This is a genomic window from Streptomyces sp. NPDC001851, assembly GCF_040297165.1.
Lineage (GTDB): Bacteria > Actinomycetota > Actinomycetes > Streptomycetales > Streptomycetaceae > Streptomyces.
In genome coordinates this window covers 1-57226 of sequence record NZ_JBEOYR010000003.1, presented here as the reverse complement: position 1 = coordinate 57226, position 57226 = coordinate 1, and the positions used below count along the sequence as shown (strand labels likewise).

Sequence of the window (57226 nt, the reverse complement as noted above, 5' to 3'; positions counted from 1 at the left end):
CGGGCGATAATCCCAGGTCAGTAGCTGCCGTGCACCGGCGGATAGCCGTATCCGGCGGCGGGCGCCTGCTGCCCGGGGGAGGCCTGGAGCTGGGGCTGCGGCGCGGCGTGGGCCTCGCGGTCGTAGAACGGGCGGGCGTTGGCCCGCATCCACATCACGACCGGGTCGTACTCGTCCGTCATCGCGACCGTCGACACCGGCAGGCCCTCCGGCACCGCGCCGACGGACTGCTGCATCATCGCGCGCACCGAGTCGACCGCGGCCGGCGAGGTGTCGTACACGTCCAGGCCGATGGCGAGGTACGGGGCGCCGAGCGCCGGCTGCACCCAGGCGCGGCGCAGCGAGCGCAGGGCCGGGGTGCGGTGGGCGTTCTGCGCGAGCAGGGCGTAGAACTGCGGGATCTCGATGCCGGGTTCGGACAGCCGGAGAGGGCCGGCGGGCTGGCGGTCCAGGCCCGTGGCGATGCGGCGAAGGTCCAGCCAGGGGATGCCGACGCCGCCGCCCGGGGTGTGCGGGTTGAGCCAGAGGCCGTAGTGGTCCGGGTAGAGGGTGCGGGCCACGTCGAGCCCGTCGACGACCTCGTACGACCGGTTCCAGCCGCTGGCCGAGAGCTCCTGGGCGGAGGTGACGCAGGGGGCGTACTGGAACCCGTCGATCTCCATGTTTCCGTACTGGGCGTCCGGGGAGCCGGCCTGGCCGTGCCACAGGAGCATCCAGATCTGGCCGGAGGAGGGGGTGGCGAGGGCGCGGAGCAGGGCCTCGTAGGCGTCGTAGCGTCCGGGCGTGACCTGGCGCAGCATGTGCTCGACGCTGCCGCTGTGGCTCGCGCTCACCTGTCGTGCCCTTCTCTTTTTCGTGCCCCGCGTTTGGAGACAGCTTAAGCGCCCACGGGGGTGCCGCCTCGGGTGCGTACGCGGGTGCGGGTGCGTGGGGGGCTTGTCGCGCAGTTCCCCGCGCCCCTGAGGTCCGCTGCTCCCCTGCCTGCTGATCAGTGACCGTATTGGTAGAAGGGGCGGACGTTCGACTTGAGCCATGCGGCCACCGGGTCGTCCGTCACGTCCAGGAGGACCAGGCTCATCGGCCACTTGACCGGGACTTTGCCCAGGGCGCGGCCCAGGGCCTGCATGGGGAGCGCGCGGAGGTCGCCTTCCCACTGGGAGAGTTCCACGCCGACGAACATCACCGGGTCGTCCGTCTCTATGGCGGCCAGGCAGCGGCGGGCGGTGAGGACCACGCCGGTCTCGGCGAACTCGGCGGACGCGGCGGAGAGGAAGTCGACCGGGTCGTCCTGCCAGTCGGGTTCGAAGAGGCGGACCCGGCCGCCGGTGTTGGGCCCGTCCAGCGGGGTGCGGCCCACCCGGCACAGCTCGGCCACCGCCGCGGGCGGGAGCGGGATGCCGACCAGGGCGTCGGGGTTCACAGCGATGCCGACCTGCGGGGGCAGACCGCGGGCGAACTCCACGGCGGGGGCGATGGTGTACGACATGTGGGAGCCGGCCGCCTGGCGCAGCTGCTCCTCGGAGCTGAACACCGGGACGTACGTCTGGCCGCCGAGGTCCAGCGTGGGCAGGTCCAGCGGGCCGCTGTCGGGGCCGCCGCCGCTCGGCAGCGGGATCCACAGCAGGCTGCGGCCCAGGACCTCGATGATCCGGCCGGCCGCGGCGGGTATGCCGAGGGAGGCCGAGAGCACCTCCTCCAGCTCGTTGCCGGGCCAGCCGCCGTGGGGCTGGGGGTGCGCCTGTGCCGGGAAGTCCGCGGGAATGTCCGCCGGGAAGTCCATCTGCCTACCGCCTGCTGGAAATCTCTGCTGTGACCAAGAAGGCTAGCGGGTGGCGGTGACAGCCCCTCGCCGCGTGCACACCGTCCCCCTCATCCGGTGAACGCGATCCGCCGGAGCGCGTCGGCCGCCGTGCGGTCCAGCAGCACCGCGGCGCCGCAGCCCGCGGGCAGCCCGCCCCGCTCGACCGTGTCGAGCAGCCGGGCGGTCGTACGGCGGTGGCGGCGGAAGGCGTAGCGGGAGACGCCCCGGCCGCGGGTGCGCTGACCCTCGCGGGCGGTGTCGGGCGGGACGTCGAGCAGGAGCAGATGGAGGGTGCCGCCGCGGCGGCGTGCCGCGCGGGTGAGCCAGGCCCGCACCCAGGGCTGGGTGCCGCAGTCGTGCACGACGAGGCCCTCGCCGGTGCGCAGGGCGCGGCGCAGGCCGGTGTAGTGGGCGAGGCGGACCAGCGGGCGGTAGAGGGTGTACGGGAGCGCTCGGGGCAGGCGGGCCGCGAAGCGGTCGCGCGTGTCCTGGGAGTCGACGCGGCGGCCGGCGACCGCGCGCCGCATCAGGGTGGACTTGCCGCTGCCGGGCAGGCCGGTGATCACCACCAGGTCCTGGGGGCCGAAGAGCAGGACGTGCGGGCCGCTGCCGGCGCGGTCGCGCAGGTCGCGGACGACGGGGGCCGGCGCGGGGCGCTGACCCGGCACCGCGATGCCGGTGCCGGCGGTGGCGTACACCAGGGTCCTGTTCATCGTGATCTTCCTCCCCTGTCGGCCCGGTCATCCTCATGCCCGCGATGCGTAAAGAGAAGGTAATGAACGGGGGTGGTGGAGGGGTCCGCGTCCTGCCACAGGTCGGTTACAAAAGCAGGCTCGCCGTGCAATGATGTGGCCGCCAACTGCATACCGGCCGCTTGAATCCGCGCGGGAGAGTCCCTGGCAGCACTGATGCCGGGGCGCCGAAGGAGCAAGTCCCTCCCTTGAATCTCTCAGGCCCCGTTACCGCGCGGGCGAGGCACATCTGAAAAGCGGGCCGCTGCGACAGTGGCTCCACCCAAGGTGCAAGCCGTGATCGTCCCTGTGGCGGTCCTGGCGAACCTCTCAGGTTCCGATGACAGATGGGGAGGAACGTTCCTCGCCTGTCCTGCTTTCCTGGGAGACGACCGTCCGATGAGCAGTACCGAACCCCTTGAGCTGCGCCATACCGCGCTGGACGCGCTGCATCGCTCGCTCGGTGCGACGATGACCGACTTCGCCGGCTGGGACATGCCCCTGCGCTACGGCTCCGAGCGTGACGAGCACCTCGCCGTGCGTACGAAGGCCGGTCTCTTCGACCTCTCCCACATGGGCGAGATCACCGTCACCGGCGCCGGCGCGGCCGCCCTCCTCAACTACGCCCTGGTAGGCAACATCGCCTCCGTCGGCGTCGGCCGCGCCCGCTACACCATGATCTGCCAGGCCGACGGCGGCATCCTGGACGACCTGATCGTCTACCGGCTCGCCGAGACCGAGTACATGGTGGTCGCCAACGCCTCCAACGCCCAGGTGGTGCTGGACGCCCTCGTCGAGCGTTCCGCCGGCTTCGACGCCGAGGTGCGCGACGACCGGGACGCGTACGCGCTGATCGCCGTCCAGGGCCCCGAGTCCCCCGGCATCCTGAAGTCCCTCACCGACGCCGACCTGGACGGCCTGAAGTACTACGCCGGCCTGCCCGGCACGGTCGCCGGCGTCCCGGCCCTGATCGCCCGCACCGGCTACACCGGCGAGGACGGCTTCGAGCTGTTCGTGAAGCCGGAGCACGCCGTGGAGCTGTGGCAGGCGCTGACCAAGGCCGGCGAGGGCGTCGGCCTGGTCCCCTGCGGCCTGTCCTGCCGGGACACCCTGCGCCTGGAGGCGGGCATGCCGCTGTACGGGCACGAGCTGACCACGGCGCTCACCCCCTTCGACGCCGGGCTCGGCCGCGTGGTCAAGTTCGAGAAGGAGGGCGACTTCGTGGGGCGCGAGGCGCTCGCCGAGGCCGCCGCCAGGGCCCAGGAGAACCCGCCGCGGGTCCTCGTCGGGCTGGTCGCCGAGGGCCGGCGGGTGCCGCGCGCCGGGTACGCCGTCGTCGCGGGCGGCCAGGTGATCGGCGAGGTCACCTCCGGCGCCCCCTCCCCCACCCTGGGCAAGCCGATCGCCATGGCGTACGTCGACGCGGCGCACGCGGCCCCGGGCACCGCGGGCGTCGGCGTCGACATCCGGGGCAGCCACGAACCGTACGAGGTCGTGGCGCTGCCGTTCTACAAGCGCCAGAAGTAGACACTGGGCGCGGCCACTGTGTGACCCCGCGCACGTTTCCGCTGCTCATCAGCGGCTTCAGCAGTCCCCCCTTCATCAGCACTCCCGCGCGTACAGGAGAATTCAGGCCATGAGCAACCCCCAGCAGCTGCGCTACAGCAAGGAGCACGAGTGGCTGTCGGCCGCCGAGGACGGCGTCTCGACGGTCGGCATCACCGAGTTCGCGGCCAACGCGCTCGGCGATGTGGTCTACGCCCAGCTCCCCGAGGTCGGCTCCACGGTGACCGCGGGCGAGACCTGCGGCGAGCTGGAGTCCACCAAGTCGGTCTCCGACCTGTACTCGCCGGTCACCGGTGAGGTCACCGAGATCAACGAGGACGTCGTCAACGACCCGTCGCTGGTGAACTCGGCCCCCTTCGAGGGCGGCTGGCTGTTCAAGGTGCGCGTCTCGGAGGAGCCGGCCGACCTGCTCTCCGCCGACGAGTACACCGCCCAGAACGCCGGCTGAGGAGTCGTAGCCGTATGACCTCCCTGAACACGCCCCTGCACGAGCTGGACCCGGAGATCGCCGCCGCGGTCGACGCCGAGCTCGGCCGCCAGCAGTCCACGCTGGAGATGATCGCCTCCGAGAACTTCGCGCCGCTCGCGGTGATGGAGGCGCAGGGCTCCGTCCTCACCAACAAGTACGCCGAGGGCTACCCGGGCCGCCGCTACTACGGCGGCTGCGAGCACGTCGACGTCGCCGAGCAGATCGCCATCGACCGGGTCAAGGAGCTGTTCGGCGCCGAGTACGCCAACGTCCAGCCCCACTCCGGCGCCTCCGCCAACCAGGCGGCCCTGTTCGCGCTGGCCCAGCCCGGGGACACCATCCTCGGCCTGGACCTCGCCCACGGCGGCCACCTGACCCACGGCATGCGCCTGAACTTCTCCGGCAAGCAGTTCAACGTGGTCGCCTACCACGTGGACGCCGCCACCGGCCTGGTCGACATGGCCGAGGTCGAGCGGCTGGCCAAGGAGCACCGCCCGAAGGTGATCATCGCCGGCTGGTCGGCGTACCCGCGGGAGCTGGACTTCGCCGCGTTCCGCCGGATCGCCGACGAGGTCGAGGCCCACCTGTGGGTCGACATGGCGCACTTCGCGGGCCTGGTCGCGGCTGGTCTGCACGCCAACCCGGTGCCGTACGCCGACGTGGTGACCTCCACGACGCACAAGACCCTGGGCGGCCCGCGCGGCGGCATCATCCTCGCCCGCAGCAAGGACTTCGCGAAGAAGCTGAACTCCTCCGTCTTCCCGGGCTTCCAGGGCGGTCCCCTGGAGCACGTGATCGCGGCGAAGGCGGTGTCCTTCAAGGTCGCGGCTTCCGAGGAATTCAAGGAGCGCCAGCGCCGTACAGTGGAGGGCGCGAGGATCCTCGCCGAGCGGCTGACGGCGCCGGACGCGCGCGAGGCCGGCGTGAACGTGCTGTCGGGCGGCACGGACGTGCACCTGATCCTCGTCGACCTGCGCGAGTCCGAGCTGGACGGGCAGCAGGCCGAGGACCGCCTCCACGAGGTCGGCATCACGGTCAACCGCAACGCGGTCCCGAACGACCCGCGCCCGCCGATGGTCACGTCCGGTCTGCGGATCGGCACGCCCGCCCTCGCCACCCGCGGCTTCACGGCCGAGGACTTCGCCGAGGTCGCGGACGTGATCGCGGAGGCGCTGAAGCCGGCGTACGACGCCGAGGCGCTCAAGGCCCGGGTCAAGGCCCTGGCCGACAAGCACCCGCTGTACCCGGCTCTGAACAAGTAAGTCACCTTTCGCGAGGCACCGCGCACACTGGACACCGGAAGGTGCGCGCGGTGCCCGCACCCCGTACCGCCCCTGCTTCACCCGTCTTGAGGAGTTCCCGTGGCCATCTCGGTCTTCGACCTGTTCTCGATCGGCATCGGCCCGTCCAGCTCCCACACGGTCGGCCCGATGCGCGCGGCGCGCATGTTCGCCCGCCGCCTGCGCAACGAAGGCCTGCTGGACCCGGTGGCCTCCCTGAGGTGCGAGCTGTACGGCTCCCTCGGCGCCACCGGCCACGGTCACGGCACCCCGAAGGCGGTCCTGCTCGGCCTGGAGGGCGCCTCGCCCCGCACGGTGGACGTGGAAACGGCCGACGAGCGGGTGGAGGCGATCAAGTCGGCGGGCCGCATCTCGCTGCTCGGCGAACACGAGATCCCCTTCTCCTTCGACGACGACCTGGTCCTGCACCGCCGCAAGGCCCTGCCCTACCACGCCAACGGCATGACGATATGGGCGTACGACGCCTCGGGCGCGGAGCTGTTCTCCAAGACGTACTACTCGGTCGGCGGCGGCTTCGTCGTGGACGAGGACGCGGTCGGCGCGGACCGGATCAAGCTGGACGACACGGTCCTGAAGTATCCCTTCCGTACCGGCGACGAGCTCCTGCGCCTGACGAAGGAGACGGGCCTGTCGATCTCCTCCCTGATGCTGGAGAACGAGCGCGCCTGGCGCACCGAGGAGGAGATCCGGGCGGGCCTGCTGGAGATCTGGCGGGTGATGCGCGAGTGCGTCCAGCGCGGCATGTCCCGTGAGGGCATCCTGCCCGGCGGCCTGAAGGTCCGCCGCCGCGCGGCCGTCTCGGCCCGCCAGCTGCGCGCCGAGGGCGAGCCCTTGGCGCACGCGATGGAGTGGATCACGCTCTACGCGATGGCGGTGAACGAGGAGAACGCGGCGGGCGGCCGCGTGGTGACGGCCCCCACGAACGGCGCGGCCGGCATCATCCCGGCGGTCCTGCACTACTACATCAACTTCGTCCCCGGTGCCGACGAGGACGGCGTCGTCCGCTTCCTCCTGGCCGCCGGCGCGATCGGCATGCTCTTCAAGGAGAACGCCTCCATCTCCGGCGCCGAGGTCGGCTGCCAGGGCGAGGTCGGCTCCGCCTGCTCCATGGCCGCCGGCGCCCTCGCCGAGGTCCTCGGCGGCTCCCCCGAGCAGGTGGAGAACGCCGCCGAGATCGGCATGGAACACAACCTCGGCCTGACCTGCGACCCGGTCGGCGGCCTGGTCCAGATCCCGTGCATCGAGCGCAACGGCATGGCCGCGGTGAAGGCGGTCACCGCCGCCAAGATGGCCATGCGCGGCGACGGCTCCCACAAGGTGTCCCTGGACAAGGTCATCAAGACCATGAAGGACACCGGCGCGGACATGTCGGTGAAGTACAAGGAGACGGCGCGGGGCGGGCTCGCGGTGAACATCATCGAGTGCTGAGAGGACAGGCCCTGACCTGCGCGTTCGCTCCTTTCAGCGCTGTCGGGGCCTTCCCTGCTGCAGGGTCTCGCTCCACGAAGGCACCATCGCAGCCCTCGGAGCACGCACTGGCAAACGAGGCATGTCCGCCTGCGCGGCCACAAATACGCCCTGGACGCGATCGTGGCCGCCACCGCGCTGGCCTCCCCCGCCCCGGTCACCATTCTGACCTCGGATCCGGAGGAGCTTCAGGCCCTGTGCGGCTTCGCGCCGGCCCTGCGGATGAAGGCGAAGCAGGAGGGCTTCTGCTCCGACAAGGATCTGCCGGAGAAGGAGAACGAGGAGAAGGCCAAGGAGCGCAAGCGGTGCGTTCCTTTCGTCGATCACTGCACCGTCACGGTGACAAGGCCGGGATCTGGCAGTTCCGTCGGTGCGGTGTCCCCGTACCACGAGAACTCAAGGGCTGAGAGCCTTCCACCGCTCACCCACACGAGCAGTTCACCGAAGAGTTGGCCCGAGTCGTCTGTGACCGTTCCGGTGGCCGGGATGATGCCGTCCTCGATCGGTGCTGCAGGGATGTCGGCGGGCACTTCCAGGTCGACACTCGGAGACTCGGCCCCCCATGGGCCGGTGACACGGGTTTCTGGCAGTTGGTTCCTCAACTCCTGGACGCCCGGAAATTCGGGCGCGAGGAGCTGCGCGAGGGTGCGCCGTTCGAGGTGGGACAGAGGTCTGGTGGCGGGGTGGTCCGTCATGGTGTCTTTCCTGGGAACTTTTCCTGGATGAACGCGGTTCCGATTCGGGGTATCCCGTTGACCATCGCTCCGCGGATGGTGACCGTTTCCCCGTCGATTGTACGGTCGACGACGAAACCACCGGATTCCGGAAGGTCGTCGCCTTCTCCAAGACTGTTGAGGATGCGGCGAAACGCTTCGGAGCGCCCTCCCGAATTCTTCACTATCTCCTCGAAGCCATGCTTCGGGGGATCGATGACGTGTTCGAGCTTCCGCGGCGTATTGTCCATCTCGAAGGCCTTGTCAAGCGCCTCCTGAGTACACTTCACCAATCCGGTCGGGTCGATCCACCGGAACGGGTTGACGATGTAGGCATGGTGATTTGGCGCGGGATCGAGACCGAGCGGGTCGGGGGAGAGGTAGCCTGCGGTTTCCGGATCGTAGAAACGGAAGTAGTTGTAGTGCAGCCCGGTTTCGGCATCGTGGTACTGGCCGGGGAAGCGCAGCGGGCACTCGACCGGGTCGGCCTCTGTCCCGGAGGACAAGGGGGTACCCCACAGTGAGGTGCGTCGCTGCCAGGCCACGGCACCGCCTGCTGTGACAAGTTCGGTCGGTGTGCCCGCCGCGTCGGTGATGACCGCGTGGAAGCGAGGCACGCGATCGGTGGTTGTCTCTTCCGCCAGGCGGGCCAGGTAGGAGGTCTCCGAACTGCGGAGAGAGGGCCAGTGGTCGGTCTGGGCCAGCGGTCGGTGTGTGCCGGGGGCGTACTCCCAGGTGGTCGTCTTGCCGTCGGGGGTGCTCTGCTCGGCCAGACAGGTGTCGTCCCAGGTGAACTCCACGTGCTCGACCGGAGAACCGTCGTCCGACATGCGGGACTTGGCGATGCGTCGGCCCAAAGGGTCGTAGGAGTATCGCCAGCGACTGCCGTCCGGGGTGGAAACCGCTGTCAGGCGGTCCTCCGCGTTCCAGGTGTACCTCCATCTGTGTCGCTTTCCGTTCAGCAGCCTGCGGGTTTTGGTAACGAGCCGGCCCTGGCCGTCGTGCTCGTACGTGGTATTGCCCGCGCGACGGACGATCGTGCCCTCGAACTCCCGGTCCCCGGGAACCTCGTGCCCGGGAGCGGCGGCGTGCGTCAGATTTCCCACTGTGTCGTAGGCGTAGGTCTCGGTCCAGCCATGAGCACGTACGCCGGTGACGCGGCCTGTCTCATCGAGGTCGAAGTTCCGGGCGCCGGCGGTGAGCTCCCGGATGCCGGAGAGGTAGCCGTCAGCGCGGTAGGCGTATTCCCGGTACTGCAGAAGACGGTGGCCGGCCCCTCTCGCCACCGCCGACGTCAGCGACTGCACAGTGAGGCGGCCGGCCACGTCCCACCGCTGGGTGAGGGTCACGTCTTCGCCGAGACGGCGTTCCGTCTCCCGGCCGCCGGCATCGTAGGTGAAGGACAGGCTCCCGGCTTCGGAGCCCAACTCGGTGCAACGCCCCGTCGGGTCGTACGTCCAATGCGACGTCAGCCCGGATGGGGTTGTACGACGGGTCCGCCGCCCTCGGTCGTCATAGGCGTGTGCTGTCGTCCGGCCGTTCACGGTCTCCGAAAGGACCCTGCCGAGCTTGTCGCGCTCATAGACGATCTCGGCATCCGCGCCGACGGCGTGCACGAGTTGTCCGGTCGGGGAGTATGCGTACGTCGTGACGTCACCCGTACTGCTCCGCTGTTCCACGACCCGGCCGAGCGCGTCCCGGGTGAAGGTCAACGTCTCGCCCGCACCGTTGGTCCGCGACAGCAGGCCGCCCACGGGGTCATGCGCGTAGGTGAGGGTACGTCCGTTGAAGTCCGTCTCGGCCAAGAGGCGACCAGCCTCGTCATAGGTGTAAGACCAGGTTCGCCCCATCGAATTGAGGACGGACGTCAGGCGGCGTTCCGTGTCATAGGTGAACTCGAAATGCGCCCCGCCCGGATCGGTCCTGGTGGCGGGTACGTCGAAGTGGCCGGACGTGTGATGCGTGGTGTTGCCGCCGGTGTCCGTGTGGGAACGTAGATTGCCCTCTGCGTCCCATGTCCAGGACTCACGGGTGCTGTCCGGGTGTTCGCGCCAGGCGGGCTTGCCCTCCGTGGTCCAGCCCAGCCGGGTTCGATTCCCCAGTGGGTCTGTCACCTGGATCACCCGGCCGAAGGAGTCCCGGCGGATGATCGTCGTGTGGCCCAGTTCGTCAGTGAGAGCAAGAGGTAGGCCGGCATCGTCGTAGGCGACCGTACGAGTACGGCCAAGCGCGTCGGTGATGGCTGTCGGCCGCCCCGCCGCGTCGTACGCGTACCGTGTCTCTGCGCCGATCGGATCGAGCACCGTCTGCAGGTTGCCCCGCTCGTCGTACGTGTGCCGCCAGACCGCGCCCCCCCGGCTCGACCACTTCCGTCGGCAGGCCGAGGGTGTTGTAGGCAGCCCGGGCCACCGAGCCGTCTGGCAAGGTGAGTTCGGTGAGGTTGCCGATGGCGTCGTAAACGTATCGGGTGACATGCCCCAGGGCGTCGGTGACGGTCAGTGGCTTGTCGCCGTACTCGTCCCACTCTGTTCGGGTGACATGCCCGAGGGGATCCGTCTCCTCCACCACCCGGCCTTCGGCGTTGTACCGGTGGACCGAGACATGGCCCTGCGAGTCCGTGTACGTCGTTGTGTGGGTGGTGTCGTCGTAGGTCAGGGAGCCGGAGAGGATGCCGTCGACGCCCTCGGTGCGGACCACCCGGCCTCGATCGTCGTAGACGTAGCAGAACCAGGTGCCATTGCGGTCGGTCCAGCGGGTGACGCGGCCCTCGGTGTCGTACGTGAAGCGCAGGGGCTCGCCGCTGGAATTGATGACCTCGGTCAGGTTGCCGGCAGCGTCGTATCCGTAACGCATCACGAGCGTGCCCTTGCCGGGTGCCGTGCCCGGGCGGTAGCGGGACGGCGGTTCGTCCAGCAGGCGCAGGGCCGTGATGCGGGGGCCCTGGGTGTCGACGGCGACGTAGTAGCCGCCGGAGTGGCGGATGCCGAACGGGATGCCCTCGTCGTCGCGTTCGACGTCGATGCGGTTGCCGTTGCGGTCGCTCCAGGAATCAAGGGCCAGGTGGAACACACCGAAAGAGGGTGACGGGACCGGGGCCGCGAAGGTGCGGACCACGCCTGTCGACGGGTCCGTGATCGTCATCGCGCCGTCCGGTTTACCGTCCCACTCCAGCGGCCAGCGGGCGCCCTTGGCCGGCAGGGTGGGGACGCCGGGCTCCGGCACCGGGTAGACCAGGCGCATGCCGTCGGCCGCGGCGAAGACGACGCCCTCGCCGTCGATCTGGAGGCACTCGTCCAGGGTGGAGATCCAGGTCGGGCCGAAGCAGACGCCGCCCCGATAGGAGGAGAGGTGGGTGCGCGTGAACTGAAGCGGCAGGCTCCCGGGCAGGGCCAGGTCCGTCTGCGTCATCAGCATCGTGCCGGTCGCCACGTCGATCGGCTCCCCCACGCACGGGATGTCCTCGGCGTTGCGCGCCGCCGGACCCAGGTCGACCAGGTTGGGGCGCAGGGAGGGCGGGCGCAGCAGTAGCGGGGTGGTGTCGGCGAGGCCGCCTTCCATGCTCGCCTTCAGCAGACCGTCACCCGCTCCCCCTGCGGCGCCGAAGATCATGCCGTCCTTGGCGGACTGGTTGACCTCGTCCAGGCTGAAGCCGTGCTGCAGACCGGTCACCATCTTCAGCGGCTGGGCGAGGGCGGCGTCGACGGTGACCGACTCGACCCCGCCGAACGCGGCGCCGACAAAGGCACCTGCGAGGGCATTGGCCACCACGGTGGAGACCCCGACGCCTACCGTGGCGCCGAACTCGATGACCGCGTCCGCCGCCGCTGCCGCCGCACCGCTGGCGATGCCCGCGGTGAGCACGGCCAACGTGATGCCGCCCGCGATCACGACCGCATCGATGCCTATGCGCACCCAGAGCTTGGTGATCGCGTCATCGATGGTGTCGGCGAACATGTCGAGCAGGTCTGCCATCTTCCGCGAGGACTCGGCGAGGTCGCTCAGCCAGCCGCCGTCCTTGCCCTTGGCGTAGCGGTCCCAGAACTTGTGGAACGCCTCGATCGACTCACCGGTGTTGTTGTGGATGATCCCGGACGCGCTGCGGTGGACCGGGGAGCGGACGTCGTCCACCGAATCGGCGAAGGCACGCCAGGCTTTGGCCGCGTCCCGCAGCTTGTCGGGGTCGGCCTCGGGCCACCACAGGCCCATCTTCAGAAGGATGTGGCGGGCTTTGTCCTCAACGCTCACCGGCACCGTCGCTCTGCTTGTTTATCTTCACTTCGGTGAACATGCCGGCCACGAGCTTGTCGTTGTCCACGTGCCCGTCCGACATGTCGACCATGGCCGCATGAATGCTCGTCAGCCCGAGCACGAGGATGCCCGCCGCGCTCTCGATCGACTTCTGGTGCGGCTTGTAGATGCCGCCGAACTGGTTGCCCTGCTCGTCGTGCCCCCAAGGTTCCCCGAGGCCGTCCAGGGTCTTGATGAGAGTCGTCAGCGCCTTGCTCAGATCCATGGCCCCCTGGTGGAAGGTGGGTGCTGCCGCCTTGATGTCAGCGGTCTTGATGTCCAGCACCTTGCCGGGGACCTTGCCGTCACCCATCTATGAACCCCGTTTCAGTCGCGGCTTCCGACCCTAGGATGACCAGGTCAAGCACACCCCATGCCCAGGTAACGCAACTGCCATGTTCGGTGGACACGACTGGGGTCGCGCGCACGCAGAACGGATACCGGCTTGGCGCATTCCGGCCCGCCTGCGGGCCTGCCGAGCGCGAGGCCGTCCCGGCAAGGCAACCGCCCGTGACGCCAGGGGGGTACTGCAGCGCCTGGAGCCGTCTGCCGAGCAGAGGTTGCAATGCGGTGGAGACGCCCACAGCCGGGCAGCGAGGCGCCGTTCGATGTACGTCTGCAGGCACTCGACCGGGTTGAGTACAAGGACATACCCGTACAGCAGGAACACGGTCAGCCGTTCCCGCTCGGCCATGAGTGCCTTGATCGCCTTCCAGATATGAGTTGTTGGTCAGTGCACGAGCAGGTCGATCACGCCTGTCAGGTCCTCCTCGCCGCTGCCCTCGGCCAGGCGGCGGCGCATCAGCTCGAAGTAGGGGCTGAGCAGTTCCGGGCTGACACCCTGCTGCTCGGCGGTGCTCAGGAAGGTCGGCGTGCCGGCCACCTGCATGGCGAGGTTGGAGACGACGCCCTTGGTGTAGTCGCCGCTGCGCAGCTGGTCGGCGGTCTGGTGAACGGCCGGGGCCATCGCGACGAGCCAGTCGGCGAGCAGCGGGGCGAGTGCCGCGGGGTCGATGTCCTCCTTGCGGATCAGGGCGAAGGCGTGCGCGGCACCGGCGAACATCCCGTACATGGCGCTGAGCAGGGCCATGTCGTGCAGGGCTGCGAAGCCCGCGTCCTCGCCGACGTAGGTGGTGCCGGCCGGGACGCCCAGGGTCCCCTGGTGCCGCTCGAACAGCTCTGGCGAGCCGCTGTAGAAGACGTAGCCGCCGGCTTCCGGGACACCGATCATCGGAGGGACGGCCATGATCCCGCCGTCCAGGTAGCGGGCGCCCCGCTCGCGGGCCCACTCGGCGCGTGCGCGGGCCTGGGCGGGGGTGCTGGTGGTCAGGTTGACCAGGTCCCGGCCGGCCAGGTCGGTGCCGGCCAGCACCTCGTCGACCGAGGTGTCGTCCAACAGGCAAATGACGATCAGGGTGTTCGCCGTGACCGCCTCAGCGGCGCTGTCCGCGACCCGTGCCCCCTCGGCGGCGAGCGCCGCGGCGCGGGCCGGGGTGCGGTTCCAGACGGTGAGCGGGTGGCCGGCGGAAAGCCAGGTGCGGGCCAGCGCGGTGCCCATCGCGCCCAGGCCCAGCAGCGTGACGGGAGTCTTCTCAACAGTGTTCTGTGCCATGCCGATTAGGCTGGTCGCAGGCCCGAGGATGATCAAGTACGCACTTGGTGGTGGGTGGTTACCCCGGGGTGAGCGAGCACGTCGGAAGGGTGGGGCATGACGACGCTGAACCGGCCGGGCGGACCAGACAGACACGTCTGCGGGATCGACACCGCGATGGAGGTGATCGGCGGCAAGTGGAAGGTGCTGATCCTCTGGGCGCTCCACGAGCACCCCTGCCGTCGCTTCGGCGAGCTGCGTCGACTGCTTCCGGGGATCACCGAGAAGGTGCTGGCCTCTCACCTGCGTGAGCTGGAGGCGGACGGCGTTGTGCACCGCGTCTCCTACGACGAGGTGCCGCCCCGCGTCGAGTACTCGCTGACCGAGGACGGCATGCGCCTCAACGACGCGCTCCAGCCGCTGGCCGCCTGGGGACGCGAGCGGCCGACCACTCAAGGGCTGGAGGAGAAGTCGGGCTAGGATCTTTGGTGAACGTGCTGGTCACAGCCACTCTAGGGCCGTTTGTGCCGTCATGCGTCGTCGAGGTAGGCGCGCAGTGCGTCTGCGACCAGGGCCGACAAGGACATGCCCGACTCGATGGCGCGGTACTTGACCTGCTTGATCAGCCTCAGACTCCGACTCGCGGCCCGCGGGGCGCGTGACTGGTGTTCCTCCAGGGGCTACCGTGCAGTAACCGTCTGCTCTTACGCTTCACCCAACTCGATGGACACACAGGGGAGTTGGGTACATGGGCGCAGTGGGACGGGTCGCGGCACTGGCGGGGGCGGCCGCGCTGCTGATGGCGGGACCGGGCAACGCCCACGCGGCGGCGCCGAAGTTCTCCGAGACGACGGCCATCGGCACGCACAACGCCTACGACAAGGCCAAGTACACCTACTTCGCCCAGGCACTGGACTCCGGCGCCTCGCTGCTGGAGCTGGACGTGTACGTGGACAGCCTCAGTCACCGCTGGCGGGTCAGCCACAGCAACCCGCTGGGCGACGACAACAACTGCGAGGCCGCGAAGACCCCCGGCGAGCTCTACGGCAAGAGCCGCAACCAGGACCTCGGCAGCTGCCTGGACAACATGGCCGCCTGGAACCAGCTCCACCCCGACCACCCGCCGATCGTCATCAAGGTCGAGATGAAGGTCGGCTTCAACAACAACGCCGGTATGGGACCGGACGCGTTCGACGCACTCGTCTCGCGCAAGCTCGGCAGCAGCGTCTACAAGCCGGCCGATCTGCTCGGCGGCACGTACCCCTCCCTGGACGCCGCCGCCAAGGCGAACGCCTGGCCCTCCCGCGACTCGCTCAGGGGCAAGTTCCTCTTCGAGCTGATCCCGGGCACGGTGGAGCAGTCCAACCCCTTCGACCACTACTGGACGGACCGGGAGTACGGCGACCATCTGCACGACCTGTACGCGGCCGGGCGGATCGGCCAGGCCCAGGCGTTCCCCGCCGTACTGGGCGCCGAGAACGGAGACCCGCGCGTCAGCCGCTACGACGCCTCGATCCGGCCCTGGTTCGTGTTCTTCGACGGTGACGCGGCGACGTACGTCAACGGCGGCTACGACACCTCGTTCTACGCCACGAACCACTACTTCTCGATCATGACCGACGCCCACAGCGTCTCGCCGGCCATCTCCTCCACCAACCCGACGGACGCCGAAGTCGCCGCCCGGCTGGCCCTGCTGGCCAAGGACCACGCGAGCCTCATCACCTCCGACTGGTCGGCGAAACCGGCGTCGGTGCTGAGTTCGGTGACCACCCGAGGCTGAGGTTCCGGACTCGGCGCCACGGGGCACAACTCCTGCATGCTGCATGGCATCGACGTAAGCGCCTACCAGTCCTCCACGTACGACACGGACGGTCTCTCCTTCGTCTTCATCAAGGCGACGGAGGGCCGTTCGTACGTCAATCCCCGGCTCGCCGCCCAGGCCAAGAGGGGGCGCGACGCCGGACTGGTCGTCGGCTTCTACCACTTTCTGTGGCCCGGCAATCTCACCGCCCAGGCCGAGTACTTCGTCCAGCACGCCCCCGACCGCGCCGGTGACATCCTCGCGGTCGACTGGGAGGCCACGGGCGACGGGACGCATGCGAGCAACGCGGAGAAGGACCACTTCATCCGCACCCTGAAAGGATTACGGCCGCACAACCGGGTCGTGCTGTACACGAACAGGGACTACTGGCTGACGGTCGACACGACCTCCTACGCGGGCGACGGCCTCTGGATCGCCGACTACGTCACCGCCGGCCATCCCCGCATCAAGGCCAACTGGCGGTTCCACCAGTACACCAGCGAGCCGCACGACAAGGACGTGGCCAACTTCCCCAGCAAGGCCGCACTGAAGGCGTGGGCCACGCCCTAGGCGCGGAAGGACTCAGCCGCGGAAGTCCGCCGGCCGTTCCGGGGAGGCTTCCGCCAGGGCCTTCCTCACTCCCTCCGCGCCCGCCCGGAGGCCGTAGACCGGGGTGCCCGGCTGCTGGCGCCAGGAGTCGTCGATGCCGCCCGCGTCCACCGTGTCGAAGCCGAGGGCGTCGATCAGGGCGCGGACCTTCGCCTTGGCCGCCTCGTCGTCACCGGCGACCGGGAGGGCGATGCGCTCGGGGTCGCCCGCGGGGCGGGGGCGGTCCAGGATGTCCTGGGCGTAGGTGCCGTTGAAGGCCTTGATCACCGGGTGGCCGAGGTGGCGTTCGGTCCAGCGGCTCTCGGTCAGGCCCTCGTCCTCGATGGCCGCGATACGGCCGTCGCGCTGCTGCGGGTAGTAGTTGCCGGTGTCGATCACTGCCACACCCTCGGCGGCGCCGTCCAGCAGGCCCGCGGGCAGGTCCGGGACCGCCTTGAGGGGGACGGTGACGACGACGACCTCGGCGCCCTCGGCGGCCTCCTCGGCCCGCACCGGGGTGGCTCCCGTCTCCTCGGCCAGTTCCTTGAGCGTCTCGGGGCCGCGGGAGTTGGCCACGGAGACCTCGTGACCGAGGGCCGTGAGCCGCCGGGTCAGGTTGCCGCCGATGTTCCCCGCGCCGATGATGCCGATCTTCATGACAGGCCCTCCAGAGATGATTCATGCATGCGCATGCGTCTGTCATCGGGCGACAACCGTGCCGGCGCGGGCCCTATTCCGGGGACCGGTCTGGATCCGCCCGGCCGGGAGCGGCTGAGCGAGGCGCTGGAGGAGCTGCGGCGGGCCCGTCCGGCGCCGGCGGGCATGACGAAGGGGGCCCTCGGCTGCGAGGGCCCCCTTGGCGCACGTCACTTGTTCAGGTAGGCCCAGAACTCGTCGAAGGACAGGACCTTGTCGCCGTTGAGGTCCCGCTGCCTGATGATGGCCTCGGCGACCGTCTCCGTGACGTTCCAGTCACCCTCCTGGGCCAGGGCGGACTTGAACTCGGCGGCGGTGATGAATCCGTCACCGTCCGCGTCGATCCGCTGGAACTGCTTGCGTGCTTCCTCGATGTCCGCCACCGATCCGCCCCTTTTGGTCGTGTTTCTCATGCCGTGCTGGCGTACTGACGCTGGTCAGATTAACGGCCCGGCCAGGCCTTCAGCGCCGCGGCCACCCAGCCGCACTCCTCCTGGAACCCCGGGGGCTCCTGCTCGCCCTTGATCACGGCCGCCAACTCCCGGTAACGGGCGACCCCGTTGCCGAGGTCGATACGGCGGAGCACGGCACGGCGTCGGCCTCGGGTGACTGCGGGGTCACGCCGCGTTCCCGGGCGGCGCCGAGCCCCAGCCGGCGCAGGGTGCGGATCAGCTCCAGGCGGGCCACGGCGGCGCTGTCGTAGAGCCGGTAGCCGCCGGAGGACCGGGCCACCGGGGTGAGGACGCCCTCGTCGGACCAGTAGCGGATGGTGCGCACGGTCCGCGAGTCTGGGCCTTCCAGCGGGTGGAGACTAAAGGAGCGGGCCCGCGGACCCGCTCCCCGGGCTCAGCGGAAGATGCCCGTGTGACCGAGCGAGTAGCGGCCAGGCTGCGGGTAGACGGCGAGGCCGTGCGGGCCGCGGCCGACCCTGATGCGGGCCAGTTCCCTTCCGGTGCGGGTGTCGATGGCGTACACCTCGGAGTTGTAGCGGCCGGAGAGCCACAGGATCGTGCCGTCGGCGGAGACGCCGCCCATGTCGGGGCTGCCGCCGCCGGGCAGGTGCCACTTCTTGGTGAGCCGGTTCTCGGTGAAGTCGAAGACGGAGATGGTGCCCTCGCCGCGGTTGGAGACGTACATCTCGCGGGAGTCGCGGCTGACGTAGAGACCGTGGGCGCCCTTGCCGGTGTAGAGGAAGCGGGGCTTCGTGAACTTGTCGCCGTCGAGGATCCACAGGCCGTTGGCCATCATGTCGGCGATGTAGAACAGCTTGCCGTCCGGGGAGATCTTGACGTCCTGCGGCATCGCTCCGTGGAACGGGAGCTTCTCCTGCTCGATGACCGCCATCCGCGCGGTGTCGACCTTGAGGACCTCGCCGCTGAACTCGCAGGAGACGATGAAGTAGCGCCCGTCCGGGGAGAAGTCGGCGTGGTTGACGCCGTAGCAGCTGACCGGCACGGCCTTGACGGTCTTCATGGTGTGCGCGTCGCGGAAGACGAGCTGGCGGTCCATGGAGGCCATGACGACGGCGTACTTGCCGTCGGGTGTGAAGTACAGGTTGTACGGGTCGTGCACGGCGACCGGCTTGCCGGCCCTGCCCGTGCTCGGGTCGATCGGGGTGAGGCTGTTGCCGAGGTCGTTGTTGACCCACAGGGTCTTCAGGTCCCAGGACGGTACGACGTGCTGGGGCTGGTGGCCGACCGGGATCGTGTCGATGACCTTGTACGTCTTCGGGTCGATGACGGTGACGGTGTCGGACTGGGTGTTGGGGACGTACACCCGGGACGGGAAGTCCCGGACGACCGGCGAGAGTCGGCCCGGCCGGTCGGCGGAGTAGAGGTCCCTGGGGTCCTCGACCGGCGGCATCCCGGGGAGCACGTTCACCTGCGGCTGGTCCACCCGGGGCTGGACGGGACCCTTGCTGCCGATGGCCTCGTTCTCGTGGTGTGAGGAGCCGGAATCGCACGCGGACAGCAGCGTCAGGGCGGTGAGGGCGGCACCGGCGGCCAGCAGGCGGGCGGCTTTCATGGTTCGCATCAGCTCAGCAGCTCCGTGGTGGTGACCGCGCGCAGGTTGCGGCGGCCGAGTTCGTGGAGGAGGTCGGGCAGGGCGGCGACCGTGTCCGGGTACCCGAAGTGCAGGCTCACCACCGACCCGCTGCGCACCGCGGCGAGGACGTTCCGCGTGACGGCGGCGGCACCGGGGCGGGTGTAGTCGAGCGAGTCGACGTCGTACGACAGCACGTGCGGGTAGCCGACGGCGCGGGCGAGCCGGGCGACCAGCGGGGAGGCGGTCGGCGAGCGGGACGGGCGGAACCAGGTGCCGATGGAACCGGTGAGCCGCTTCAGCCGGTCCGCGCAGTCGGTGATCTCCCTGCGGGCGTCCGCCTCGGCCAGGGCGTTGACGTCGATGTGCCGCTGGGTGTGGTTGCCGAGGTCGTGGCCGCCGTCGAGGATCCGGCGGGCGACGTCGGGGTGTTCGTCCAGCCAGGTGCCGACGGCGAGGACGGTGAGCCGGGCGCCGTACCGCTCGGCCGTGGTGAGCAGGGAGTGGGCGATGCCGGGGTCGCCCTGGCCGTGGAAGGTGAGCGCGACCTGGGGGCGGGCACGGGGGCCGTGGGTGATCTGGGCGGGCTGGCCGGGGTAGGCGCGCGGGGCGGGGGCCGCCTTGGCGCTGGCCGCGGGCCGGCCGGCGGAGGACGGGGGCGGGGACGCGGCGGTCGGGGTGGGGGACGGGGCCGTCTGGCCCGAACCGCAACCGGCGGCGAGCGCGCCGCCGGCGACGATCCCGGCGCCCGCGCGCAGCACCTCGCGTCGGTTGGTGGTGGTCACCCGCACCATTTAAGGGGCGGCGGGTAAGAAAAGCACCGATTGACCCGGAAGAGGGACGATTTCGGGTCGCCGTCGCCTCATCGGTGCCCTCGGCCGGTGCTCCGCGCCGGTGCTACCGGTCGGCGACCCTCATCTCGAACCACGTCGTCTTGCCGCGCGGCAGCAGATCCACGCCCCACCGGTCGGAGAGCTTGTCCACGAGGAAGAGTCCGCGGCCGCTGACGTCCAGTTCCCGGACCGGCATCAGACAGGGCAGGCCGCGCGAGGGATCGCGGACCTCGACGCGGATCCAGCCGGTACGGCGTCGCATCCGCAGGCCGAACACCCGGGCCCCGGTGTGCCGTACGGCGTTGCCGACCAGTTCCGACACGAGTAAGACGGCGTCCTCCGCCAGCCTGGGGGTCAGCCGCCAGCTGCGCAGGATGACGACCTGGGCGAGCCGGCGGGCGGTGGCCGCGGACTCCGGGCGGGACGGCAGCGGTACCTCCGCCTCCGTCGGGTCGCCGAACAGTTCGAGCGCCTTGAGCGCCTGTTCGTCCTCGACCGCGGGCGACCAGCGTGCCGCGGCCGCACGGCTGTGTCCCCGCGGCTGTTCGATGCCCTCCAGCCCCGCCATGCCCCCATCATGGCGGCCCGGAGCCGTCCTGGGGGCCGTTCCAGAGGAATACGCCCCCTGTGCGCCCCCGCTCTCCACCCATCGAGCGGCATATGCCGACGGCATGTTTCTCGCCAGTAGGGCCCGATTGACCTGCGAAGACGGCTCACATTCGGGCAATCGACAGGCTCCCTCGACCGAGCAGGCTTAAGGCTGCCTTAAGGCTCCCATAAACCGCCCCATCGAGGGACCCGGACGAGACGAGGCGTCAACTGCAAGGGGACGCACAGGACTTCAGGGGAAGTTCACACCGCTGACGATCGGGTGGATCTCAGAGGAACTTCGCCTTGCCCGGCCCCTCCTCCACGAAACTGCGCATGCCGCGCTCGCGGTCCTCGGTGGCGAACAGGCCCGCGAACCAGTTCCGTTCGACGGCGAGGCCGGTGTCGATGTCGGTCTCCAGGCCGGTGTCCACCGACTCCTTCGCCGCGCGCAGGGCGATCGCCGGGCCCTGGGCGAGCTTCGCGGCCCAGGCGTGCGCCTGTTCGTACACCTCGGCGGCCGGGACGACCCGGTCCACCAGGCCGATCGCCAGGGCCTCGTCGGCCCTGACCTGGCGGCCCGTGAAGATGAGGTCCTTGGCCTTGGACGGGCCGACCAGCCGGGGCAGCCGCTGGGTGCCGCCGGCGCCCGGGATCAGGCCGAGCAGGATCTCGGGCTGGCCGAGCTTGGCGTTGTCGGCGGCGATGCGGTAGTCGGCGCACAGGGCCAGTTCGCAGCCGCCGCCGAGGGCGTAGCCGGTGATGGCGGCGACGACGGGCTTGGGGATGCGGGCCACGGCGGTGAAGGAGTCCTGCAGGGCGCGGGCGCGCAGGACCATCGCGGTGTGGTCCATGTCCTGCATCTCCTTGATGTCCGCGCCCGCCGCGAACACCCGCTCGCCGCCGTAGATCACCACGGCGCGCACGTCGTCGCGGCGCGTGGCCTCCTCGGCGAGCTCCTTCAGCCGGTCCTGGGTGGCGACGTCCAGCGCGTTCATCGGCGGCCGGTCCAGGCGCAGGGTACCGACGCCTTCGGCGACTTCGAGAGTGACGGTCATGGAGGCAGGTTAACGGGGATTAACGGCAGCGGGCCCGGTGCCGTAGGTCACAGCACCGGGCCCCGCTCAGTGAGCCGTCACTTCTTCCAGTCCGCCCACGACATGTTCCACCCGTTGAGCCCGTTGTCGGGCGCCACCGTGCGGTCGTGGGAGTTCTTCACGACCACCACGTCGCCGATGAGCGAGTGGGTGAACATCCAGGCGGCCGGGACGGAGCCGTCGTAGCCGCCGCGCACGTCGCGCAGGCCGACGCAGCCGTGGCTGGCGTTGTAGTTGCCGAAGGCGTCGCCGCCCCAGTAGTTGCCGTGCAGGAAGGTGCCGGAGGTGGTCAGGCGCATGGCGTGCGGGACGTCCTTGATGTCGTACTCACCGCCGTAGCCGACCGTCTCGCCGTTCATACGGGTCACGGTCAGCTTCTCGCTGATGACCATCTGGCCGTTCCAGGTCTCGTAGCCGGGCTTGCCGGTGGTGACCGGGATGGTCTTGACGACCTTGCCGTCCTGGGTGACCTTCATGGTGTGCTTCTCGGCGTCCACCACGGAGACCTGGTTGCGGCCGATGGTGAACTTCACGGTCTTGTGCTGCTTGCCGTAGACGCCGTCGCGGCCCTCGACCCCGTCCAGATCGAGGTCGACGGTGACCTTCGTGCCTTCCTTCCAGTACTTCTCGGGCCGGAAGTCCAGGCGGTCGTTGCCGAACCAGTGGCCCTCGACGTCGACGGGCGGCTCGGTCCTGATCCTGATGGCCTTCTCGACGGCGTCGGGGTGCGTGATGCCCCGGGTGAAGTCGACGGAGAACGGCATGCCGACGCCGACGGTGGAGCCGTCCTCGGGGGTGAAGGTGCCGAGGAAGGTGTTCTTCGGGGTCAGGGTGGTGAAGGAGGAGTCCTCGGCGGCCTGGCGGCCCTCGGAGTCCTTGGCGACCGCGTGCACGGTGTACTTGGTGGAGGCGGCCAGGTGGGCCGACGGCGTCCAGGACGCGCCCCCGCCGGTGAGGGTGCCGTCGACCGGGCGCCCCTTGGCGTCCTTGACGGTGACCTCGGTCAGCTTGCCCTTGGCGACGTCCACCTTGAGCGCGCCGCTCGTATCGACGCCGGTGGCACCGGACTTGGGCGATATGGTGACGGCGGCGGCGGACTGCCGCCCCGCCTGCCGGGTGCCGTTGCCGTCCTTGCCCGAGCCCTTGTCCCCGCCCCCGCCGCACGCGGCGAGGGAGAGCACCAGGGCGCCGGCTATGAGAGCCAGCCCCTTGCGGCCCCGCCCGCCTTCTCCGGTCGTTCGCCTCGGCCCCGCCACCGACGCCCCCCATACAGGCCGCACGTTCAACGCGTTCTCCCCTCGCCGGGCCTGGTCAGCCCGCTCCCCACCACACTTGTGCGCGCATATTAACCGTCCGGTTTTGGGTGGGGTGTCAGGCGAATGTCACCGTTCCGTCGCAACTTCCGCCTGTCACCGTCACCCGAACCCCGGCCCCTCACCCGGCTACTTCACCGCGCTGCCCGCCTTCCACTCCTTCCAGGGCATGTTCCAGCCGCCGAGGCCGTTGTCGGGAGCGACCGTCTTCTCCTTGCTGTTGACGACTTCGACGACATCGCCGATGAGGCTGCGGTCGAAGAACCAGCCCGCGGGGGTGTCCGAACTGCCGCCCTTGACGTCCCTCAGGCCCACGCAGCCGTGGCTGATGTTGGCGACGCCGGGGGCGTCCGGGTTCCAGTAGTTGCCGTGCAGGAAGGTGCCGGAGTTGGTGAGCCGCATGGCGTGCGGGACGTCGGGGATGTCGTACTCGGCGCCGAGGCCGATCGTGTGGCTGTTCATGCGGGTGACCTCCAGCATGTCCATCACCACCATCTTGCCGTTGTAGGTGGGGTGTTTCGGGGCACCGGCGGTGATCGGCACGGTGGCGAGCAGCCGGCCGTCCCGGCGTACCTCCATGGTGTGCTCCTCGGCGTCCACCCGGGAGACCTGGCTGCGGCCGACGGTGAAGGAGAAGGTCTTGTCCTGCAGGCCGTAGACACCGGGCGCGCCCTGGACGTCCCGCAGGTTCAGGTCGACGGTGACCTCGGTGCCGGGTTTCCAGTACTGCTCGGGGCGGAAGTCCAGGCGGCTCCTGCCGAACCAGTGCGGGCGGATCTCCACGGCCGGGCGGGCGCTGACCCGGACGGCGCGTTCGACGGCGGCGCGGTCGGTGATCTCCCGGCTGAAGGTGAGCGAGACGATCATGCCGGTGCCGACGGTGGCGCGGTTCTCGGGGGTGACGTAGCCGATGAACCGTTCATCCGGGACGAGTGTGGTGAAGGTGGTGTGCCGGGCCGAGCGGCGGCCGCCCGCGTCCCGCGCGACCACGTCGACGGTGTACTTGGCGGCGAGCGCCAGCCGGTCCTGGTCCGGCCGCCAGGTCATGCCGTCCTCGCTCAGGTGCCCGGGGACCGGGAAGTCCTGCGCGTCCTGCGACCGCACGACGGTCACCTTCTCCAGGCGCCCGGCGGGCACCCGCACCCGCAGCCGCTGGTCGGGGCGGACGGCCCTGCTGTCGTCGTCGGGGGTGACGTGGATGATGTCCTCGGGTGCCGGGGGTTTGCCGAGCGCTCCACCCGTCCCGAGCGGGCCGGAGCCCCCGAAAGAGCAGCCTGCCAGCAGTGCCGCCGATGTCACCACGGCGGCCAGCGCGACCCACGCGCGCCGCGCGCGTCCTTGTACGTGCCTCACGCGGGACTCAACGACCGGGCATGCTCCGGGGAAACGTGAGTGCGACCCACGCACTGGGCAGAACAGAGGGAAGGACGACACGCCCGCCGGGGAGCCGCCGCACCCCCGACCGTCGGGGCGCAGCCGTACCGGGCGGCCGAGGGTGCTGCGGGGCAGCCTCGGCTCTTCCGCGCGGCCGGTTGCACCGCCCCGGGCCGAGCCACTGAAAGAGGGGCCGACAGGTGACGAGCGCAGCCGAGCAGCGGGCACCGGCCGGGGAGCCGGCCGCCGGGACCGGGCAGCAGCCGGCCGTGGTGAACGGCGCCCGGCGCGCCGCGGTGCCGGCCCCGGTGGTGTGGCCGGGCGCCCCGACGCCGCTGGGCGCCCGGTTCCGGGTCGGCCCGGACGGGGTCGCGGGCACCAACTTCGCGCTGTGGGCGGGCGGGGCCGAGGCGGTCCGGGTCTGCCTGTTCGACGAGCGGGGGCGGGAGACGCAGATCCCGCTGACCGAGCTGACGCACGAGATCTGGCACGGCTTCGTCCCGGGCGTGATGCCGGGCCAGCGCTACGGCTACCGGGTGGACGGCCGGTGGGACCCGTGGACCGGCGCCCGCTGGAACCCGGCCAAGCTGCTGCTGGACCCGTACGCGCGGGCGGTGGACGGGGAGTTCGGGCGGCTGCCGCCGGAGGTGTACGGGCATGTGCGGGACTGGCCCGAACAGCATGTCGCCGACACCGTGCGCGACGACCGGGACTCGGCGCCGTACGTCCCGAAGGGGGTCGTCGTCGACGATGACGACGACTGGGAGGACGACCGCCGGCCGAAGACCCCGTGGGCCGACTCCGTCATCTACGAGCTGCACGTGCGCGGCTTCACCAAGCTGCACCCCGGGATTCCGGAACAGCTGCGCGGCACGTACGCGGGGCTCGCCCACCCGGCGGCGATCGAGCACCTGGTGAGGCTGGGCGTCACGGCGGTGGAACTGCTGCCGGTCCACCAGTTCGCCCACGAGGACCACCTGCTGCGCCGGGGCCTGCGCAACTACTGGGGCTACAACTCCATCGGCTACTTCGCCCCGCACGCCGCCTACGCCGCCTCCGGTACGACGGGAGGGCAGGTCGGCGAGTTCAAGCGGATGGTGCGCGCCCTGCACGCGGCCGGCATCGAGGTCATCCTCGACGTGGTCTACAACCACACCGCGGAGGCCGGCGAACTCGGCCCGACCCTGTCCCTGAAGGGCATCGACAACCGCGGCTACTACCGCCTCCAGGGCGACGCCCGCCGGTACGCCGACTACACCGGCTGCGGCAACACCCTGCACGTGGTCCAGCCGCAGGTGCTGCGCCTGATCACCGACTCGCTGCGGTACTGGGTGACCGAGATGGGCGTGGACGGGTTCCGCTTCGACCTCGCGGCGGCGCTGGCCCGCTCGATGCACGACGTCGACATGCTCTCGCCGTTCCTGGCCGTCATCGCCCAGGACCCGGTACTGCGCCGGGTGAAGCTGATCGCCGAACCGTGGGACATCGGGTCGGGCGGCTACCAGGTGGGCGCCTTCCCCCCGCTGTGGACCGAGTGGAACGACCGCTACCGCAACGCCGTCCGGGACTTCTGGCGGCACGCCCTGCCCGACGTCCGGGAGATGGGCTACCGCCTGTCCGGCTCCAGCGACCTGTACGCCTGGGGCGGCCGCCGCCCGTACGCCTCGGTCAACTTCGTCACCGCGCACGACGGGTTCACGCTGCGCGACCTGGTGTCGTACGAGCGCAAGCACAACGAGGCCAACGGCGAGGGCAACCGCGACGGCACCGACGACAACCGGGCCTGGAACTGCGGGGCGGAGGGCGAGACGGGCGACGAGCGGGTCCGCGCGCTGCGCCGCCGTCAGCTGCGCAACCTGCTCACCACTCTCCTGCTGTCCACCGGCGTGCCCATGCTGGTGGCCGGGGACGAGCTCGGCCGCACCCAGCGCGGCAACAACAACGCCTACTGCCAGGACAACGAGATCAGCTGGCTGGACTGGTCGCTGCTGGAGGAACCCGGCTGGCGTGCGCTGTCCGACCTGACCTCCCGGCTGATCGCGCTGCGCCACCGGCACCCGGTGCTGCGCCGCCGCGCCTTCTTCTCGGGCCGCGCCCACTCGGCGGACGGGCTGCGCGACCTGGCCTGGTTCACCCCGCGGGGCGCGGAGATGACCGAGGGCGACTGGTACGCCCCCGCGGCCACGCTCGGCATGTACCTCTCCGGCCGGGACATCCCCGGCCGGGACGAGCGGGGCGCACCGGTCCTGGACGACAGCTTCCTCGCGGTCCTGCACGCGGGCGACGGCCCGACGGGCTTCGTGCTGCCGGGGCCGCCGTGGGCCGAGCGGTACGAGGTGGTCGTGGACACCTCCGGGGAGGAGCAGGCGGAGCCGCCGGGTACGGTCCATCCGGCGGGTACGGAGATCACCGTGCCGGAGCGGGCGGTGCTGCTGCTGAGGGTGGTCCGGGCCGCGTGAGAGCGGTACGTGACGTGGATCACGTGTCGCGAGTGCAGCGTCCCCCAAGGGCCAGGGCCTTTCTCCTGGTGTAGACAGCCGGCGAGAACGGGGACCGTGAGGATGGAGCAGACCAGGGCCGGTGAGTACGACGCGTTCGTGGCGGCCCGCTGGTCGGTGTTGTTCCATCTGGCCCGTCTGCTCACCGGAGGGGACCGGCACCGGGCCGAGGACCTGTTGCAGGAGTCCTTGGTCAAGCTGTGGTTCGTCTGGCCGAAGGTGGCCGACGAGGCGCCGGAGGCGTATGTCCGCAAGGTGCTCGCACGGGCCGCGGCCCGCTCGGCCCGGCGGCGTTGGTGGGGCGAGCGGCCCGTGGACGAGCTGCCCGAGGTGGCGGCGGCCGGCGACGTGTCGGCGACCGTGGCCGAGCGGTCCCGCCTGGAGGCGGCGCTCGCACAGCTGAGCGCGCAGCAGCGGGCCGCCGTGGTCCTGCGCTACTACCAGGACCTGCCCGACCGGCAGGTCGCGGAGACTCTGGGCTGCCCGGTGGGCACCGCCCGGTCCCATGCCGCGCGCGGGGTGGCCCGGCTGCGCCGGCTGCTGGCCGACGTCATCGAGCCGGTGGGGTGAGGGGGACCCATGGAGCACTTGGACGACACCGAGCAGATGGATCACTTCGAGCGGCAGCTGACGCGGCTCATGCACAGCGCCCATGAGCCGGCGCCCTTCGGCACCGCGCACCGCAACCGGCTGCACGCGGGCGTGCGGGCCCGGCGCCGGGTGCGTGCGGCGCGCCGGGCGGCCGGTTCGGTGCTGGCGGTGGCGGGGCTCGGCCTCGGCCTGTTCCTGTGGCCGCACGGCCACACCGACGACCGGCCCAGCGCGCCGCACCCCCGGCCCGCGACCAGCCCGACGCCCGTCCCGAGCGCCTCGCCGACCACCTCGCCCAGCACGTCACCGAGCACGTCGGAGCCGCCGAGCGGCCCGCCCTCCTCGCCCGCGACGGCCCCCCCTCCCCCGGAGTCGACCTCGTCGGCCTCCCACGCACCTGCCACCGGCGGGAGTCCGCCCACCGCCACGCACCAGCCGCCGCCTCCCACGGCCACCTCGCAGAGCAGCACCACACCGCCCGCCTCCGCGACGGTGACCGCACCGGCCGGGCCGTCGGACGGCCCCTCCTCGGTGATCAGTCCGTCCGGCTGACCCACGCCTCCCACCCGACCCGCGTGCCTTCGGCATGCCCGAACAACAGGAACAAACGGGGAAAAACGTGATGAAACTCCGAGCGGGTCGGCTGTCGGCCATGGCACCCGTACCCCGGCGCAGGCCCCTGCCGGCCGGGGCCGGGGAGCCGGTCCTGGACCTGGCGGTACCGGTGTTCAACGAGGAGAAGGACCTGGGGCCCAACGTCCGGCGGCTGCACACGCATCTGCGGGACACCTTCCCCTATCCGTTCCGGATCACCATCGCCGACAACGCCAGCACCGACGGCACCGCGCGCATCGCCGCCCGGCTCGCCGACGAGCTGCCCGAGGTGGTCTCGCTGCGACTGCCGGTCAAGGGCCGCGGCCGGGCGCTCAGGGCGGCCTGGTCGGGCTCGCGGGCGCCCGTGCTGGCGTACCTCGACGTGGACCTGTCCACCGAGCTCGCGGCACTGCTGCCGCTGGTCGCGCCGTTGATATCCGGCCACTCCGACCTGGCCATCGGTACCAGGCTGGCGCCCGGCGCGCGGGTGGTCCGCGGGCCCAGGCGCGAGGTCATCTCCCGCTGTTACAACGTCCTGCTGCGCTGCACGCTCGCCGTCGGCTTCTCCGACGCGCAGTGCGGCTTCAAGGCGGTGCGCCGCGAGGTCGCCGACCGGCTGCTGCCGCTGGTGCGCGACGGGGAGTGGTTCTTCGACACCGAGCTGCTGGTGCTGGCCGAGCGGGCGGGCCTGCGGATCCACGAGGTGCCGGTGGACTGGGTCGACGATCCCGACAGCAGCGTGGACATCGTCGCCACCGCGCTGGCCGACCTGCGCGGGATCGTACGGATGCGGCGCACGCTGGCCGGCCGCCGCACCCGTACCGGACCGGTCGCCTCATGACCGCGGCCCTGCCGCACGCACCCGCCCCGGTGACGGCATCGGCGCCCGTCTCCCGGCTGCGGACCGCCGCCCGCCGGCACGGCCCCGTGCTGGCCCTGTTCGGCGCGCTGAAGCTGACCGGTTTCTGCTCCTTCATGTACCTGCTGTCCTCCGCCGGGGACTTCCGCTCCAGGGACCCCCGGTTCGGCGGCGGGGCGCACGCATGGGACGTGCTGGCCACCTGGGACGGCTGGTGGTACCAGCAGATCGCCCTGCACGGCTACGACCCGAAGCTCGTCCATGTCCCCGGCGCCACCGGACTGATCACGCTGGAGGGCAACTCGGCGGCGTTCTTCCCGCTGTATCCGGCGCTGATGCGGCTGGTCATGGCCGTCACCGGCCTCGGCTCGTACGGCGCGGGCCTGCTGGTGTCGGTCCTCGCCTCGTTCGCCGCCGCCCTCGGCATCCACGCCGTCGCCGAGCGGTTCGGCGGGCGGCGGGCCGGGCTGGCCGCGGCCGGGCTGTGGGCGGTGTGGCCGGGATCGGGTGTGGAGTGGGCCGTCTACTCCGATTCCCTCTACGTGGCCCTGGCCGCCTGGACCTGTCACGCCGTCATGACCCGCCGCTGGCTGACCGCCGGTGTCCTCTGCTTCGCGGCGGGCCTGAACCGGCCCACGGCCGCGGCGCTGGTCGCCGGGCTCGGCGTCGCCGCGCTGCTCGCGCTGCGCCGCGAGGAGGAAGGCCCGCGCCCGCTGCTCGCGGCGGCCCTGGCCCCGCTCGGGCTGTTCGGCTACCTCCTCTGGGCCGGCAACCGCATGGGCGATCTGACCGGCTACTTCAAGCTCCAGTCGGGCGCCTGGGCGCACAGCTTCGACTACGGCGAGCAGACCCTGGACGTGCTGACGTCCGTACCGGTCGGCAGGTTCGACTATCTCTTCGCGTATCCGTTCGCGGACGTCATCGCGGTCGGCGTCATCCTGCTCGCCTGCGCGCTGCTGCCGCTGCTGGTGCGGCTGCGCCCGCCGGCGGTGCTGGTCGTGTACACCGTCCTCACGCTCGCCCTGGTCCTCGGCAGCCAGCAGATCGTCGCCAACATCTCCCGCTATCTGCTGCCCTGCTTCCCGCTGTTCCTGCCGCTGGCGGTCGCGATGCGCCGGCTGAGCCTGCCCGTGCAGTGCACCCTGCTCGGCATCGCGGCACTCGCCTCCGGGTCGTACGCGGGCTATGCGCTCTTCGAGCTGGGGGTGCCGTGATCCGGACCGCCCGTCATCGCGGGTACGGCGGGGTGCCGGTTCCTCCGCGGGAGGGCACCGGCACCCGCGCCGGCCGGCGGCTCAGCTCAGCCCGAGGCTGGAGAGCGCGGTCGTCCAGTCGGTCATGACGGCGTTCTGGGCGTCGGTGAGGCTGACGTCACCGGCGCAGACGGCCTTCTTGAGCTTGTTCTCGACGGTGTCCTTGTCCGAGGAGGCCTCGTCGCCGTAGTGGGGCTCGGGCCAGAGGTTCTCCTCGCTCCTCGGCGAGCCGCCGAGTTCGAGCGGGACGAAGTGGTCCTCCTCGTAGTCCGAGAGGCTGGTGTCGGCGTAGCCGTACTCGACGATCTGCTTCTTCTTCAGCGCGGTGGTGTAGGAGCTGGGCGGCCGTACGGTCGCGGTCCAGCCGGAGACGCAGATGGTGGAGCCGATGGTGTCCTGGGTGACGTCGGGGTTGAGGGCCCCGGGCGTGCAGGAGGGGTCGGGCAGGGGGAGGTAGCCCTGGCTGCAGCTCGCGGCGTGGGCGGTGCCGGTGGTGACGGTGAGCCCCGCGGCGGCGAGGGCGAGGGCGGAGAGGGTGGTCACCAGGGGGCGCGGTATTCGGGACATGTGGGGTCTTCCCGTGCGGTGCCCGGCAGGGATTCCGGGCGGTCGTGAGCATGACAGCACCGGAATCGTCTATGCGAGTAGACCCCTTTGCCCGACCGAGGACTCCTTTGGTTGAACGTTTATCCGCACGAGAGCAGTGGCAGGCGAGGCCTTAACACGGCCTTGGCCGGATCACGCCAGGCTGTCCCGCCACGCCTTGTGGAGATCCGCGAACCGGCCCGTCCCGGCGATGAGTTCAGCGGGCCGGCCGTCCTCGACGATCCGGCCGTGCTCCATCACCAGGACCCGGTCCGCGATCTCCACCGTGGACAGCCGGTGCGCGATCACCACCGCCGTACGGCCCCGCAGCACCGTCGACATGGCCCGCTGCACGGCCCGCTCGCCCGGGATGTCCAGCGAGCTGGTCGCCTCGTCCAGGATCAGCACCGCCGGGTCGGCGAGCAACGCGCGGGCGAAGGCGACCAGTTGGCGCTGCCCGGCGGAGATGCGCCCGCCCCGCTTGCGCACGTCCGTGTCGTAGCCGTCGGGCAGTGCGCTGATGAACTCGTGCGCGCCGATCGCCTTCGCCGCCCGCTCGATCTCCTCGCGGGCGGCGTCGGGCCGGCCGATGGCGATGTTGTCCGCGACCGTGCCGGAGAACAGGAACGCCTCCTGGGTCACCATGACCACCCCGCGCCGCAGCTCCGGCACCGGCAGCTCGCGCAGATCCACCCCGTCCAGCAGTACCCGGCCGTCGGAGGGGTCGTAGAAGCGGGCCAGCAGCTTGGCGAGCGTGGACTTGCCCGCGCCGGTGGAGCCGACCACGGCGACCGTCTGCCCGGCCGGCAGGGTGAGATCGAAGCGGGGCAGCACCTCGCCCCCCGTGCGGTAGGCGAAGCGGACGCCGTCGAAGACCACCTCGCGGCCCGGGAAGCCGCCCTCCTTCGCGGGGAGTTCACGCGGCTCGGCCGGCTCCGGCACGGACGGGGTCTGGGCCAGCAGCCCGGCGATCTTCTCCAGGGAGGCCGCCGCCGACTGGTAGGAGTTCAGGAACATCCCGAGCCGGTCGATCGGGTCGTAGAGCCGGCGCAGATAGAGGACGGAGGCCGCCAGCACGCCCAGTTCCAGCGAGCCGGACGCCACCCGGTAGGCGCCCCACAGCACGATCCCCGCGACCGCCGTGTTGGCCACCAGCCGCGAGCCGACCACATAGCGGGCCATCTCCAGCAGGGCGTCCCCGTTCGTCCGCTCGTGCCGCCGGTTCAGCCCGGCGAACTCGGCGTCGTTGGCCGCCTCCCGGCGGAACGCGCGCACCGGGCGGATGCCGTTCATCGTCTCCACGAACTTCACGATCACCGCCGCGATGGCCGTGGACCGCGCCCGGTACACCCGTCCCGCCCGCCGCTGGTAGAGCCGTACGAGCAGGTACAGCGGCACGAAGGAGGCCACCGCGACCGCGCCCAGGCCCAGGTCCAGCCACAGCAGCATCGCCGAGATGTAGACGAAGGACAGCAGGACGGTCACCAGCTCCTGCAGCCCTTCGTCGAGCAGCTCGCGCAGCGACTCGACGTCCGTCGTGGAGCGGGAGATCAGCCGGCCCGAGGTGTAGCGCTCGTGGAAGTCGATGCTCAGTGCCTGCGCGTGCCGGAAGATCCGGCCCCGCAGATCGAGCAGCACGTCCTGGCTGACCTTGGCGGAGGCCTCGATGAACGCGAACTGCAGCGCGCCCGAGAGCAGCGCGCACAGCAGATAGCCGACGGCCACCGCGACCAGCGGGCCGTGGCGGTGTTCCCGGAACGCCGGTACGGCGTTGTCGATGGCGTACGCCACCAGCAGCGGGCCCGCCTGCACCACCGCCTGCTGCACCAGCAGGAGGAGGGTGGTGAGGGCGGCCCTGCCCTTCATGGGCGTGAGCAGGGAGCGCAGCAGGGCGGCCGTGGCACCGGGCGGGGCGGGCAGCACGTCCCGGTCGAAGACGTCGCCGTCGCCGCCGCTGTTCTCCCGCCGCGGGCCGGGGAGTTCGTCGTCCTCGGCGGGGGGCGTGGAGGCGGTCGTGGTCGTCAACGGGAGTCCTCCTCGTCCCCGGCATGGTCACCGGACATCAGATGCGCGTACTCGGCGTTGGTGCGCAGCAGTTCCTGGTGGGTGCCGACGGCGGCGATCCGGCCGTCCGAGAGCAGGGCGACCCGGTCGGCGAGCAGCACCGTGGACGGGCGGTGGGCCACGATCAGGGCGGTGGTGCCGGCGAGTACCTGCCGCAGCGCGGCCTCCACGGCCGCCTCCGTGTGCACGTCCAGGGCGGACAGCGGGTCGTCCAGCACCAGGAACTCCGGTCTGCCGACCACCGCGCGGGCCAGCGCCAGGCGTTGGCGCTGACCGCCGGAGAGGCTGAGGCCCTGCTCGCCGACGCGGGTGTCGGTGCCCTGCGGGAGGGCGTGCGCGAAGTCGGCCTGGGCGACGGCGAGCGCGCGGTCGAGGTCCGCGCTTCCGGCGCCGTCCGGGGCTCCCATCAGGACGTTCTCGCCGACGCTGGTGGAGAACAGCGTGGGTTCCTCGAAGGCGACGGCGACCTTCGCGCGCAGTTCCTCGCGGGGTATCGCGGTGATGTCGACGCCGTTCAGGGTGATGCGGCCGGAGGTGACCTCGTGCAGCCGGGGGACGAGGGCGGTGAGGGTGGTCTTCCCGCTGCCGGTGGCCCCTACCAGGGCCATGGACTCGCCGGGACGGATGTGCAGGTCGACGCCGGTGAGGAGGGGCGGGGAGCCGGGGGGCGCGTCGGGGTAGCGGAACCGGACGTTCTCGAACCGGAGTCCGGTGTCGTGACCGGCCGGGCGGGGAGCACGACCGCCCGCGGCCACGGCGGATTCCCGCACCTCGTCCAGCACCTCGAAGTACCGTTCCGTCGCCGTCGCCGCCTCCTGGCTCATCGCCAGCAGGAACCCGATCGAGTCGACCGGCCACCGCAGGGCCAGCGCCGTGCTCAGAAAGGCCACCAGCGTGCCCGCCGACAGGTCGCCGTCGGCCACCCGGACCGCGCCCAGCACCAGTGCCGCCCCGATCGCCAGCTCCGGCAGCGTCACGATGACACCCCAGATGGCCGCCAGCAGCCGCGCCTTGCGCAGCTCCGTGCCGCGCAGGGCGACCGACAGCTCGCGGAACGCCCGCGCCTGGCTGCGGTGCCGGCCGAAGCCCTTGATGACGCGGATGCCGAGGACGCTCTCCTCGACCACCGTGGTCAGGTCGCCGACCTGGTCCTGCGCCCGCCGCGCCACCTGGGCGTACCGCCGTTCGAAGACCGCGCAGGTCCACATCACGGGGATCGCGGGACCGAGGATGACCAGGCCCAGCAGCCAGTCCTGCATCAGCATGATCACCACGCCGACGAGGATCGTGACACCGTTGACCAGCAGGAACGTCAGCGGGAAGGCGAGGAACTGACGCAGCAGCATCAGGTCCGTGGTGGCCCGCGACAGCAGCTGGCCGGAGGCCCAGCGGTCGTGGAAGGCGACGGGCAGCCGCTGCAGATGCCGGTACAGCCCCGCCCGCATCTCCGCCTCGACGTGCGACAGCGGACGGGCCACCAGCCAGCGCCGTATGCCGAACAGGCCCGCCTCGGCGATGCCGAGGAGGAGCAGCCACAGCGCACCGAGCCAGACGCCCGCCGGATCCCGGCCGGCGACCGGTCCGTCCACCATCCACTTCAGGACGAGCGGGATCACCAGCCCGGTGCAGGAGGCGACGACCGCGACGAACGCGGCCGTGAACAGCCGCGCCCGCACGGGGCGGACAAACGGCCACAGACGCAGCAGCGTGCGTACCGCGGAGCGGTCGGTGTCGGTGGTGGCACGTGTCGTGGACATCACCGCGAGCGTACGGACCGGCGCTGACATCGCCCACTGGGTTTCGGCCGGACCCCGGTCCGCCCTTGGTCCTACGACCCGCGTGTCCGAGGGGTCGTAGGACCGCATCAACCGATCGGACGATGCCGCTTCGAGCGGGCCGGCCGATGTGCCGGCCCCCGTCCGCCCGGGATTCTCAAGACATGCCAACCGTCATCGAAGTCACCGATCTGCGCAAGTCGTACGGCGGCCGGGCCGTCGTCGACGGCGTCTCCTTCGCCGTCGAGGAGGGCGAGGTCTTCGGCATCCTCGGCCCGAACGGCGCCGGCAAGACCACCACCGTGGAGTGCGTCGAGGGGCTGCGGGTACCGGACACCGGGCGGGTCCGGGTCACCGGATACGACCCCGTCGCCGACCGTGACAAGGTCGCCGAGGTCCTCGGCGCACAGCTCCAGCAGAGCGAGCTCCAGCCCAAGTTGACCGTGCGCGAGGCGCTGGAGCTGTACGCCTCCTTCTACCCGAACGCGGCCGACTGGCGGCCGCTCGCCGAACGCCTCGGTCTCGCCCCGAAGCTCGGCACCCGGTTCGCGAAGCTGTCCGGCGGACAGCGGCAGCGGCTGTTCATCGCGCTGGCGCTGATCGGCCGTCCGCGGGTCGTCGTACTGGACGAGCTGACCACCGGTCTCGACCCGCGCGCCCGCCGCGACACCTGGCAGCTCATCGAGGACGTCCGCGCGAGCGGGGTCACCGTGCTGCTCGTCACCCACTTCATGGAGGAGGCGCAGCGGCTCTGCGACCGCATCGCGGTCATCGACAAGGGCCGGGTCGCCGCCCTGGACACCCCGGCCGGGCTCATCCGCCGCTCGGCGGGCGCCACCGTCATCAGCTTCACCCCGTCGGCCCCGCTGGACGACCACGACCTCGCCGCTCTCCCGGCCATGGCCTCGATCGAGCGCAAGGACGGCCGGATCACGCTCTCCGGCACCGACGAGACCGTGAACGCGGTCATCACCCTGCTCGCCCGCCACCACATCACCGCCCACCAGCTGCGCGTCATCGACGCCACCCTCGACGACGCGTTCCTCGACCTGACCGACGCCGAGACCAAGGAGGCCACGGCATGAACACCGCCGTCCTGCGCACCGAGTTCCGGCTGTTCCGCCGGGAACCCGGCGCCGTCTTCTGGATCTTCCTGTTCCCGACGCTGCTGCTGGTGATCCTCGGCTCGATCCCGTCGTTCCGGGAGGCGGACAAGTCGCTCGGCGGACTGCGGCCGGTCGACGCCTACGTCCCCATCGCCGTGCTGGTCGCGCTGATCATGGCCGGGGTGCAGGCGCTGCCCCAGGTCCTGACCGGCCACCGGGAGCGGGGCATCCTGCGCCGGATGCGGCTCACCCCCGTACGGCCCTCCGCGCTGCTGTCGGCGCAGATGGTGGTGCAGGGCACGGTGGCGCTGGCCTCGGCGCTGCTCGCGCTCCTCGTCGGCCGGCTCGCCTTCCACGTGACACTGCCGAAGCAGCCGGCCGGCTATCTGCTGGCGCTGCTGCTCGCGACCGCGTCGGGCCTCGCCCTCGGCTCCGTCGTCTCGGCGCTGTCCCGGACCACGAAGACCGCGCAGGCGATCGGTTCGGCGGTGTTCTTCCCGATGATGTTCTGCGCGGGCGTATGGCTGCCAGTGCAGCAGATGCCGCACACGCTGGCCCGTGTGGTGCAGCTGACCCCGTTCGGCGCGGCGGCCCGCGCCCTGGGGGAGGCGGCCGCCGGTGACTGGCCGGGCTGGGGGCACCTGGGTGTGCTCGCGGGCTGGACGGTGCTGCTGACGGCGGGGGCGGCGCGCTGGTTCCGCTGGGAGTAGGTGACCGGCCGTGCAGACTGGGGACATGAGCGCGAGCGACAGGCAGATCGACCGGCGCTGGGAGCAGCTGCACGCCTGGGGGCCGTACGGGCTGCTCGGCATCGGCGCCGTCCTCGCGATCGCCTCGGCCGACCCGCACACCGAGCCGGCCAAGTGGTACGCCGCCGGGACCCTGACCGTCGCGGCGGCCGCGCTCCAGGTGTGGTGGCACGGCACCCGCCGCCGTCGGCCCGACTGCGGCCGGACGCCGTCCCCGGCCGGGACGGCGTACTACGTCGTCCGCTGGGCCGTCGCCTTCGCCCTCACCTGGATCAACCCGTTCTTCGCGTTCTACGCCGCCAGCGGCTACATGGACGCCGACGAGCTGCTCCCGCCCAGGTGGCTGCGGGCCGGACTGTTCGCGAGCGCGGTCACCGTGGCCGGCGCGCAGGCCGGCGGGCTGCCGTTCGGGAGCACAGCGCAGTGGATCGTCTTCGCCGCGCTCCTGATCGCCAACTCCGGCCTGCAGATGGTGATCGCCCATCTCACCCTGGCGGAGACGCAGCGGTCCCGTGAGCGCACCGCGACCATCACCGAGCTGGAGCGCACCAACACGGCGTTGCAGCAGGCTTTGGACGAGAACGCCGCCCTGCACGCCCAACTCCTCGTCCAGGCGCGGGAGGCGGGCGTCGCCGACGAGCGGCGCCGCCTGGCCGCCGAGATCCACGACACCATCGCCCAGGGCCTGACCGGGATCATCGCCCAGCTCCAGGTCGTGGCGAACGCCCCCGACCTGACCACCGCCCGCACCCACCTGGAGCGCGCCGCCACGCTCGCCCGGCACAGCCTCGGCGAGGCCCGCCGCTCGGTGCACAACCTCACCCCCGTCGCCCTCGCCGCCGACGGCCTTCCGGAGGCCCTGAAGAAGACGGTCGTCGAATGGGGCGAACGCACCGGCGTCCGGGCGGAGTTCACCGTCACCGGCACCACCGAGCAGCTGCACGACGAGGTCTCGGCGACGCTGCTGCGCATCGCCCAGGAAGCCCTGTCCAACGCGGCCCGGCACGCCCGCGCCACCCGCGTCGGGGTCACCCTCTCCTTCATGGACGACGAGGTCACCCTCGACATCCGCGACGACGGCACCGGCTTCGATCCGGCCGCCGTACCGGAGCGCACCCGCAGCGGCGGCTTCGGCCTGGACGGCATGCGGGCCCGCGCCGAACGCATCGCGGGCTCCCTGACGGTGGAGTCGGAGCCGGGGCACGGCACGGCGGTCTCGGCTCGCGTACCGTTGGTACGCGATGACCGCTGATCCTCCTGTCTCCCTGCTGATCGTCGACGACCACCCGGTCGTCCGCGACGGGCTGCGCGGCATGTTCGAGTCCGCCCCCGGCTTCACCGTGCTCGGCGAGGCCGCGAACGGCGTGGAGGCGGTCGACCGGGCCGCGGCCCTCGACCCGGACGTGATCCTGATGGACCTGCGGATGCCCGGCGGCTCCGGCGTGGACGCCATCCGCGAGCTGGCCCGGCGCGGCACCCGGGCCAGGGTTCTCGTACTCACCACGTACGACACCGACTCCGACACCCTGCCCGCGATCGAGGCGGGCGCCACCGGCTACCTCCTCAAGGACGCCCCGCGCGACGAGTTGTTCACCGCCGTCCGGGCCGCCGCCGAGGGCCGTACGGTCCTCTCCCCGGCGGTCGCCTCCCGTCTGGTCCACGCGGTGCGCAGCCCTCGCCGGCCCGGCGCCGAGCCCCTCTCGGCGCGCGAGCGCGAGGTGCTGACCCTGGTCGCCAAGGGCACGTCCAACCGCGAGATCGCCCGCGAGCTGTTCATCAGCGAGGCCACGGTCAAGACCCACCTCACCCACCTGTACGCCAAGCTCGGCGTCAACGACCGCGCGGCCGCGGTGGCGGTGGGGTACGACCGGGGGATCCTGGGCTAGGGCGTGTCGTTCGGGACACCCCGGCGCCGCGGGGCCTGGTACGTACATCTGCCGCGATGACGGCCGCCCGGTGACCGATCCGCATAGCGAACATGAACATCCGGTCAACGAACCATTTCCGGCCAAATTTGTGACGCGGTCCTGACAGCTGCGCTGATCCCCTGTCACTCTTCCCTGGCCGACTCACAGCAACCCCACAGCTCTTCTGCTCCGCGTGAGCCGGCCTGCACGTGGTTCCGCGTAACGCCCTGTTCTGCCCGGACGTCCCAACCCACCGTCCGGTCTCCCCTGGCCGCGCGACCCGCGGTCACGCAGAAGGAGTCAGTGTGAGCAGCAGTTCCTCTCGCAGACGCACCCCCCGCACAGCATCGCGCCCCACAGCGCACCCCCGTACCGCCGCCGTCGCCCTCGCCGGTGTCGCCGCCCTGATCGCCGTCGCCGTCCAGTCCGGCGCGGCCACCGCCGCACCGGCGAAGCCGCAGGCGGGCAAGGTGAATCCGGCCCATGTCGCGGTCGGGCTCACCCCCTCGCAGCGCGTCGAGCTGATCCGCGACGCCGACGCGACGAAGGCCGCCACCGCCCGGTCCCTCGGCCTCGGCGCCCAGGAGAAGCTGGTCGTCAAGGACGTCGTCAAGGACGCCGACGGCACCCTGCACACCCGCTACGAGCGCACCTACGCCGGCCTGCCGGTGCTCGGCGGCGACCTCGTCGTGACGTCGAGGTCGGGCAAGACCATGGACGTCGTCAAGGCCACCGGCGCCACGCTGAAGGTCGCCGGCCTCACCCCGGCGGTTCCGCGGGCCGCGGCGGAGAAGCAGGCCGTGCAGCGGGCCAAGGCCCTCGGCAGCAGCAGGACGGCGGCGGACTCCGTCCGCAAGGTGATCTGGGCGGCGAGCGGAAAGCCCGCCCTGGCCTACGAGACGGTGGTCGGCGGCCTCCAGGACGACGGCACCCCGAACCGGCTGCACGTCATCACCGACGCCGCCACCGGCAAGAAGCTGTACGAGTACCAGGGCATCGAGACCGGCGTCGGCAACACCCAGTACAGCGGCCAGGTGAACCTGACCACGACCCACTCGGGGTCGTCGTACACGCTGACCGACGGTACGCGCGGCGGTCACAAGACGTACAACCTGAACCACGGCACCTCGGGCACCGGCACCCTCTTCTCCCAGAGCAACGACACCTGGGGCAACGGCACCACGTCGAACGCCGCGACCGCGGGCGCGGACGCCCACTACGGCGCGCAGGAGACCTGGGACTTCTACAAGAACACCTTCGGCCGCAGCGGCATCAAGAACGACGGCGTCGGCGCCTACTCCCGCGTCCACTACGGCAACTCGTACGTGAACGCGTTCTGGGACGACGGCTGCTTCTGCATGACGTACGGCGACGGCTCCGGCAACAACGACCCGCTGACCGCGCTCGACGTCGCCGGGCACGAGATGAGCCACGGCGTCACCTCCAACACCGCGGGCCTCGACTACAGCGACGAGTCGGGCGGCCTGAACGAGGCCACCAGCGACATCATGGGCACCGGCGTGGAGTTCTACGCCAACAACTCGTCCGACCCGGGTGACTACCTCATCGGCGAGAAGATCAACATCAACGGCGACGGCACCCCGCTGCGCTACATGGACAAGCCCAGCAAGGACGGCGGCTCGGCGGACTCCTGGTACTCGGGTGTCGGCAACCTCGACGTGCACTACTCCTCGGGCGTCGCCAACCACTTCTTCTACCTGCTCAGCGAGGGCAGCGGCGCCAAGGTGATCAACGGCGTCAGCTACAACTCGCCGACCGCGGACGGGCTTCCGGTCACCGGCATCGGCCGGGACAAGGCGCTGCAGATCTGGTACCGGGCACTGACCACCAAGTGGACGTCCACCACCGACTACGCGGGCGCCCGCACCGGCACCCTCGCGGCGGCGGGCGAGCTGTACGGCACCTCCAGCGCCGAGTACAAGGCGGTGCAGGACGCCTGGGCGGGCGTCGCGGTCGGCGCGCGCTCCGGCGGCGGAGACGGCGGCGGCACGTCGTACGAGAGCACCACACCGGTCGCCATCCCGGACAACGGGCCGGCCGTCACCTCCAGCATCACGGTCTCCGGCAGGACCGGAAACGCGCCGGGCAACCTCCAGGTGGGCGTCGACATCACCCACACCTGGCGGGGTGACCTGGTGATCGACCTCGTCGGTCCGTCGGGCACCGCCTACCGTCTGAAGAACTTCAGCTCCTCGGACTCGGCGGACAACGTGAAGCAGACCTACACGGTGAACGCCTCCGCCGAACCGGCCAACGGGACCTGGAAACTGAGGGTGCAGGATCAGGCCACCTACGACACCGGAACGATCAACGGCTGGAAGCTGACGTTCCCGTAAACGGAGCGCCACAAGCCCGGGAAATGGGGGTTGTCCGAAGGTCCGGCACCTTCGGACGGCCTCGGTTAACACCCTTGAAACGTTTCCCAAACAGTCGTTTTCCAGCCAACATCACTTCGGGGCGCTGACATGTACGCGCCCCTAATGCCACTCTTCCCTCACCCGCCGCAGAGCTTCACCACACCGTTCCGGCCAGTAACCCCACGCTGACCGGACTCCCCACATGAAGGAGCTTGCGTGACCCCCCGCTACGCGCGTCACCAGCGCACCACTCTGGTCATCGCCACCGCCGTCGCCGCCGGAGCCCTCGTCACCACCGGTCTGGCCACCGGCGCCTCCGCCCAGACCCCGGCCGGCACCACGGCCGCCAAGCCGTCGGCCGCGGCACCGGTTGCGCTCACCGCCGCCGCCCGCACCTCCCTGATCCAGCAGGCGCAGGCCGGCGCGGCCGAGACCGCGCAGAAGATAGGCCTCGGCGCCAAGGAGAAGCTGGTCGTCAAGGACGTCGTCAAGGACGTCGACGGCACCGTCCACACCCGCTACGAGCGCACCTACGCGGGCCTGCCCGTGCTGGGCGGCGACCTCGTCGTGCACACCGCCAAGTCGGGCCGGACCGAAGGCGTCACCAGAGCCACCAAGGCCGCCATCAAGGTGGCCTCGCTCAAACCGCAGATCAGCGCCGCCAAGGCCGAGAAGCAGGCGGTGTCCGCCGCCCGTACCCTCGGCTCGGCCAAGTCCGCCGCGAGCGGCGCCCGCAAGGTGATCTGGGCCGGCTCCGGCAAGCCGGTCCTCGCCTACGAGACGATCGTCGGCGGCCTGCAGGACGACGGCACCCCGAACCAGCTGCACGTCATCTCCGACGCCGCCACGGGCAAGAAGCTCTTCCAGTACCAGGGCATCGAGAACGCGACCGGTACCGGCAAGACGCTGTACTCCGGCACGGTCAGCCTCAACACCACGCAGTCGGGCTCGACGTACAACCTGACCGACGGCACCCGGGGCGGTCACAAGACCTACAACCTGGCCCGCAAGACGTCCGGCAAGGGCACCCTGGTGGCCAGCTCCACCAACACCTTCGGCACCGGCACCGCCTCCAGCTCCTCCTCCGACCAGACCGCGGCCGCCGACGCCGCCTACGGCGCGCAGGAGACCTGGGACTTCTACAAGGCCACCTTCGGCCGCAGCGGCATCAAGAACGACGGCGTCGGCGCCTACTCCCGCGTCCACTACGGCAGCAACTACGTCAACGCCTTCTGGGACGACAGCTGCTTCTGCATGACCTACGGCGACGGCGAGGGCAACACCGACCCGCTGACGTCCCTGGACGTGGCCGGCCACGAGATGAGCCACGGCGTCACCGCCAACACCGCGGGCCTGGACTACTCGGGCGAGTCGGGCGGCCTGAACGAGGCCACCAGCGACATCATGGGCACCGGCGTGGAGTTCTACGCCAACAACGCGTCCGACAAGGGCGACTACCTCATCGGCGAGAAGATCAACATCAACGGCGACGGCACCCCGCTGCGCTACATGGACAAGCCCAGCAAGGACGGCGGCTCGGCGGACTACTGGTCCTCCTCCGTCGGCGACCTGGACGTCCACTACTCGTCCGGTGTCGCGAACCACTTCTTCTACCTCCTCTCGGAGGGCAGCGGCTCGAAGACGATCAACGGGGTGACCTACAACTCCCCGACGAAGAACGGCTCGACCATCACCGGCATCGGCCGCGCCAAGGCGCTGCAGATCTGGTACAAGGCGCTGACCGAGTACATGACCTCGACGACCGACTACTCGGGCGCCCGCGCGGCGACCCTGAGCGCGGCGTCGGACCTGTACGGCGCGAGCAGCACCGAGTACAAGACGGTGGCGGCGACCTGGAGCGCGGTCAACGTCACCAGCTGACCGGGCGACTGAGGGGCGGGCCCGGGAGGAAGGCACTCCCGGGCCCGCCCTACCCTTGTGACCCATGTCCTCGGCGCCCTTCACCTACGAGCCGGTCGGCGCGACCCGCGACGACCTGACGTACTGCCCGCCCGGCTTCCACCCCCTGCACGTGCGCACCCGCCTCGGCGAGGGCGAAAAGCTCTTCCAGCGGGCCGCCGAGGCGGTCCTCGGCTGGGAGATGCACCGCGCCCTGGGCGTGGGCATCGACGCCACCGCCGACCGCGCGGCCCCCGGCGTCGACGTCACGGTCACCCTGGCCGCCCTGATCAAGGCTCCCTGCCGCATCATCTGGACGACCGAGGAACCCCGCCGCGCGGGCTGGGCCTACGGCACCCTGGAGGGCCACCCCGAATGCGGTGAGGAAGTCTTCCTGATCGACCGCACGGGTGACGGCACGGTCTGGCTCACGGTCGCGGCCTTCAGCAAACCGGCCAAGTGGTACGCAAAGGCGGGCGGCCCGGCGACACGGGGCTTGCAGCACGCGTACGCCCGCCGGTGCGGGGCGGTGCTGCGGAAGCTGTGCGAGGGCCTGTCCGAGGCATGAGGATCACGCTCCGAAGGGCACCCCTCGTCCCCCTGACGACAGCCCTCGCCGCCGCACTGCTCGCCGCCCGCTTCACCTGGGACACCGACACCTTCCGGAACTGCCGCTACCTGGGCCCCTCCGCCCGCATGTACGCCACCTCGTGGGCCGGCCTCGCCTGCGCCGTCGCCGCCGTCCTCCTGTTCGCGACCCTGCCCCGCAGCGAACGCCGGGGCCTGGCGGCGGTGTCCGCGGTGGCCGGCGTCCTGCTCATGCCGCTGCTGCTCGCCGGCACCTACTGGCTGTACACCCCGGACCCGTCGGGCGGGTACGACTGCTCGGGGCTGCACTCGCCCACGCCGTAGCGCCACCCTTCGCGCACGTGCGTGCCGGGGTCGGAATCCGGCCGACCTGTTCACCGTCCCTCCTTTCCACATGGTGATGCGCAATGCGCCGATGCGATGATCGGACGCATGACCGAACAGGCGGACGGCGCCGGCTCGGGGGCGCGATTGCCGAGGTCACGGCTGTACGACTACGTGGGCCCGGCCCGAACCGACCAACGGGACACGACCGGACCGGAGACACCCGAGGGCACGGGTTTGCCCGAGCACGCAGCAACCGTCACCGATGCTCCGTACGAAGCCAGGCGCAGGCGCCGGGAGTTCGCGGTGCTGCTGGGCACGTTCCGCCGCACGGCGGTGCTGGTGCCGGTGGACGAGGACGGGGCGCCCCTGACGGGCGACTACGGCGGCATCCGCTGGATCTACGCGTTCTCCGACGAAACGGCCCTGGCACGCTTCGCGCTCGCGCGCGGCGAGGGCGACCGGGAGTGGGCGTACCAGAGGTGGCTGGGAGCCCGGTTGCTGGACACCGGGGTGCCGGCCGTAGGGGTGCCCTGCGGAGTGGCCCTGGATGTGGGGTCCGAGGGTGAGGGCGCGCTGTTCCCGCCGGTGCGCGGGATCGTGCCGGACAAGGCGGCGGTCGACGTCGCCGCGAGGACGGGGGATGTGAAGTGACCGGCGGTGGTGGCGGCCCGGACCTGAAGGCGGAAGGGCTGGCGTTGATCGCCAAGGGCCTGACCGATGCCTTGAATGAGCTGAAGGACCTCGGCTCGATCGGCGACGCCGGGGTCGGGCGCGGGTTCGATGACGTCGCTCTGTCCGGGCTGGAGCTGGGACACGAGGGACTGACCGACGAGTTCAAGTCGTTCTGTGACCGCTGGAAGTGGGGTGTACGAGCCCTGATCATCGAGGGCAACGCCTTCGCGCACGACACGGGTCTGGCGGCCGGCACGTACTACGAGACCGATCAGTACGTCGGCGGCGCGTTGAGGGTCGGTGCGAACTCGCTGGTGGGCAACCCGCACGCGTCCGAGGAGGACGTGGAGAAGATGAGCTGGGACCAGTGGGCCGACCACACGGCTGACGCCTACTCCCACCCGGACTACAGCGAGAAGTCCTTCGACAAGGCGTGGGACAACAGCAAGCAGAGCTGGACGAACACCGGGCGGGACTTCATGCACTCGCAGGCCGCCGAGAACTTGGGCGTCAGGCCCAGCGGTGTCCCGGACGCCGAGTGGAACAAGTTGACCGACACCGCGTTCCCCGCACCGCCGCAGGGCGGTGAGGGCTGATGGAATTCGGCAAGATCGCCAACGCGGTTGTGGGCGGTGTCGAGGACGTCTACGACCAGGGCAAGAAGAAGCTCGGTGAGGGCGTCGACTACGTCACCGACGAGGTCGGCAAGGGCCTGGACCACGTCGGACTGCACAACTGGGCGACCACGGTCGAGGACTGGGGCGACGGACTGGCCTCCGACCTGGGCGCCACCCCGGGCGAGAAGCAACTCGGCCAGAGCGACGACGCGAGCCAACTCATCCACGGCAGCCCCGGCAGTATCCGCGACAGCGCCAAGCACCTGCGGGCCTTCCACGGCGCCTTCGACAAGGTCGGCCAGGGCCTGAAGAAGGTCGACTCCTCCGGCTGGCAGGGCGAGGGCGGCGACGCCTTCCGCAAGAAGTTCGGCGTCCATCCGGCCAAGTGGGCCCAAGCAGCCGAGGCCTGCCACACGGCGTCGGCCGCCCTGGAGTCGTACGCCGACACCGTCCAGTGGGCCCAGGGCCAGGCCAAGGAAGCCATCGCCCTCTACGACAAGGGCGTGAAGGCGTCCAAGGACGGGGCCGCCGCCTACAACAAGAAGGTCGACGCCTACAACGCCAAGCTGAAAGCAGGTCAGGACCCGGGCTCCGCACCGGAACCGTTCCACGACCCCGGCAAAGCCGACATCACCGAGGCCGTACACAAACTCGCCGCGGCCCGCAAGCAGCGCAACACCGCCGCCACCGAAGCCCAGGGCAAGGTGAAGGCGGCCCTCGCCCACGCGCCCGCCGAGCCCCCGCCGCTCGCGCGCCTGAACACCGACTTCATGGACCGCATGTTCTCCGCGGGCACCGAGCTCACCCACATCGGCGGGGGCCTGATCAAGGGCACGGCCGGCGTGATCGGCTTCGTCCGCAGCATCGATCCCACCGACCCGTACAACGTCACACATCCCGCCGAGTACCTCCAGGGCCTCAGCATGACCCTGTCCGGCCTGGTCTCCACGGGCTTGAACCCCGACCGTGCCCTGAACGACATGTGGAACCAGGCCCGCAAGGACCCCGCCGAGTTCGGAGGCCGCCTGTCCTCCCAGTTCCTCGTCGGTGACGGCACCGGACTGGAGCTCGGCCTGGCACGGGACGCGGCCGGGGCGGGCCTGGTGCGCCGGGCGGCGGAGGGGGCCGGTGAGCAGGGGCTGCGCAAGACCGCCCGGGACGCGGTGGAGGAGGGCGCCGAGGACGTCTCGCGCCGGCCGGTCGAGAAGGTCTGTGAGAAGGACCCCGTCGACGTCGCGACCGGCCGGATGGTGCTGCCGCAAACCGATGTCTCCCTCCCGGGCCTGCTGCCCCTGATCGTCAAGCGCCAGTTCGAGTCGTCGTACCGGCTCGGAGGCTGGTTCGGCCCGACCTGGTCCTCCACCCTCGACCAGCGCCTGGAGATCGACGCGGAGGGCGTCGTCTTCGTAGGCGAGGACGGCCTGACGCTCGCCTATCCGCACCCGGCACCGGGCGTCCCGACCCTGCCCTCCCACGGTCCGCGCTGGCCGCTGGACCGAGTGGCCGACGGCTACACGCTGACCAGCCCGGAGTCCGGTCAAGTACGGCACTTCGCAGCCCGCTCCGATGACCTGGCGGTGCTGGAACAGGTCGACGACCGCAACGGCAACTGGATCACGTTCGAGTACGACACTCACGGCACACCCGTTGCCCTCACCCACGGCGGCGGCTACCGCCTGCTGCTGTCGACCGCCGGCGGCCGGGTCACCGCACTGCACCTGGCGGGTGCCGCAGCGGACGGCCGCGACCAGGAGTTGATCCGCTACGGCTACACCGACGGCCACCTCACCGAGGTCTTCAACTCCTCCGGCCGCCCGACCGTCTTCGGCTACGACGCCCAAGGCCGCATCACCTCCTGGACGGACACCAACGACAGCCACTTCACTTACGCCTACGACGACGAGGACCGCTGCACCCACCAGTCCGGCGCCGCCGGCCACCTGCGCTCGGCCTTCACCTACGGGCCGGTGGATCCGGACACCGGCGAGCACACCACGACCATCACCGACTCACACGGCCACACCACCCGCTACCTGATCAACCGCCGCTGCCAGGTGATCGCCGAGACGGACGCCGTGGGCGCGACCACGCACTACGTCCGCGACCGCCGCAACCGCCTGCTCTCCACGACGGACCCGCTGGGCCACACGACGACGTTCCACTACGACACCGCAGGCAACCTCACCTCGGTCGTCCGCCCGGACGGCCGCGAGTCGAGGGCGGAGTACAACGACCTGGCCCTGCCGGTGAAGGTGGTGAACCCGGACGGCACGGTGCTCCGCCAGACGTACGACGAACGGGGCAACCGCACCTCGCTGACGGACCCGGCGGGCCGGACCACCCGGTTCGCGTACAACGAGGCCGGCCACCTGACGTCGGTGACGGACCCGCTGGGCAACACGACCACGGTCGTCTGCGACCGCGCCGGCCTCCCGATCGAGGTGACCGATCCACTGGGCGCACGCACCCGGTACGAGCGGGACGCCCTGGGCCGCCCCCTCGCGGTCACGGACCCCACGGGCGCCACGACACGCCTGGAATGGTCGACCGAGGGCCACCTGACCCGCCGCACGACCCCCGACGGCACCACGGAGACCTGGACGTACGACGGCGAGGGCAACTGCACGAGACACACCGACCCGCTCGGCGGTGTCTCCCGCTTCGAATACACCCACTTCGACCTGCTGGCGGCACGCACCGGCCCGGACGGCGTCCGCTACGAGTTCACCCACGACACGGAACTCCGCCTGACCAGGGTCACCAACCCGCAAGGCCTGACGTGGACGTACGAGTACGATCCGGCAGGCCGCCTGGTGACGGAGAAGGACTTCGACGACCGCACCCTGACATACACCTACGACCCCGCCGGCCGCCTTGCCACACGGCGGAACGCACTGGGCCACGTCACATCCTTCGAACGCAACGAACTGGGCCAGGTTCTCCGCAAAGACGCGGCAGGCCAGGTCACGACCTACGCCTACGACTTCACGGACCAACTGGCCCAGGCGACGGGCCCCGACGGTACAACCCTGAGCCTGCTGCGCGACCGCCACGGCCGCCTCCACTCGGAAACGGTCAACGGCCGCACGCTCACGTACACGTACGACACCCTGGGCCGCCGCACCGGCCGCACCACCCCCACAGGCGCCAAGACCACGTGGTCGTACGACGCCGCAGGCCGCCGCACAGGCATGGTGGCCTCAGGCCGATCCATCGACTTCACGTACGACGAAGCAGGCCGCGAACTGACCCGCCGTATAGCCGAAACGATCACCCTGGAGCACACCTTCGACCCCCTGGGCCGCCTGACCACCCAGTCGGTGACCGGCGCACAGGGCCGCACGGTCCAGCACAGGACATACACCTACCGAGCCGACGGCAACGTCATCGGCATCGACGACCAACTCTCCGGCATCCGCCGCTTCGACCTCGACGCGACAGGAAGGGTGACAGCGGTCCACGCGACGAACTGGACGGAGCGCTACGCCTACGACGAGGCGGGCAACCAGACCCAGGCGTCCTGGCCGTCGGACCACCCGGGCACGGAGGCGACCGGAACCCGCGAGTACACAGGCACCCGCATCATCCGCGCCGGAAACGTCCGCTACGAACACGACGCCCTGGGCCGCATCACCCTGCGCCAGAAGAGCCGCCTGTCCCGCAAGCCGGACACCTGGCGCTACGAATGGGACGCTGAGGACCGCCTGACCTCGGTCGTCACGCCGGACGGCACCCGCTGGCGCTACACCTACGACCCCCTGGGCCGCCGCACGGCGAAACTCCGCCTGGCCGAGGACGGCGAAACGGTCCTGGAGAGGGTGGACTTCACCTGGGACGGCACGACCCTCTGCGAACAGACCACGACCTCCCCCGACCTCCCCCACCCGGTCACCCTCACCTGGGACCACCAGGGCCTCCGCCCCCTCGCACAAACAGAACGCATCACCGCAGCGGATGCGCCACAGGACGAGATCGACTCCCGCTTCTTCGCGATAGTCACCGACCTGGTCGGCACCCCCAGCGAACTGATAGACGAACAAGGCGACATCGCCTGGCGCACCAGAAGCACCCTGTGGGGCACCACGGCCTGGGCGGCCAACAGCACCACCTACACACCCCTACGCTTCCCAGGCCAGTACTACGACCCCGAGACCGGCCTCCACTACAACTACTTCCGCCACTACGATACAGAAACGGCTCGCTTCCTCACCCAGGACCCACTGGGCCTTGAGCCAGCTCCAAACCCGTCGGCTTATGTAACAAATCCTCACACCTGGACCGATCCTCTAGGATTGACTCCTTGCACCCTGTATCACTACACCAACGAGGAAGGACTCAAGGGAATCCTCAATTCCAGGGAGATCTGGAATTCCACGGGGTCGACGCATGCGCGATTCGGCGACGGGCAATATTTCACCGATATAGCACCAGAAAACATCAGCGGCCTAAAGAAAGCAGATCTCACACCGGCAGATATCGCAGCAGGAAAGATATCCGGATACCAGTTGGTGCAGAGACTGTTTGGGCGCCCCACGAGATGGGGCCTTGGGAAGTCTACGCATTTCGTTGAGATCGACGTTCGAGACCTATCAATCGGAATGGGGAGGGAGAATGTATTCTTCCACCTAAACAATGGGGCGCTGGACGTATCAAATCGCATAGTTCGATCCGGGAAGACGCCTTTCTGATGATTGATTACTTCCGCCTAGAGACCGAAGCAATGGACTACCGCGACGCAGTCGTTTATTATGAATTCATCAACTGCGTACCGAGTAGGCAGGTGACGAATGTCGACGATCTCTGGCTGAGCTCACGCCGCAACTCTCACCCGACGGTGGGACCATTGCTAACAGATCAACTTCTACAGCCTGGAGAGTTCCCCGCGGAGGCAAGAATCAGCCCGGAGGAATTTAATATGGTTTGGCAGCGAGCCATTGAACAGGAAGACCGATCGTGACCCTTGTTCACCGCGAAGGGGACCTTTTTTCAGCACAGGACGCCGAGGCGCTGGCACATGGATGCAACTGCGCCGGCGCCATGGGGCGAGGGATTGCAGTTGAATTCAAGAATCGATGGCCGGACATGTACGCCACATATCGACGTAAGTGCCAAGATGGAGAGTTCCCGGTAGGGGCATGCTTTCCATGGAAGACTCCACAGGGCCTCGTCATCTATAACCTTGGAACGCAGAGGCATTGGCGCGCGCCAGCACGACTACCCGATGTTGTCAATGCGGTAGAAGCTATGTGCACCCACGCAGTATCGCATGGCATTAGCCGAATTGCGATGCCCCGCATCGCTTCTGGGCTCGGCCGCCTGACCTGGGCCGAGGTGGAAAAAGCTATTACCCCTGCGGTTGAATCGAAGGAACTGACGGTGATTGTTTATCGATTCCAATCCGATGAGACTTAATGCCGTACTGATGCCCGAGCCCTAAGTCCCTGGCTCACCGTCCCATTGCGGTGACCGTCTGGGCGCGCTCACCGGGGAGCAAGCCGATTGGCAGGAATGTTCCATCCTGTTCAGGTAGTGCGAGTTTCTGGACCTGACGGGCACCTCGTGCCTCAGACCTGCCTGGAAGGCACCTGCGAACGGCCCAACGGTCACTTACGGGATACTGCGCCATTCCAGGACACGGAGGATCATCTCGGCCTTGGCCTCGGCCCGGCCCTGTTCCCGGCCCTCCTCGCGTACCTGTTCCGCCAGCGGGTGTCGCCAGAAGTACTGGATCGCCGTCATCAAATCCGTCCGCTGCGGCAGATTGGCGGTTTTGGGCCACACCGCCAGGCTCATCCCCGCCTCCACACCCGGACTGACTCCGCCGAGTAGCCCAAATCTGCCAATCGTCCACTGCAGCGGGCCTTGAGCCGAGGCGCGCACCCCACCCGCGCGCTCATCACCCCAGCCTCCACCAAGCCACCAGAGCGCACGTACCACCGCACCCATTCACCGACCTCTCAGCCGCCGAACTCACCCGGCGTCCCTGCGAGGCGCGACCGCGCACCCTCGCCGACGCCGCGCACGCAGCCGACCCCAGGGACCGGTACCGGTCAGGGCCACCGCTCTTCCGGGCCGCTCGCTCGCTTCTTCCCCGGGCTGGAGCGAGGTGGGTCAAGGGTGGCCCGCAGGGCCATCGCCGAAGGCGACGCGGGAGTGGAGCGCAGCGGAACGGGAGCGCCCTTGACGCACCTCGCGGAAGCCCGACACTGACCCAGAAGCGAGCGGCCCAACGGCCACGTGCTCACTCCGTGGCGAACAACTCCGCCACCTCCGCCGCATGTACCGCCCGCCGGGCCCACACCTCCAGCTGATCCAGGTCCGTGCAGGCCATCACGCGCTCCCGGACAGCATCGGGCACCGGGATGCCGCGCCATTCCAGGACACGGAGGATCATCTCAGCCTTGGCTTCAGCCCGGCCTTGCTCCCGGCCCTCCTCCCGCACCTGTTCCGCCAGCGGGTGTCGCCAGAAGTACTGGATCGCCGTCATCAGATCCCTCCACATCTGCTTCGCCTGGGGATCGGCCAGGCAGGAGTCGACGAACTGCACGAAGACTGCGGCACTATCCGGGTCGATGGTCCGCAGGGCGGCGGCCAGGGATTCCAGTATGGCCGGAGCCTGCGGTCCACGCCCGTGTGTCATGGCCGAGAGCACCGCAAGGGGGACATCCCGTTCGGCCTGCCGCTCGTCCGCGATCACCGGCACGTTGTCCGGGCCCAGCACCAGCGGACGCACCGTCAGCGAGTGCCAGTCCCTGAAGCCGAAGCGGATCGGGCGGGACGCCCACCTGGCCGTCGTACTGCTCTGCGTGATGACGATGAGCACCGGCTCGCAGCGGTACTTCTCGTACAGGTAGCTCAGGTAGTACGGCCAGCTGCCCCGCTTGCGCTCGTCCACCTTCCCCTGCGACTCCACCACCAGGAGGTACGTGCCCTCGTCCGTCTCCGCCCGCAGCAGGGTGTCCACGCGGCGCTCGACCGGTTCGATCTCGGTGAGGTCCACGTTCAGCGCCGCGATCTCCCTGGGCTCGGGGAACGGCACGTGCAGCACCTTCTGTAACGCCTTCGTCAGCAGCGTCGGATCCTTCTGGAAGATCCGGTGCAACGCCTCATGCGACTGGCCCACCATCACGCGGCCCCCAGCTCACACCACACGTACTTCCCGTGATCCCCGAACCGCGCCGTCGGCTGCCAGCCCCAGTACTCCGAGCAGGCCCTCACCAACCCCAGCCCCCGCCCGTCCTCCAGCTCCAGGCCGGCCATCTGCTCCGGCGGGCGCGGCGGATCCGGTGGGGCGGGGTCCGTGTCCCACGCCCCGATCCACACCATCCCCTCCGGCGTACGGCGGACCCTCAGCGCCGCCGGCCCCTTGGTGTGCCGTACGGCGTTCGAGACCAGCTCCGTCGCCAGCAGTTCCGCCGTGTCCACGATCCCGATCAGACCGTGCAGGGTGAGGATCAGGCGCAGGGTGCGGCGGCACACCGTCACCGCTCTCAGGTCGTTGGGGATGTAGAGCGTGTAGTCCCAGGTGTCGTCGTCTTCGGACATGCGTCATCAACTCCAGTCGTTGAGGGGAAGGTGGCGCGCGGTGGCATTGCCGCAGCCGTCATGGCAGGGCGGAGCGGTGCGCTTCCGCTGCGTGTGCGATGCGTCACTGACGGTAAATCTAAATCTAGGGACGCAGCAAGTCGATCGCGTAATCTGACGCCGAACGAGTTGCGCCAACGGGCCGGTGAGGAGAGCCAGTCGATGGTGAAGAGGCGCGAGCCAACGGCACGCCAGATGCGCCTGGCAACTGAACTGCGCAGACTCCGTGAGGCGGCGGGTCTCAACTCCCGCCAGGCGGCCGCGCTGCTCGGCGTGGCTCCCGCCCAGATCACCCACATCGAGTCGGCGCTCGCGGGCGTGAGCGAGCAGCGGGTCCGTCGCCTCGCCTCTCACTACGCCTGCACCGACGAAGAGTTCATCGACGCCCTGGTGGCGATGGCCACCGACCGGACGCACGGCTGGTGGGAGGAGTTCCGGGGTGCGCTGCCCAACTCATTCCTGGACTTGGCCGAACTGGACCACCACGCCACGTTCCTCCGTGAGGTGGCCATCCTGTATGTGCCGGGCCTGCTACAGACGGAGGGCTATGCCCGCGCGGTCTTCTCCGCCCGCGTACCGGAACTCACCGACGAAGAGCTTGAGTTGCGTGTCCAGCACCGCATGAGGCGCCAGCAGCTCACCATCCCGTACGAACTGGTTGTCCACGAGGCGGCCCTGCGCATCAGAGTCAGTGACCGTGCCGCCTCCCGAGCCCAACTGGGCAAGCTGCTGGAACGCTCCGAATCGGACGACGTCACCGTACGGGTGATCCCCTTCGACCTGGACGGCTTCGCAAGAGCCGCCAGCTCCATGACGTACGTCGGCGGCTCTGTTCCCAAGCTGGACACGGTCGTGCGTGACGTACCCCACGGCTCGGCCTTCATCGACTCCGAAGCACAGCTCAGCGCCTTTCGAACGCGCTTCCGTAAGGTGGAGGCTGCATCGCTCGACCCCGACCGGTCGCGCGACTTCATCCACAAGCTGGCGCAAGAGCTGTGAGGCATCCCATGGACACCCCCGAAAACTGGCGGAAGTCGTCCTACTCGGGCCCCGACGACGGCAACAACTGCGTGGAAATAGCCACCACCCCCACCCACACCACCCTCCGCGACTCCAAGGATCCGGCCGCCGGCACCCTCACCGTCCCGGCCGGATCCTTCGCCCTCTTCATCGAGGCCCTGAAGAAGACGCCCTGAAGAAGACGCCGTAGCGCGCAGACCGCCGCGGTCCCTACCGCAGCAACACCCCCGCCCCCTCCGCCACATCCTCCGAAGGCACCGCCACCAGCCCCAGCTCCGCCGCGGAGGCGAGCAGGCGGTGGCTCGGGAGGATGCGGACCGTGTAGCCGTAGGGGCCGGTGCGGTCCAGGGCCAGGGGGCCCTCGTACAGCAGGCGGCCCTCCAGGTCGGGGGCCCCCGTCGGCTTCAGGGGGACCACCGTCGCGTCCGTGATGCGGTCCTCCGCGTCCACGCGGCCGGACACCGCCTGCACCTCGACGTCGTCGGGGGACAGATCGCCCAGGGCCACCCGCACCCGCAGGCCCACCGTCGTGCCCAGCTCTGCCGTGGCCGTCGTCGCCGTCGTCTCCACGTGGTCCACGCTCACCCCGGGCCAGGCCGCCCGGACCCGGGACTTCCAGGCGGCCAGCTCGCTCGCCGTGTCCGGGGTCAGCGCGCGGTGCGCCTGCGCGGCGGGGACGTAGAGGCGGTCGACGTACTCGCGGACCATGCGGCCGGCCAGCACCTTCGGGCCCAGCAGGCTCAACGTCTGGCGGACCATCGTGATCCAGCGGTCGGGCAGTCCACCCCGGCCCCGCTCGTAGAAGCGCGGAGTCACCCGCTGCTCCAGGAGGTCGTACAGCGCCGCCGCCTCGATGTCGTCGCGGCGGTCCGGGTCCGTGCCCGCGCCGTCCGCCGTCGGGATGGCCCAGCCGAAGTCCGGCTGGAACCATTCGTCCCACCAGCCGTCCAGGACGGAGAGGTTCAGGCAGCCGTTCAGCGCGGCTTTCATTCCGCTCGTCCCACACGCTTCCAAGGGGCGGAGGGGGTTGTTCAGCCAGATGTCGCAGCCGGGGTAGAGCTTCTGCGCCATCGCCATGCCGTAGTCGGGCAGGAAGACGATGCGGTGGCGGACCCGTGGGTCGTCGGCGAACCGGACCAGCTCCTGGACCAGGCGTTTGCCGCTGTCGTCCGCCGGGTGGGCCTTGCCCGCGACCACGATCTGCAGCGGTCGGTCCGTGTGCAGGAGCAGCTCCATGAGGCGGTCGCGGTCCCGGAGCATCAGGGTCAGGCGTTTGTACGACGGGACGCGCCGCGCGAAGCCGATCGTCAGGACGTCCGGGTCCAGCACCCCGTCGATCCAGCCCAGCTCCGCATCGGCCGCGCCCCGTTGACGCCATGACGCCCGCAGCCGCTCGCGCACCTCCAGCACCAGCTGCTCGCGGAGCGTCCGGCGCAGCTCCCAGATCTCCTGGTCCGGGATGTCGGCGAGGGAGTCCCAGCGGTCGGTGCCGCCGACGGTCAGCGCGTCCTCGGCCCGCTCGGAACCGACCTGCCGGGCGCCGAGCCGCAGGACCTCCGGGGCGACCCAGGTCGGCGCGTGCACGCCGTTGGTCACGGAGGTGATCGGCACCTCGTCGGGGTCGAATCCCGGCCACAGGCCCGCGAACATCTCCCGGCTGACCTGTCCGTGCAGCAGGGACACCCCGTTGGCCCGCTGGGCCAGCCTGAGGCCCATCACGGCCATGTTGAAGAGGTTGGGCTCGCCGCCGGGGTACGTCTCCATGCCCAGGCGCAGCACGCGGTCCACCTCGATGCCGGGGAGCTCGGCGTCCGGCCCGAAGTGCCGGGCGACCAGCTCGCGGTCGAAGCGGTCGATGCCGGCCGGGACGGGGGTGTGGGTGGTGAAGACCGTGCCGCCGCGCACCGCCTCCAGGGAGGAGTCGAAGTCCAGGCCCTGCTCGCACAGTTCGGCGATGCGTTCCAGGCCGAGGAAGCCGGCGTGGCCCTCGTTGGTGTGGAACACCTCCGGCTCGGGGTGTCCGGTGAGGCGGCAGTACGTCCGTACCGCCCGGACCCCTCCTATGCCGAGCAGCATCTCCTGCAGCAGCCGGTGCTCGCTGCCGCCGCCGTAGAGCCGGTCGGTCACCCCGCGTTCGCCGAGGTCGTTGTCCTCCACGTCCGAGTCGAGCAGCAACAGGGGCACCCTGCCCACCTGGGCCAGCCAGATCCGGGCGTGCAGCGCCTTGCCGCCGGGCAGTGCCAGCGAGACCCGCGCCGGGGCGCCGTCGGCCTCCTTCAGCTGGGTGAGGGGCAGCTCGTTGGGATCGAGCACCGGGTAGTGCTCCTGCTGCCAGCCGTCCCGGGACAGGGTCTGCCGGAAGTACCCGTGGCGGTACAGCAATCCGACCCCGATCAGGGGTACGCCGAGATCGCTGGCCGCCTTCAGATGGTCCCCCGCCAGGATGCCGAGGCCGCCGGAGTACTGGGGCAGGGCGGCCGTGATGCCGAACTCGGGGGAGAAGTAGGCCACCGCGGCGGGCAGGCCGGCGGCCTGTGTCTGATACCAGCGGTCACCGGTCAGATAGTCGTCCAGGTCGTCGGCGGCCGCGCCGAGGCGGCGCAGGAAGCGGCGGTCGCCCGCCAGTTCGGCCAGCCGCGCCGGCCGCACCCGGCCCAGGGTCCGCACCGGGTCGCCCCCGGCCGCGGCCCAGGCCTCGGGATCGACGGACTGGAACAGATCGCGCGTTTCCGCATGCCAGGACCAGCGCAGATTGCGCGCCAGGTCGCTCAGCGGCCGGAGGGGTTCGGGGAGAACGGGACGGACGGTGAACCGACGGATCGCCTTCACATGCCACCTCGGGCGCGTCACGGGGTGAGACGCACCGCGCTGTACGTCTCGTCGTCACTCTCGACGGTAGTGGTTACCCGGGCGTCGGTGGGGACGCCCGGTGGGGGTGTCGGGGCGTGCGGAAGCGGTCTCCGGGCACCTGGAAGAAGGAGGCCGGTCTTGTGGGTGGACATACGCGTGAGTAGTTAACAAAGTATCCGGATTGCCCACCCGAACAGGATGGGAAGGCTCCTCCGGTACACACCCCACAGGCGTCACCCGTACACCTCCGCAGGACCCACCTCCCCACATCCATCCGCCACACCCACGTTGACGCGGACAGGAGCGGTCATGCCCGCCATGCACCATTCGTCAGCACCCTTGAACAGCAGCAAGGCCACGGCAGCGGCAAAGACAACGGCACAGACAACGGCACAGCAGGCCTCGAAGAAGACAACGCGCAAGAAGGCGGTGAAGCCAGTCAGGGAGACCACCCTCGGCCGTATCCCCGTCCTCGACGTACGCCCCGTGGTGCAGCAGGGGCGCAGGCCGGCCAAAGCGGTGACCGGTGAGTCGTTCGAGGTGTCCGCCACCGTTTTCCGGGAGGGGCACGACGCCGTCTCCGCGAACGTGGTGCTGCGCGACCCGGCAGGCCGGGCGGGCCCCTGGACACCGATGCGCGAGCTCGCCCCGGGCACCGACCGCTGGGGCGCCACCGTCACCGCGGGTGAACCCGGCCGCTGGACCTACACGGTGGAGGCCTGGTCCGACCCGCTCTCGACCTGGCGGCACACCGCCCGGATCAAGATCCCGGCCGGCATCGACACCGAACTGGTCCTGGAGGAGGGCGCCCGGTTGTACGAGCGGGCGGCCGCCGGAGTCCCCAAGGAGGCACGGCCGGTCGTCCTGGACGTGGTAGCGGCCCTGCGGGACGAGGACCGCCTCGCCGCCTGGCGTCTCGCGGCGGCGCTGGCCCCGGAGGTGGACGCGCTGCTGGCCCGCCATCCGTTGCGGGAGCTGGTCACCGCCTCCGATCCGATGCCGCTGCTGGTGGAGCGTGAACGCGCCCTGTACGGCTCCTGGTACGAGTTCT

The 57226-nt window shown here is 70.3% G+C and carries 50 protein-coding genes, 3 pseudogenes and 2 riboswitches; of the genes and pseudogenes, 28 read left to right on the top strand and 25 right to left on the bottom strand.

All coding sequences use genetic code 11. From position 1 onward, the window contains the following. Positions 1-17: 17 nt before the first annotated feature. The 3 genes from ABT171_RS05290 to ABT171_RS05280 all read right to left on the bottom strand — a co-directional run bounded on the left by ABT171_RS05290 (position 18) and on the right by ABT171_RS05280 (position 2514). Positions 18-800: an enhanced serine sensitivity protein SseB C-terminal domain-containing protein gene (locus ABT171_RS05290; protein WP_503074093.1), complete on the bottom strand. Its 783-nt coding sequence runs from the start codon at positions 798-800 to the stop codon at positions 18-20. A 188-nt stretch (positions 801-988) separates the two neighbouring features. Beyond that, complete coding sequence (locus ABT171_RS05285; protein WP_351240021.1) at positions 989-1780, bottom strand: enhanced serine sensitivity protein SseB; 792 nt, start codon at positions 1778-1780, stop codon at positions 989-991. A gap of 89 nt (positions 1781-1869) precedes the next feature. Continuing rightward, complete coding sequence (locus ABT171_RS05280; protein WP_351240019.1) at positions 1870-2514, bottom strand: AAA family ATPase; 645 nt, start codon at positions 2512-2514, stop codon at positions 1870-1872. Positions 2515-2676: 162 nt separating this feature from the next. Next, a riboswitch (glycine riboswitch) is annotated at positions 2677-2776 on the top strand. Next, a riboswitch (glycine riboswitch) is annotated at positions 2777-2889 on the top strand. It begins immediately after the preceding riboswitch. A 42-nt stretch (positions 2890-2931) separates the two neighbouring features. Here ABT171_RS05280 and gcvT point away from each other — a divergent pair. From gcvT to ABT171_RS05255, 5 genes and pseudogenes are all read left to right on the top strand, one after another. Continuing rightward, positions 2932-4059, top strand: coding sequence for a glycine cleavage system aminomethyltransferase GcvT (gcvT, locus tag ABT171_RS05275; RefSeq protein ID WP_351240017.1), 1128 nt, complete (start codon positions 2932-2934; stop codon positions 4057-4059). Between the two features lie 109 nt (positions 4060-4168). Continuing rightward, a complete protein-coding gene (gene gcvH, locus ABT171_RS05270; RefSeq protein WP_351240015.1) occupies positions 4169-4546 on the top strand; it encodes a glycine cleavage system protein GcvH in 378 nt (125 codons plus the stop codon). A 14-nt stretch (positions 4547-4560) separates the two neighbouring features. After that, positions 4561-5829: a serine hydroxymethyltransferase gene (gene glyA, locus ABT171_RS05265; protein WP_351240013.1), complete on the top strand. Its 1269-nt coding sequence runs from the start codon at positions 4561-4563 to the stop codon at positions 5827-5829. A gap of 99 nt (positions 5830-5928) precedes the next feature. Beyond that, on the top strand, positions 5929-7296 hold the full coding sequence (locus tag ABT171_RS05260; RefSeq protein WP_351240011.1) for an L-serine ammonia-lyase: 1368 nt from the start codon (positions 5929-5931) through the stop codon (positions 7294-7296). Between the two features lie 129 nt (positions 7297-7425). Next, positions 7426-7539, top strand: a pseudogene (locus ABT171_RS05255) (DNA-binding protein); the annotation flags it as partial. Positions 7540-7658: 119 nt separating this feature from the next. Here ABT171_RS05255 and ABT171_RS05250 read toward each other — a convergent pair. The 5 genes from ABT171_RS05250 to ABT171_RS05230 form a co-directional block, all read right to left on the bottom strand. Then, positions 7659-8030 carry a hypothetical protein gene (locus ABT171_RS05250; RefSeq protein ID WP_351240009.1) on the bottom strand — a complete coding sequence of 124 codons (372 nt, stop codon included), beginning with the start codon at positions 8028-8030 and terminating at the stop codon, positions 7659-7661. After that, the gene (locus ABT171_RS05245) at positions 8027-9898 is read right to left on the bottom strand and encodes an RHS repeat-associated core domain-containing protein (RefSeq protein ID WP_503074092.1); all 1872 of its coding nucleotides are present in this window, start codon (positions 9896-9898) and stop codon (positions 8027-8029) included. Before ABT171_RS05245 ends, ABT171_RS05250 begins: the two co-directional genes overlap by 4 nt. 319 nt (positions 9899-10217) lie before the next feature. After that, on the bottom strand, positions 10218-12293 hold the full coding sequence (locus tag ABT171_RS41850) for a DUF6531 domain-containing protein (RefSeq protein ID WP_503073809.1): 2076 nt from the start codon (positions 12291-12293) through the stop codon (positions 10218-10220). Then, on the bottom strand, positions 12283-12648 hold the full coding sequence (locus tag ABT171_RS05235; protein WP_351240007.1) for a hypothetical protein: 366 nt from the start codon (positions 12646-12648) through the stop codon (positions 12283-12285). Before ABT171_RS05235 ends, ABT171_RS41850 begins: the two co-directional genes overlap by 11 nt. A gap of 417 nt (positions 12649-13065) precedes the next feature. Then, the gene (locus ABT171_RS05230) at positions 13066-13947 is read right to left on the bottom strand and encodes an NAD(P)-dependent oxidoreductase (protein WP_351240006.1); all 882 of its coding nucleotides are present in this window, start codon (positions 13945-13947) and stop codon (positions 13066-13068) included. Between the two features lie 96 nt (positions 13948-14043). Here ABT171_RS05230 and ABT171_RS05225 point away from each other — a divergent pair, with 96 nt between their 5' ends. From ABT171_RS05225 to ABT171_RS05215, 3 genes are all read left to right on the top strand, one after another. Beyond that, positions 14044-14406 carry a winged helix-turn-helix transcriptional regulator gene (locus ABT171_RS05225; RefSeq protein ID WP_351240004.1) on the top strand — a complete coding sequence of 121 codons (363 nt, stop codon included), beginning with the start codon at positions 14044-14046 and terminating at the stop codon, positions 14404-14406. A gap of 268 nt (positions 14407-14674) precedes the next feature. Continuing rightward, complete coding sequence (locus tag ABT171_RS05220) at positions 14675-15706, top strand: phosphatidylinositol-specific phospholipase C domain-containing protein (protein WP_351240002.1); 1032 nt, start codon at positions 14675-14677, stop codon at positions 15704-15706. A gap of 36 nt (positions 15707-15742) precedes the next feature. Beyond that, positions 15743-16297 (top strand): GH25 family lysozyme, encoded by a 555-nt coding sequence (locus ABT171_RS05215; RefSeq protein WP_351240000.1) that lies wholly within the window; start codon positions 15743-15745, stop codon positions 16295-16297. A 12-nt stretch (positions 16298-16309) separates the two neighbouring features. On the opposite strand, the gene ABT171_RS05210 is transcribed toward ABT171_RS05215, so the two are convergent. From ABT171_RS05210 to ABT171_RS05170, 9 genes and pseudogenes are all read right to left on the bottom strand, one after another. Then, positions 16310-16972 (bottom strand): NADPH-dependent F420 reductase, encoded by a 663-nt coding sequence (locus ABT171_RS05210; RefSeq protein WP_351239998.1) that lies wholly within the window; start codon positions 16970-16972, stop codon positions 16310-16312. A 209-nt stretch (positions 16973-17181) separates the two neighbouring features. Then, the gene (locus ABT171_RS05205) at positions 17182-17394 is read right to left on the bottom strand and encodes an EF-hand domain-containing protein (protein WP_116147008.1); all 213 of its coding nucleotides are present in this window, start codon (positions 17392-17394) and stop codon (positions 17182-17184) included. A 235-nt stretch (positions 17395-17629) separates the two neighbouring features. Further along, a pseudogene (locus tag ABT171_RS05200) lies at positions 17630-17812 on the bottom strand (helix-turn-helix domain-containing protein); the annotation flags it as partial. Between the two features lie 45 nt (positions 17813-17857). Further along, positions 17858-19045, bottom strand: a complete 1188-nt coding sequence (locus ABT171_RS05195; RefSeq protein WP_351239996.1) for a YncE family protein — start codon at positions 19043-19045, stop codon at positions 17858-17860. Next, positions 19045-19848, bottom strand: a complete 804-nt coding sequence (locus ABT171_RS05190) for a polysaccharide deacetylase family protein (RefSeq protein ID WP_351239994.1) — start codon at positions 19846-19848, stop codon at positions 19045-19047. Before ABT171_RS05190 ends, ABT171_RS05195 begins: the two co-directional genes overlap by 1 nt. A 103-nt stretch (positions 19849-19951) precedes the next feature. Further along, positions 19952-20455, bottom strand: a complete 504-nt coding sequence (locus tag ABT171_RS05185) for an ATP-binding protein (protein WP_351239992.1) — start codon at positions 20453-20455, stop codon at positions 19952-19954. 310 nt (positions 20456-20765) lie between these two features. Further along, positions 20766-21533, bottom strand: coding sequence for an enoyl-CoA hydratase/isomerase family protein (locus ABT171_RS05180; protein ID WP_351239990.1), 768 nt, complete (start codon positions 21531-21533; stop codon positions 20766-20768). Between the two features lie 77 nt (positions 21534-21610). Continuing rightward, positions 21611-22858: a L,D-transpeptidase gene (locus ABT171_RS05175; protein ID WP_503073801.1), complete on the bottom strand. Its 1248-nt coding sequence runs from the start codon at positions 22856-22858 to the stop codon at positions 21611-21613. Between the two features lie 156 nt (positions 22859-23014). Further along, a complete protein-coding gene (locus ABT171_RS05170; RefSeq protein ID WP_351239988.1) occupies positions 23015-24238 on the bottom strand; it encodes a L,D-transpeptidase in 1224 nt (407 codons plus the stop codon). A gap of 221 nt (positions 24239-24459) precedes the next feature. Here ABT171_RS05170 and glgX point away from each other — a divergent pair, with 221 nt between their 5' ends. After that, on the top strand, positions 24460-26718 hold the full coding sequence (gene glgX, locus ABT171_RS05165) for a glycogen debranching protein GlgX (RefSeq protein WP_351239986.1): 2259 nt from the start codon (positions 24460-24462) through the stop codon (positions 26716-26718). A gap of 102 nt (positions 26719-26820) precedes the next feature. After that, complete coding sequence (locus tag ABT171_RS05160; protein WP_351239984.1) at positions 26821-27327, top strand: SigE family RNA polymerase sigma factor; 507 nt, start codon at positions 26821-26823, stop codon at positions 27325-27327. A 41-nt stretch (positions 27328-27368) separates the two neighbouring features. Here the strand turns inward: ABT171_RS05160 and ABT171_RS05155 are convergent, their stop codons facing one another. Then, positions 27369-27905 carry a hypothetical protein gene (locus ABT171_RS05155; RefSeq protein WP_351239982.1) on the bottom strand — a complete coding sequence of 179 codons (537 nt, stop codon included), beginning with the start codon at positions 27903-27905 and terminating at the stop codon, positions 27369-27371. A gap of 95 nt (positions 27906-28000) precedes the next feature. On the opposite strand from ABT171_RS05155, the pseudogene ABT171_RS05150 reads away from it, so the two are divergent. After that, a pseudogene (locus ABT171_RS05150) lies at positions 28001-28747 on the top strand (dolichyl-phosphate beta-glucosyltransferase); the annotation flags it as partial. Between the two features lie 32 nt (positions 28748-28779). After that, on the top strand, positions 28780-30015 hold the full coding sequence (locus tag ABT171_RS05145; RefSeq protein ID WP_351239980.1) for a putative hexosyltransferase: 1236 nt from the start codon (positions 28780-28782) through the stop codon (positions 30013-30015). 81 nt (positions 30016-30096) lie between these two features. Here the strand turns inward: ABT171_RS05145 and ABT171_RS05140 are convergent, their stop codons facing one another. The 3 genes from ABT171_RS05140 to ABT171_RS05130 form a co-directional block, all read right to left on the bottom strand. Beyond that, positions 30097-30621, bottom strand: a complete 525-nt coding sequence (locus ABT171_RS05140; protein WP_351239978.1) for a hypothetical protein — start codon at positions 30619-30621, stop codon at positions 30097-30099. A gap of 171 nt (positions 30622-30792) precedes the next feature. Beyond that, positions 30793-32664: an ABC transporter ATP-binding protein gene (locus ABT171_RS05135; protein ID WP_351239976.1), complete on the bottom strand. Its 1872-nt coding sequence runs from the start codon at positions 32662-32664 to the stop codon at positions 30793-30795. Then, positions 32661-34460: an ABC transporter ATP-binding protein gene (locus ABT171_RS05130; protein WP_351239974.1), complete on the bottom strand. Its 1800-nt coding sequence runs from the start codon at positions 34458-34460 to the stop codon at positions 32661-32663. Before ABT171_RS05130 ends, ABT171_RS05135 begins: the two co-directional genes overlap by 4 nt. Positions 34461-34642: 182 nt before the next feature. Here ABT171_RS05130 and ABT171_RS05125 point away from each other — a divergent pair, with 182 nt between their 5' ends. The 13 genes from ABT171_RS05125 (at position 34643) to ABT171_RS05065 (ending at position 50133) form a co-directional block, all read left to right on the top strand. Continuing rightward, a complete protein-coding gene (locus ABT171_RS05125) occupies positions 34643-35563 on the top strand; it encodes an ABC transporter ATP-binding protein (protein ID WP_351239972.1) in 921 nt (306 codons plus the stop codon). Beyond that, a complete protein-coding gene (locus tag ABT171_RS05120) occupies positions 35560-36294 on the top strand; it encodes an ABC transporter permease (RefSeq protein WP_351239970.1) in 735 nt (244 codons plus the stop codon). Before ABT171_RS05125 ends, ABT171_RS05120 begins: the two co-directional genes overlap by 4 nt. Positions 36295-36319: 25 nt before the next feature. After that, on the top strand, positions 36320-37585 hold the full coding sequence (locus tag ABT171_RS05115) for a sensor histidine kinase (protein ID WP_351239968.1): 1266 nt from the start codon (positions 36320-36322) through the stop codon (positions 37583-37585). Next, positions 37575-38219: a response regulator gene (locus ABT171_RS05110; protein ID WP_351239966.1), complete on the top strand. Its 645-nt coding sequence runs from the start codon at positions 37575-37577 to the stop codon at positions 38217-38219. Before ABT171_RS05115 ends, ABT171_RS05110 begins: the two co-directional genes overlap by 11 nt. A gap of 326 nt (positions 38220-38545) precedes the next feature. Next, on the top strand, positions 38546-40597 hold the full coding sequence (locus ABT171_RS05105) for a M4 family metallopeptidase (protein ID WP_351239964.1): 2052 nt from the start codon (positions 38546-38548) through the stop codon (positions 40595-40597). Positions 40598-40834: 237 nt separating this feature from the next. Beyond that, complete coding sequence (locus ABT171_RS05100; protein WP_351239962.1) at positions 40835-42499, top strand: M4 family metallopeptidase; 1665 nt, start codon at positions 40835-40837, stop codon at positions 42497-42499. Positions 42500-42563: 64 nt separating this feature from the next. Continuing rightward, positions 42564-43085: a DUF1990 domain-containing protein gene (locus ABT171_RS05095; protein WP_351239960.1), complete on the top strand. Its 522-nt coding sequence runs from the start codon at positions 42564-42566 to the stop codon at positions 43083-43085. Next, positions 43082-43429, top strand: coding sequence for a hypothetical protein (locus ABT171_RS05090; RefSeq protein ID WP_351239958.1), 348 nt, complete (start codon positions 43082-43084; stop codon positions 43427-43429). Before ABT171_RS05095 ends, ABT171_RS05090 begins: the two co-directional genes overlap by 4 nt. A gap of 108 nt (positions 43430-43537) precedes the next feature. Continuing rightward, positions 43538-44083, top strand: a complete 546-nt coding sequence (locus tag ABT171_RS05085) for a hypothetical protein (protein ID WP_351239956.1) — start codon at positions 43538-43540, stop codon at positions 44081-44083. Then, the gene (locus ABT171_RS05080) at positions 44080-44700 is read left to right on the top strand and encodes a hypothetical protein (RefSeq protein WP_351239954.1); all 621 of its coding nucleotides are present in this window, start codon (positions 44080-44082) and stop codon (positions 44698-44700) included. The genes ABT171_RS05085 and ABT171_RS05080 overlap by 4 nt, the downstream gene beginning before the upstream one ends. Further along, on the top strand, positions 44700-49409 hold the full coding sequence (locus ABT171_RS05075) for a putative T7SS-secreted protein (protein ID WP_351239952.1): 4710 nt from the start codon (positions 44700-44702) through the stop codon (positions 49407-49409). Before ABT171_RS05080 ends, ABT171_RS05075 begins: the two co-directional genes overlap by 1 nt. Continuing rightward, positions 49409-49678 carry a hypothetical protein gene (locus tag ABT171_RS05070; RefSeq protein ID WP_351239950.1) on the top strand — a complete coding sequence of 90 codons (270 nt, stop codon included), beginning with the start codon at positions 49409-49411 and terminating at the stop codon, positions 49676-49678. The genes ABT171_RS05075 and ABT171_RS05070 overlap by 1 nt, the downstream gene beginning before the upstream one ends. Beyond that, a complete protein-coding gene (locus ABT171_RS05065; protein ID WP_351239948.1) occupies positions 49675-50133 on the top strand; it encodes a macro domain-containing protein in 459 nt (152 codons plus the stop codon). The genes ABT171_RS05070 and ABT171_RS05065 overlap by 4 nt, the downstream gene beginning before the upstream one ends. 195 nt (positions 50134-50328) lie before the next feature. On the opposite strand, the gene ABT171_RS05060 is transcribed toward ABT171_RS05065, so the two are convergent. The 3 genes from ABT171_RS05060 to ABT171_RS05050 form a co-directional block, all read right to left on the bottom strand. After that, complete coding sequence (locus ABT171_RS05060) at positions 50329-50514, bottom strand: hypothetical protein (protein ID WP_351240516.1); 186 nt, start codon at positions 50512-50514, stop codon at positions 50329-50331. Between the two features lie 448 nt (positions 50515-50962). Then, positions 50963-51847 carry an RpnC/YadD family protein gene (locus tag ABT171_RS05055; protein WP_351239946.1) on the bottom strand — a complete coding sequence of 295 codons (885 nt, stop codon included), beginning with the start codon at positions 51845-51847 and terminating at the stop codon, positions 50963-50965. Then, positions 51847-52266: an ATP-binding protein gene (locus tag ABT171_RS05050; RefSeq protein WP_351239944.1), complete on the bottom strand. Its 420-nt coding sequence runs from the start codon at positions 52264-52266 to the stop codon at positions 51847-51849. Before ABT171_RS05050 ends, ABT171_RS05055 begins: the two co-directional genes overlap by 1 nt. Positions 52267-52467: 201 nt before the next feature. Here ABT171_RS05050 and ABT171_RS05045 point away from each other — a divergent pair, with 201 nt between their 5' ends. Beyond that, positions 52468-53304, top strand: a complete 837-nt coding sequence (locus ABT171_RS05045; RefSeq protein WP_351239942.1) for a helix-turn-helix domain-containing protein — start codon at positions 52468-52470, stop codon at positions 53302-53304. Positions 53305-53312: 8 nt separating this feature from the next. Continuing rightward, the gene (locus tag ABT171_RS05040; protein ID WP_351239940.1) at positions 53313-53501 is read left to right on the top strand and encodes a DUF397 domain-containing protein; all 189 of its coding nucleotides are present in this window, start codon (positions 53313-53315) and stop codon (positions 53499-53501) included. A 34-nt stretch (positions 53502-53535) separates the two neighbouring features. Here ABT171_RS05040 and ABT171_RS05035 read toward each other — a convergent pair whose 3' ends face one another. After that, complete coding sequence (locus ABT171_RS05035) at positions 53536-56154, bottom strand: glycosyltransferase family 1 protein (protein ID WP_351239938.1); 2619 nt, start codon at positions 56152-56154, stop codon at positions 53536-53538. A 330-nt stretch (positions 56155-56484) separates the two neighbouring features. On the opposite strand from ABT171_RS05035, the gene ABT171_RS05030 reads away from it, so the two are divergent. Further along, the coding region (locus tag ABT171_RS05030) for a maltotransferase domain-containing protein (protein ID WP_351239936.1) at positions 56485-57226 on the top strand (742 nt) is incomplete at its 3' end.

What these genes read in the sequence shown, in the direction of transcription:
- gcvH (WP_351240015.1), top strand. Translation starts at nt 4,169, where the DNA reads ATGAGCAACCCCCAGCAGCTGCGCTACAGCAAGGAGCACGAGTGGCTG.
- ABT171_RS05225 (WP_351240004.1), top strand. Translation starts at nt 14,044, where the DNA reads ATGACGACGCTGAACCGGCCGGGCGGACCAGACAGACACGTCTGCGGG.
- ABT171_RS05210 (WP_351239998.1), bottom strand. Translation starts at nt 16,972, where the DNA reads ATGAAGATCGGCATCATCGGCGCGGGGAACATCGGCGGCAACCTGACC.
- ABT171_RS05285 (WP_351240021.1), bottom strand. Translation starts at nt 1,780, where the DNA reads ATGGACTTCCCGGCGGACATTCCCGCGGACTTCCCGGCACAGGCGCAC.
- ABT171_RS05215 (WP_351240000.1), top strand. Translation starts at nt 15,743, where the DNA reads ATGCTGCATGGCATCGACGTAAGCGCCTACCAGTCCTCCACGTACGAC.
- ABT171_RS05075 (WP_351239952.1), top strand. Translation starts at nt 44,700, where the DNA reads ATGGAATTCGGCAAGATCGCCAACGCGGTTGTGGGCGGTGTCGAGGAC.
- ABT171_RS05195 (WP_351239996.1), bottom strand. Translation starts at nt 19,045, where the DNA reads ATGCGAACCATGAAAGCCGCCCGCCTGCTGGCCGCCGGTGCCGCCCTC.
- ABT171_RS05095 (WP_351239960.1), top strand. Translation starts at nt 42,564, where the DNA reads ATGTCCTCGGCGCCCTTCACCTACGAGCCGGTCGGCGCGACCCGCGAC.
- ABT171_RS05125 (WP_351239972.1), top strand. Translation starts at nt 34,643, where the DNA reads ATGCCAACCGTCATCGAAGTCACCGATCTGCGCAAGTCGTACGGCGGC.
- ABT171_RS05220 (WP_351240002.1), top strand. Translation starts at nt 14,675, where the DNA reads ATGGGCGCAGTGGGACGGGTCGCGGCACTGGCGGGGGCGGCCGCGCTG.
- ABT171_RS05180 (WP_351239990.1), bottom strand. Translation starts at nt 21,533, where the DNA reads ATGACCGTCACTCTCGAAGTCGCCGAAGGCGTCGGTACCCTGCGCCTG.
- ABT171_RS05130 (WP_351239974.1), bottom strand. Translation starts at nt 34,460, where the DNA reads ATGTCCACGACACGTGCCACCACCGACACCGACCGCTCCGCGGTACGC.
- ABT171_RS05245 (WP_503074092.1), bottom strand. Translation starts at nt 9,898, where the DNA reads ATGGGGCGAACCTGGTCTTACACCTATGACGAGGCTGGTCGCCTCTTG.
- ABT171_RS05050 (WP_351239944.1), bottom strand. Translation starts at nt 52,266, where the DNA reads ATGTCCGAAGACGACGACACCTGGGACTACACGCTCTACATCCCCAAC.
- ABT171_RS05160 (WP_351239984.1), top strand. Translation starts at nt 26,821, where the DNA reads ATGGAGCAGACCAGGGCCGGTGAGTACGACGCGTTCGTGGCGGCCCGC.
- ABT171_RS05055 (WP_351239946.1), bottom strand. Translation starts at nt 51,847, where the DNA reads ATGGTGGGCCAGTCGCATGAGGCGTTGCACCGGATCTTCCAGAAGGAT.
- gcvT (WP_351240017.1), top strand. Translation starts at nt 2,932, where the DNA reads ATGAGCAGTACCGAACCCCTTGAGCTGCGCCATACCGCGCTGGACGCG.
- ABT171_RS05060 (WP_351240516.1), bottom strand. Translation starts at nt 50,514, where the DNA reads ATGAGCCTGGCGGTGTGGCCCAAAACCGCCAATCTGCCGCAGCGGACG.
- ABT171_RS05145 (WP_351239980.1), top strand. Translation starts at nt 28,780, where the DNA reads ATGACCGCGGCCCTGCCGCACGCACCCGCCCCGGTGACGGCATCGGCG.
- ABT171_RS05085 (WP_351239956.1), top strand. Translation starts at nt 43,538, where the DNA reads ATGACCGAACAGGCGGACGGCGCCGGCTCGGGGGCGCGATTGCCGAGG.
- ABT171_RS05115 (WP_351239968.1), top strand. Translation starts at nt 36,320, where the DNA reads ATGAGCGCGAGCGACAGGCAGATCGACCGGCGCTGGGAGCAGCTGCAC.
- ABT171_RS05290 (WP_503074093.1), bottom strand. Translation starts at nt 800, where the DNA reads ATGCTGCGCCAGGTCACGCCCGGACGCTACGACGCCTACGAGGCCCTG.
- ABT171_RS05230 (WP_351240006.1), bottom strand. Translation starts at nt 13,947, where the DNA reads ATGGCACAGAACACTGTTGAGAAGACTCCCGTCACGCTGCTGGGCCTG.
- ABT171_RS05110 (WP_351239966.1), top strand. Translation starts at nt 37,575, where the DNA reads ATGACCGCTGATCCTCCTGTCTCCCTGCTGATCGTCGACGACCACCCG.
- ABT171_RS05090 (WP_351239958.1), top strand. Translation starts at nt 43,082, where the DNA reads ATGAGGATCACGCTCCGAAGGGCACCCCTCGTCCCCCTGACGACAGCC.
- ABT171_RS05190 (WP_351239994.1), bottom strand. Translation starts at nt 19,848, where the DNA reads ATGGTGCGGGTGACCACCACCAACCGACGCGAGGTGCTGCGCGCGGGC.
- ABT171_RS05250 (WP_351240009.1), bottom strand. Translation starts at nt 8,030, where the DNA reads ATGACGGACCACCCCGCCACCAGACCTCTGTCCCACCTCGAACGGCGC.
- ABT171_RS05140 (WP_351239978.1), bottom strand. Translation starts at nt 30,621, where the DNA reads ATGTCCCGAATACCGCGCCCCCTGGTGACCACCCTCTCCGCCCTCGCC.
- glyA (WP_351240013.1), top strand. Translation starts at nt 4,561, where the DNA reads ATGACCTCCCTGAACACGCCCCTGCACGAGCTGGACCCGGAGATCGCC.
- ABT171_RS05235 (WP_351240007.1), bottom strand. Translation starts at nt 12,648, where the DNA reads ATGGGTGACGGCAAGGTCCCCGGCAAGGTGCTGGACATCAAGACCGCT.
- ABT171_RS05070 (WP_351239950.1), top strand. Translation starts at nt 49,409, where the DNA reads ATGATTGATTACTTCCGCCTAGAGACCGAAGCAATGGACTACCGCGAC.
- ABT171_RS05045 (WP_351239942.1), top strand. Translation starts at nt 52,468, where the DNA reads ATGGTGAAGAGGCGCGAGCCAACGGCACGCCAGATGCGCCTGGCAACT.
- ABT171_RS05185 (WP_351239992.1), bottom strand. Translation starts at nt 20,455, where the DNA reads ATGGCGGGGCTGGAGGGCATCGAACAGCCGCGGGGACACAGCCGTGCG.
- ABT171_RS05040 (WP_351239940.1), top strand. Translation starts at nt 53,313, where the DNA reads ATGGACACCCCCGAAAACTGGCGGAAGTCGTCCTACTCGGGCCCCGAC.
- ABT171_RS05120 (WP_351239970.1), top strand. Translation starts at nt 35,560, where the DNA reads ATGAACACCGCCGTCCTGCGCACCGAGTTCCGGCTGTTCCGCCGGGAA.
- ABT171_RS05280 (WP_351240019.1), bottom strand. Translation starts at nt 2,514, where the DNA reads ATGAACAGGACCCTGGTGTACGCCACCGCCGGCACCGGCATCGCGGTG.